At 72.6% G+C, this 55,844-nt stretch carries 52 protein-coding genes and 1 tRNA gene (2 of these 53 only partly in view); 28 read left to right on the top strand and 25 right to left on the bottom strand.

Annotated elements, in window-relative coordinates; all coding sequences use genetic code 11:
• A protein-coding gene (locus tag MQV74_RS09925) for an acyl-CoA dehydrogenase family protein (protein ID WP_242715942.1) crosses the window boundary here: on the top strand, positions 1–423 show its 3' portion. Its footprint begins 732 nt before the window's first position; only the last 423 of its 1,155 coding nucleotides appear in the window; the start codon falls outside the window, past its left edge; its stop codon occupies positions 421–423.
• 98 nt (positions 424–521) lie between these two features.
• The gene (locus MQV74_RS09920; protein WP_242715940.1) at positions 522–1,148 is read left to right on the top strand and encodes a TetR/AcrR family transcriptional regulator; all 627 of its coding nucleotides are present in this window, start codon (positions 522–524) and stop codon (positions 1,146–1,148) included.
• Here MQV74_RS09920 and MQV74_RS09915 read toward each other — a convergent pair.
• The gene (locus MQV74_RS09915) at positions 1,139–1,603 is read right to left on the bottom strand and encodes a MaoC family dehydratase (RefSeq protein ID WP_242715931.1); all 465 of its coding nucleotides are present in this window, start codon (positions 1,601–1,603) and stop codon (positions 1,139–1,141) included. The genes MQV74_RS09920 and MQV74_RS09915 overlap by 10 nt on opposite strands.
• 94 nt (positions 1,604–1,697) lie before the next feature.
• On the opposite strand from MQV74_RS09915, the gene soxR reads away from it, so the two are divergent.
• Complete coding sequence (gene soxR, locus MQV74_RS09910) at positions 1,698–2,165, top strand: redox-sensitive transcriptional activator SoxR (protein ID WP_242715929.1); 468 nt, start codon at positions 1,698–1,700, stop codon at positions 2,163–2,165.
• 166 nt (positions 2,166–2,331) lie between these two features.
• A complete protein-coding gene (locus MQV74_RS09905; RefSeq protein WP_242715928.1) occupies positions 2,332–2,850 on the top strand; it encodes a hypothetical protein in 519 nt (172 codons plus the stop codon).
• 13 nt (positions 2,851–2,863) lie between these two features.
• On the opposite strand, the gene MQV74_RS09900 is transcribed toward MQV74_RS09905, so the two are convergent.
• Positions 2,864–3,463 (bottom strand): hypothetical protein, encoded by a 600-nt coding sequence (locus MQV74_RS09900; RefSeq protein ID WP_242715926.1) that lies wholly within the window; start codon positions 3,461–3,463, stop codon positions 2,864–2,866.
• Positions 3,464–3,820: 357 nt separating this feature from the next.
• Between MQV74_RS09900 and MQV74_RS09895 the strand changes: the two genes are divergently transcribed.
• Positions 3,821–6,640: a penicillin acylase family protein gene (locus MQV74_RS09895; protein WP_242715924.1), complete on the top strand. Its 2,820-nt coding sequence runs from the start codon at positions 3,821–3,823 to the stop codon at positions 6,638–6,640.
• A gap of 83 nt (positions 6,641–6,723) precedes the next feature.
• Here the strand turns inward: MQV74_RS09895 and MQV74_RS09890 are convergent, their stop codons facing one another.
• Together MQV74_RS09890 and MQV74_RS09885 are read right to left on the bottom strand one after the other, a co-directional pair.
• Positions 6,724–8,064 (bottom strand): serine-threonine protein kinase, encoded by a 1,341-nt coding sequence (locus MQV74_RS09890; RefSeq protein ID WP_242715922.1) that lies wholly within the window; start codon positions 8,062–8,064, stop codon positions 6,724–6,726.
• Between the two features lie 106 nt (positions 8,065–8,170).
• Entirely contained in the window at positions 8,171–9,502 is a 1,332-nt protein-coding gene (locus MQV74_RS09885) for an erythromycin esterase family protein (RefSeq protein ID WP_242715921.1), read from the bottom strand.
• A 276-nt stretch (positions 9,503–9,778) separates the two neighbouring features.
• Here MQV74_RS09885 and MQV74_RS09880 point away from each other — a divergent pair, with 276 nt between their 5' ends.
• Together MQV74_RS09880 and MQV74_RS09875 are read left to right on the top strand one after the other, a co-directional pair.
• A complete protein-coding gene (locus MQV74_RS09880; protein ID WP_278194612.1) occupies positions 9,779–10,537 on the top strand; it encodes an SDR family oxidoreductase in 759 nt (252 codons plus the stop codon).
• A 122-nt stretch (positions 10,538–10,659) separates the two neighbouring features.
• The gene (locus MQV74_RS09875) at positions 10,660–11,253 is read left to right on the top strand and encodes a TetR/AcrR family transcriptional regulator (RefSeq protein ID WP_030684047.1); all 594 of its coding nucleotides are present in this window, start codon (positions 10,660–10,662) and stop codon (positions 11,251–11,253) included.
• Positions 11,254–11,307: 54 nt separating this feature from the next.
• Here the strand turns inward: MQV74_RS09875 and MQV74_RS09870 are convergent, their stop codons facing one another.
• The 3 genes from MQV74_RS09870 to MQV74_RS09860 form a co-directional block, all read right to left on the bottom strand.
• Positions 11,308–12,522 (bottom strand): acyl-CoA dehydrogenase family protein, encoded by a 1,215-nt coding sequence (locus MQV74_RS09870; RefSeq protein ID WP_242715917.1) that lies wholly within the window; start codon positions 12,520–12,522, stop codon positions 11,308–11,310.
• Between the two features lie 9 nt (positions 12,523–12,531).
• The gene (locus tag MQV74_RS09865; RefSeq protein ID WP_242715916.1) at positions 12,532–13,566 is read right to left on the bottom strand and encodes a phosphotransferase family protein; all 1,035 of its coding nucleotides are present in this window, start codon (positions 13,564–13,566) and stop codon (positions 12,532–12,534) included.
• A 258-nt stretch (positions 13,567–13,824) separates the two neighbouring features.
• Complete coding sequence (locus tag MQV74_RS09860; RefSeq protein WP_242715914.1) at positions 13,825–14,121, bottom strand: hypothetical protein; 297 nt, start codon at positions 14,119–14,121, stop codon at positions 13,825–13,827.
• A gap of 114 nt (positions 14,122–14,235) precedes the next feature.
• On the opposite strand from MQV74_RS09860, the gene MQV74_RS09855 reads away from it, so the two are divergent.
• Positions 14,236–15,180: an NADP-dependent oxidoreductase gene (locus tag MQV74_RS09855; RefSeq protein ID WP_242715912.1), complete on the top strand. Its 945-nt coding sequence runs from the start codon at positions 14,236–14,238 to the stop codon at positions 15,178–15,180.
• Positions 15,181–15,223: 43 nt separating this feature from the next.
• Here MQV74_RS09855 and MQV74_RS09850 read toward each other — a convergent pair whose 3' ends face one another.
• From MQV74_RS09850 to MQV74_RS09835, 4 genes are read right to left on the bottom strand one after another with little or no spacing between them, the layout of a single operon-like run.
• Positions 15,224–15,556 (bottom strand): DUF202 domain-containing protein, encoded by a 333-nt coding sequence (locus tag MQV74_RS09850; RefSeq protein WP_242715910.1) that lies wholly within the window; start codon positions 15,554–15,556, stop codon positions 15,224–15,226.
• The gene (locus MQV74_RS09845) at positions 15,553–15,993 is read right to left on the bottom strand and encodes a YidH family protein (protein ID WP_242715908.1); all 441 of its coding nucleotides are present in this window, start codon (positions 15,991–15,993) and stop codon (positions 15,553–15,555) included. Before MQV74_RS09845 ends, MQV74_RS09850 begins: the two co-directional genes overlap by 4 nt.
• Positions 15,990–16,520: an NUDIX hydrolase gene (locus MQV74_RS09840; RefSeq protein ID WP_242715906.1), complete on the bottom strand. Its 531-nt coding sequence runs from the start codon at positions 16,518–16,520 to the stop codon at positions 15,990–15,992. The genes MQV74_RS09845 and MQV74_RS09840 overlap by 4 nt, the downstream gene beginning before the upstream one ends.
• 17 nt (positions 16,521–16,537) lie before the next feature.
• A complete protein-coding gene (locus tag MQV74_RS09835; protein WP_242715904.1) occupies positions 16,538–17,434 on the bottom strand; it encodes a DMT family transporter in 897 nt (298 codons plus the stop codon).
• Positions 17,435–17,892: 458 nt separating this feature from the next.
• Here MQV74_RS09835 and MQV74_RS09830 point away from each other — a divergent pair, with 458 nt between their 5' ends.
• From MQV74_RS09830 to MQV74_RS09820, 3 genes are all read left to right on the top strand, one after another.
• Complete coding sequence (locus MQV74_RS09830) at positions 17,893–19,548, top strand: FAD-binding dehydrogenase (protein ID WP_242715902.1); 1,656 nt, start codon at positions 17,893–17,895, stop codon at positions 19,546–19,548.
• Between the two features lie 207 nt (positions 19,549–19,755).
• Positions 19,756–20,724: a hypothetical protein gene (locus MQV74_RS09825; RefSeq protein WP_242715900.1), complete on the top strand. Its 969-nt coding sequence runs from the start codon at positions 19,756–19,758 to the stop codon at positions 20,722–20,724.
• 61 nt (positions 20,725–20,785) lie between these two features.
• Positions 20,786–22,390 (top strand): APC family permease, encoded by a 1,605-nt coding sequence (locus MQV74_RS09820; RefSeq protein ID WP_242715898.1) that lies wholly within the window; start codon positions 20,786–20,788, stop codon positions 22,388–22,390.
• Positions 22,391–22,477: 87 nt separating this feature from the next.
• Here the strand turns inward: MQV74_RS09820 and MQV74_RS09815 are convergent, their stop codons facing one another.
• Both MQV74_RS09815 and MQV74_RS09810 read right to left on the bottom strand, forming a co-directional pair.
• Positions 22,478–23,884, bottom strand: a complete 1,407-nt coding sequence (locus MQV74_RS09815; protein WP_242715896.1) for a GntT/GntP/DsdX family permease — start codon at positions 23,882–23,884, stop codon at positions 22,478–22,480.
• Positions 23,885–23,975: 91 nt separating this feature from the next.
• Positions 23,976–24,479 carry a gluconokinase gene (locus tag MQV74_RS09810; protein ID WP_242715894.1) on the bottom strand — a complete coding sequence of 168 codons (504 nt, stop codon included), beginning with the start codon at positions 24,477–24,479 and terminating at the stop codon, positions 23,976–23,978.
• Positions 24,480–24,661: 182 nt separating this feature from the next.
• Here MQV74_RS09810 and MQV74_RS09805 point away from each other — a divergent pair, with 182 nt between their 5' ends.
• From MQV74_RS09805 to MQV74_RS09795, 3 genes are all read left to right on the top strand, one after another.
• Positions 24,662–25,363 (top strand): FadR/GntR family transcriptional regulator, encoded by a 702-nt coding sequence (locus MQV74_RS09805; protein WP_138958776.1) that lies wholly within the window; start codon positions 24,662–24,664, stop codon positions 25,361–25,363.
• Positions 25,364–25,467: 104 nt separating this feature from the next.
• On the top strand, positions 25,468–25,887 hold the full coding sequence (locus MQV74_RS09800; RefSeq protein ID WP_374120602.1) for a YchJ family protein: 420 nt from the start codon (positions 25,468–25,470) through the stop codon (positions 25,885–25,887).
• Positions 25,888–26,144: 257 nt separating this feature from the next.
• Positions 26,145–29,003: a peroxidase family protein gene (locus MQV74_RS09795; protein WP_242715890.1), complete on the top strand. Its 2,859-nt coding sequence runs from the start codon at positions 26,145–26,147 to the stop codon at positions 29,001–29,003.
• Between the two features lie 96 nt (positions 29,004–29,099).
• On the opposite strand, the gene MQV74_RS09790 is transcribed toward MQV74_RS09795, so the two are convergent.
• Both MQV74_RS09790 and MQV74_RS09785 read right to left on the bottom strand, forming a co-directional pair.
• Entirely contained in the window at positions 29,100–30,662 is a 1,563-nt protein-coding gene (locus tag MQV74_RS09790) for an acetolactate synthase large subunit (protein WP_242715888.1), read from the bottom strand.
• Positions 30,663–31,189: 527 nt separating this feature from the next.
• On the bottom strand, positions 31,190–32,665 hold the full coding sequence (locus tag MQV74_RS09785) for an HNH endonuclease (RefSeq protein WP_242715886.1): 1,476 nt from the start codon (positions 32,663–32,665) through the stop codon (positions 31,190–31,192).
• A 117-nt stretch (positions 32,666–32,782) separates the two neighbouring features.
• On the opposite strand from MQV74_RS09785, the gene MQV74_RS09780 reads away from it, so the two are divergent.
• Positions 32,783–32,941 carry a hypothetical protein gene (locus tag MQV74_RS09780; RefSeq protein ID WP_242715878.1) on the top strand — a complete coding sequence of 53 codons (159 nt, stop codon included), beginning with the start codon at positions 32,783–32,785 and terminating at the stop codon, positions 32,939–32,941.
• Between the two features lie 250 nt (positions 32,942–33,191).
• On the opposite strand, the gene MQV74_RS09775 is transcribed toward MQV74_RS09780, so the two are convergent.
• On the bottom strand, positions 33,192–33,947 hold the full coding sequence (locus MQV74_RS09775) for an XRE family transcriptional regulator (protein ID WP_242715876.1): 756 nt from the start codon (positions 33,945–33,947) through the stop codon (positions 33,192–33,194).
• A 113-nt stretch (positions 33,948–34,060) separates the two neighbouring features.
• Here MQV74_RS09775 and MQV74_RS09770 point away from each other — a divergent pair, with 113 nt between their 5' ends.
• On the top strand, positions 34,061–34,267 hold the full coding sequence (locus MQV74_RS09770) for a hypothetical protein (protein ID WP_242715873.1): 207 nt from the start codon (positions 34,061–34,063) through the stop codon (positions 34,265–34,267).
• Between the two features lie 179 nt (positions 34,268–34,446).
• Positions 34,447–34,950: a glycine-rich domain-containing protein gene (locus MQV74_RS09765; protein WP_242715871.1), complete on the top strand. Its 504-nt coding sequence runs from the start codon at positions 34,447–34,449 to the stop codon at positions 34,948–34,950.
• Positions 34,951–35,289: 339 nt separating this feature from the next.
• Here the strand turns inward: MQV74_RS09765 and MQV74_RS09760 are convergent, their stop codons facing one another.
• The gene (locus tag MQV74_RS09760; RefSeq protein WP_242715869.1) at positions 35,290–36,048 is read right to left on the bottom strand and encodes a DUF3987 domain-containing protein; all 759 of its coding nucleotides are present in this window, start codon (positions 36,046–36,048) and stop codon (positions 35,290–35,292) included.
• A 190-nt stretch (positions 36,049–36,238) separates the two neighbouring features.
• Here MQV74_RS09760 and MQV74_RS09755 point away from each other — a divergent pair, with 190 nt between their 5' ends.
• Entirely contained in the window at positions 36,239–37,273 is a 1,035-nt protein-coding gene (locus MQV74_RS09755; protein ID WP_242715867.1) for a hypothetical protein, read from the top strand.
• Positions 37,274–37,361: 88 nt separating this feature from the next.
• Here MQV74_RS09755 and MQV74_RS09750 read toward each other — a convergent pair.
• A tRNA-Leu gene (locus MQV74_RS09750) sits at positions 37,362–37,449 on the bottom strand.
• A gap of 178 nt (positions 37,450–37,627) precedes the next feature.
• On the opposite strand from MQV74_RS09750, the gene MQV74_RS09745 reads away from it, so the two are divergent.
• The 3 genes from MQV74_RS09745 (at position 37,628) to MQV74_RS09735 (ending at position 40,520) form a co-directional block, all read left to right on the top strand.
• The gene (locus MQV74_RS09745) at positions 37,628–38,965 is read left to right on the top strand and encodes a M20/M25/M40 family metallo-hydrolase (RefSeq protein WP_242715865.1); all 1,338 of its coding nucleotides are present in this window, start codon (positions 37,628–37,630) and stop codon (positions 38,963–38,965) included.
• A 183-nt stretch (positions 38,966–39,148) separates the two neighbouring features.
• Positions 39,149–39,382, top strand: coding sequence for a chaplin ChpH (gene chpH / locus MQV74_RS09740; protein WP_242715863.1), 234 nt, complete (start codon positions 39,149–39,151; stop codon positions 39,380–39,382).
• A 157-nt stretch (positions 39,383–39,539) separates the two neighbouring features.
• Entirely contained in the window at positions 39,540–40,520 is a 981-nt protein-coding gene (locus MQV74_RS09735) for a chaplin (protein WP_242715861.1), read from the top strand.
• 73 nt (positions 40,521–40,593) lie between these two features.
• Here MQV74_RS09735 and MQV74_RS09730 read toward each other — a convergent pair whose 3' ends face one another.
• Positions 40,594–40,782 carry a DUF5703 family protein gene (locus MQV74_RS09730; protein ID WP_138958767.1) on the bottom strand — a complete coding sequence of 63 codons (189 nt, stop codon included), beginning with the start codon at positions 40,780–40,782 and terminating at the stop codon, positions 40,594–40,596.
• Positions 40,783–40,829: 47 nt separating this feature from the next.
• Between MQV74_RS09730 and MQV74_RS09725 the strand changes: the two genes are divergently transcribed.
• Positions 40,830–41,576: a hypothetical protein gene (locus tag MQV74_RS09725; RefSeq protein WP_242715860.1), complete on the top strand. Its 747-nt coding sequence runs from the start codon at positions 40,830–40,832 to the stop codon at positions 41,574–41,576.
• A 201-nt stretch (positions 41,577–41,777) separates the two neighbouring features.
• Here the strand turns inward: MQV74_RS09725 and MQV74_RS09720 are convergent, their stop codons facing one another.
• Positions 41,778–44,039, bottom strand: coding sequence for a helix-hairpin-helix domain-containing protein (locus tag MQV74_RS09720; protein ID WP_242715858.1), 2,262 nt, complete (start codon positions 44,037–44,039; stop codon positions 41,778–41,780).
• On the bottom strand, positions 44,036–45,025 hold the full coding sequence (locus tag MQV74_RS09715) for an aldo/keto reductase (RefSeq protein ID WP_242715856.1): 990 nt from the start codon (positions 45,023–45,025) through the stop codon (positions 44,036–44,038). Before MQV74_RS09715 ends, MQV74_RS09720 begins: the two co-directional genes overlap by 4 nt.
• Before the next feature lie 211 nt (positions 45,026–45,236).
• Between MQV74_RS09715 and MQV74_RS09710 the strand changes: the two genes are divergently transcribed.
• Both MQV74_RS09710 and MQV74_RS09705 read left to right on the top strand, forming a co-directional pair.
• A complete protein-coding gene (locus MQV74_RS09710; protein WP_172387599.1) occupies positions 45,237–46,298 on the top strand; it encodes an LLM class F420-dependent oxidoreductase in 1,062 nt (353 codons plus the stop codon).
• A 221-nt stretch (positions 46,299–46,519) separates the two neighbouring features.
• Positions 46,520–47,308 (top strand): ferritin-like domain-containing protein, encoded by a 789-nt coding sequence (locus MQV74_RS09705; RefSeq protein WP_242715854.1) that lies wholly within the window; start codon positions 46,520–46,522, stop codon positions 47,306–47,308.
• A 57-nt stretch (positions 47,309–47,365) separates the two neighbouring features.
• Here MQV74_RS09705 and corA read toward each other — a convergent pair whose 3' ends face one another.
• Positions 47,366–48,364: a magnesium/cobalt transporter CorA gene (gene corA, locus MQV74_RS09700; RefSeq protein WP_242715852.1), complete on the bottom strand. Its 999-nt coding sequence runs from the start codon at positions 48,362–48,364 to the stop codon at positions 47,366–47,368.
• A 62-nt stretch (positions 48,365–48,426) separates the two neighbouring features.
• On the opposite strand from corA, the gene MQV74_RS09695 reads away from it, so the two are divergent.
• The 4 genes from MQV74_RS09695 (at position 48,427) to mshC (ending at position 51,912) form a co-directional block, all read left to right on the top strand.
• On the top strand, positions 48,427–49,113 hold the full coding sequence (locus MQV74_RS09695) for a histidine phosphatase family protein (RefSeq protein WP_242715850.1): 687 nt from the start codon (positions 48,427–48,429) through the stop codon (positions 49,111–49,113).
• A 107-nt stretch (positions 49,114–49,220) separates the two neighbouring features.
• Positions 49,221–49,811: a DUF3090 domain-containing protein gene (locus MQV74_RS09690; protein ID WP_242715848.1), complete on the top strand. Its 591-nt coding sequence runs from the start codon at positions 49,221–49,223 to the stop codon at positions 49,809–49,811.
• Positions 49,775–50,605 (top strand): SCO1664 family protein, encoded by an 831-nt coding sequence (locus MQV74_RS09685; RefSeq protein ID WP_242715846.1) that lies wholly within the window; start codon positions 49,775–49,777, stop codon positions 50,603–50,605. The genes MQV74_RS09690 and MQV74_RS09685 overlap by 37 nt, the downstream gene beginning before the upstream one ends.
• A gap of 77 nt (positions 50,606–50,682) precedes the next feature.
• A complete protein-coding gene (mshC, locus tag MQV74_RS09680; protein WP_242715844.1) occupies positions 50,683–51,912 on the top strand; it encodes a cysteine--1-D-myo-inosityl 2-amino-2-deoxy-alpha-D-glucopyranoside ligase in 1,230 nt (409 codons plus the stop codon).
• 112 nt (positions 51,913–52,024) lie between these two features.
• On the opposite strand, the gene MQV74_RS09675 is transcribed toward mshC, so the two are convergent.
• The 3 genes from MQV74_RS09675 to MQV74_RS09665 form a co-directional block, all read right to left on the bottom strand.
• Complete coding sequence (locus MQV74_RS09675; RefSeq protein WP_242715842.1) at positions 52,025–52,735, bottom strand: hypothetical protein; 711 nt, start codon at positions 52,733–52,735, stop codon at positions 52,025–52,027.
• Between the two features lie 74 nt (positions 52,736–52,809).
• Positions 52,810–54,564 (bottom strand): S8 family peptidase, encoded by a 1,755-nt coding sequence (locus MQV74_RS09670; RefSeq protein WP_242715840.1) that lies wholly within the window; start codon positions 54,562–54,564, stop codon positions 52,810–52,812.
• Positions 54,565–54,842: 278 nt separating this feature from the next.
• Positions 54,843–55,844, bottom strand: partial view of a PAC2 family protein gene (locus MQV74_RS09665; RefSeq protein WP_242715838.1) — the 3' portion only. The gene runs 294 nt beyond the window's last position; only the last 1,002 of its 1,296 coding nucleotides appear in the window; its start codon lies beyond the right edge, outside the window; it ends in the stop codon at positions 54,843–54,845.

Here is a 55,844-nt window from a genome sequence, read left to right as displayed (position 1 = left end):
ATGTCGGTGGCGGCGGGCTGCGTGGGCATCGCCCAGGCCGCCCTGGACGCGGCGGTGGCGTACGCGACCGAGCGCGAGCAGTTCGGCCGGAGCATCGCCCACCACCAGCTCGTCCAGGAGCTGCTCAGCGACATCGCCGTGGACGTGGACGCGGCCCGGCTGCTCACCTGGCGGGTCGCCGACCTCGTCGACCGGGGCCTGCCGTTCGCCACCGAGTCGTCCAAGGCCAAGCTGTTCGCGTCGGAGGCCGCCGTGCGCGCCGCGAACCAGGCGCTCCAGGTCTTCGGCGGCTACGGCTACATCGACGAGTACCCGGTCGGCAAGCTCGTGCGCGACGCGCGCGTGATGACCCTCTACGAGGGCACGAGCCAGATCCAGAAGCTGGTGATCGGGCGCGCGCTGACCGGGGTGTCCGCCTTCTGACCGGCCGCCGCGCCCTCCGGATGCGACCGGCACACTTGCCTAAGCGCTTGCTCACCCTCAGGGTAGGGTGACGGTCCGGAACGGTGGAAGGAGCGCGCATGGGCGCGGCGAAGGAGACCCTCGGCGAGGAGCAGCCGTGGGCCGAGGTCAGTCCCGACGCGGCGCGGCGGCTGCTGATCGCCGCGGTCGAGGCCTTCGCCGAGCGCGGTTACCACGCCACGACCACCCGGGACATCGCGGGCCGCGCCGGGATGAGCCCGGCCGCGCTCTACATCCACTACAAGACCAAGGAAGAGCTCCTCCACCGCATCAGCAGGCTCGGCCACGACAAGGCCCTGGCCATCCTGCGCACCGCGGCCGACGGCGAAGGCAGCGCCGCCGAGCGGCTCTCCGACGCCGTGCGCTCCTTCGTCCGCTGGCACGCCGGACACCACATGACCGCGCGCGTCGTGCAGTACGAACTCGACGCGCTCGGACCCGAGCACCGCACCGAGATCGTGGCGCTGCGCCGCAAGTCCGACGCCGCCGTGCGCGAGATCATCAACGACGGCGTGCGCGCGGGCGAGTTCGACGTCCCCGACGTCCCCGGCACCACCCTCGCCGTGCTCTCCCTGTGCATCGACGTGGCCCGCTGGTTCAACGCCGCGGGGCAGCGGACGCCGGACGAGGTCGGCGCGCTCTACGCCGACCTCGTGCTGCGGATGGTGGGAGCGGCTCAGAAGTAGTAGCGCGACACCGACTCCGCCACGCAGGCGGGCTTGTCGCCGTCCTCGCGCTCCACCGTGACCGCCGCCGTCACCTGTACGCCGCCGTCCTTGGTGGGCTCCACCTCCGTCAGCGCGACGGTCGCGCGCAGCCGCGAGCCGACGGGCACGGGGGAGGGGAACCGCACCTTGTTCGTGCCGTAGTTGAGGCCCATCCGCATGCCCTCCACACGGAGCACCTGCGGGACGAGCGCGGGCAGCAGCGCGAGCGTCAGATACCCGTGCGCGATCGTCGCGCCGAACGGGCCCGACGCCGCCCGCTCCGGATCCACGTGGATCCACTGGTGATCGCCGGTGGCCTCCGCGAACAGATCGATCCGCTTCTGGTCGACCTCCAGCCAGTCGCTGTGCCCCAGTTGCTCGCCGACCGCGGCGCGCAGCTCCTCGGCTGACGTGAAGATCCTCGGCTCTGCCATGTGCGACCTCCCAGGGATGGGTGAGACTAAGCGCTTGCTCAGCATGCTGGGTGTGCCGACCGGTGTCAACGCACCGACCAGTAGGCTTCGAGGGGTGCCCCAGATCCCAGAGAAGATCCACGAACTCACCGTCGGCCAGGTGTCCGCGCGCAGCGGCGCCGCCGTCTCCGCGCTGCACTTCTACGAGACCAAAGGGCTCATCAGCAGCCGTCGCACCTCGGGCAACCAGCGCCGCTACTGCCGCGACACGCTGCGCCGCGTCGCCTTCATCCGGGCCGCACAGCGGGTGGGCATCCCGCTCGCGACGATCCGCGACGCCCTCGCGGAGCTGCCGGAGGGGCGGACGCCGACGCGGACGGACTGGGCCCGCCTCTCCGAGACCTGGCGGTCCGAACTCGACGAGCGCATCAAGCAGCTGGGCCGCCTGAGGGACCACCTCACGGACTGCATCGGCTGCGGCTGTCTGTCCCTGGAGACCTGCGTCCTGTCCAACCCCGACGACGTCTTCGGCGACCGCCTCGTCGGCTCCCGCCTCCTCAACGAGCGCCGCGCCGCGCACTGACCCCGCACGCGCCGCTCCCCGGGGCTCCCGCGGCCGCCGGTCCCCGGCGCGTCCGGTGCCTTTCCGCGCGCGGCCGGGGGGTGTACATGTACGTCACGCGCTCCGGCGGCGACCGCTCCGGCCGCCGCTGGGCGGGACGACATGACCACACACACGGGGAGAGCCGATGAGCGTCGCCGTCTGCTCGCTGAAATGGGAAGCCGCCCGCTCGGGACGGCAGCGGATCACGTACGACAGCGACGGGTACCACCTGGTGCGCTTTCCGTACGACGCGGAGGAGGAGCCGTACGACGCCTGGCGCATGCACGACCCGCTGCACGGCGCCACCAAGCCGTCGAAGTTCCCCGACGCGCGCTCGGGCCTGATCTGGCCCAGCCACGACGGGTGGGGCACGCTGTCGGCGATGGTCTTCTGGGAGCCCGACAGCAGGCCGACGGAGTACCGCGCGCGCTTCGTGCGCGACCCGCTGGACCTGTCGACGGGCTACGACTCCACCGCCACCACCGACTTCGTGCCCACCCGTGGCGGTCAGTACCGCACGCACCACTGGCAGATGTTCGTGCACCCGGGGACTCCGGTGGGCCTGAAGATATCCGCGCGCGGTCCGGGCGACGTGAAGATCACCGCGCCGCTCGTCCTGGCCGAGTTCAAGCTGGCCATCCAGACGGACGTCGTCAGGCCCTAGGTTCGGCTGTCCCTCAGGCGGACACCAGCGACCGCGACCGCGACCGCCGCACCGCCTCGGGGGTGAGGACCGGCGCGGGCACCACGATGCCGCAGCCGGTGCAGACGGGGCCTGCCGACGGGACGTGCGCCAGGCCGTAGCGCCATTCGAGGGCCGCGTCGCCGCACACGGGGCAGGCGGCGCCCGGCTCTCGTTCCAGTGCGGTGATGAGCTTGCGCAGCACGTCCGCGAGCGGCGCGGAGGGGTGCACGTCCGGGTCGTCGCACCAGGCGACCCCGTGCCCGCCCCACGTGCAGCGGTGCCAGTCGTCGACACTGCCGGGGCGCCGCAGGCCGTCGTGCTTCTCCCTGCGGCGGCGGCGCGCGAAGCTCTCCTCATAGGCGAGCCACACGCTGCGGGCCGCCTGCAGTTCGTCGAGCGCGGCGACGAGCCGCGCGGGGTCCGGCGACCGGTCCTCGGGACCGAAACCCGCGCGGGAGCACAGGTGGTCCCAGGTCGCCCGGTGGCCGTAGGGGGCGAATCTCTCCAGACACTTGCGCAGTGAGTACCGCCGCAGCGCCAAGTCGCTGTGCGGGTCACGCACCTGTCTCGCGAGACTCCGGAATCCGGCCATCGCCCTGCACCTCCGTCACACTTCTCGGACGTCGCCAGTGACCCGGCGGACATCGAGTAGACGTATCGACACGCGATTTGGTGCCATCCGATTTCCGATGGCTACTCATCAGCGCGTTCCCCGCAGGTCAGCGTCAATGCGTGAGGAATGTGGAGGTGCCGTGGGGGACGGCGCGCACAGGTCACGCACAGCTTTCGCACAGGTCCGGAGCGAGCCCCCGCGCACGGCGCGGACCGCGCGTGCGGCCGTGCGGGAACGACGGCTTGTGGTGGTTGTGAAAAGGCGACGGTTGTTCATCTTTCAGGTTCGACAACCCAGCAGTAACCTCCGCCGCGACGGCCATCCGGAGGAGCATCCATGCGACCACGCAGCGCACGGCTCAGAACCCTCACCACCACGGCGGCCCTGGCCCTCGGCGCCTCCCTGCTGCTCGCGCCCGGCCCCGGCGCGGCCGCCGCCGAGCCGCCGCCCGCCGCCCCCGACTTCTGCGACGACCGGTGCGCGGACGTCCTGCCGCCCGGCGCCAGCGGCAACGCCACGCTCGCGGAGATCCTCAGCCACCGCGTCCTCGGCACGCAGCCCGCCCACGCCGACGACCAGCTCGGCCCGTACGACGCGCTGGCCACCGGCTACCCGTCGCTGACCGACGACAAGCTCGGCGAGTTCTTCGACGACGCCTCCTTCGGCGTCGAGCCGGACCAGGTCGCCTCCGTCACCAGGCCGCGCGACGACGTGACCATCACGCGCGACAAGAAGTACGGCGTCCCGCACATCCAGGGCAGCACCCGCTACGGCACCGAGTTCGGCGCGGGCTACGCCGCGGGCCAGGACCGCCTCTGGCTCATCGACCTGTTCCGGCACATCGGCCGCGGCCAGCTGACCCCGTTCGCCGGCGGCGCACCCGCCAACCAGGGTCTTGAGCAGCAGTTCTGGCCGCAGGCCCCGTACACCGAGCAGGACCTGGAGCGGCAGGTCGAGTACATCAGGAGTACCCAGGGCGAGCGCGGCCGGCAGGCCATGGCGGACGCGCAGGCCTACATCGACGGCCTCAACGCCTACCGCGAGCAGTCCAAGAACGGCCGCTACTTCCCCGGCGAGTACGTCCTGACCGGCAAGATCGACGCGATCACGAACGTCGGCGAGATCGAGCCCTTCAAGGTCACCGACATGATCGCCCTGGCGTCCGTGGTCGGCGGCCTGTTCGGCAACGGCGGCGGGGGAGAGGTCGAGTCCGCACTCTCGCTGCTCGCCGCGCAGAACAAGTACGGCGTCGAGAAGGGCAGCCGCATCTGGGAGGACTTCCGCGCCCGCAACGACCCGGAGACCGTACAGACCGTCCACGACGGCACCCGTTTCCCGTACGCGGGCAAGCCGGCCGAGCCGCGCGGCACCGCCCTGCCCGACCCGGGCTCGGTCCAGCGCGAACAGCTCGTGTTCGACCGCGAGGGCGGCGCGCGGACCCCGGCCAAGGACCCCGTCGCGGCCCCGAAGAAGCTCAAGCCGCTCCAGGGGATGTACGACGACGGCGTGCTGCCCGCCGACCTGTTCGGCAGGGCGGGGCAGCGCAAGGGCATGTCGAACGCCCTGCTGGTCTCCGGCAAGCACACCGCGAGCGGCCACCCCGTCGCCGTCTTCGGCCCGCAGACCGGCTACTTCGCCCCGCAGCTCCTCATGCAGCAGGAGCTCCAGGGCCCCGGCATCAGCGCGCGCGGCGTGTCCTTCGCGGGCGTCGGCATGTACGTGCAGCTCGGCCGGGGGCAGGACTACGCGTGGTCGGCGACCTCCGCGACGCAGGACATCACCGACACCTACGCCGTCGAGCTGTGCGAACCGGGCGGGTCAGGACCCACCAAGCAGTCGGCGCACTACCGCTACCGGGGCACCTGCACGCCCATGGAGAAGCTGGAGCGCAAGAACGCCTGGAAGCCCACCGTCGCCGACTCCACGGCCGCGGGCTCCTACCGCATGCAGGTGTTCCGCACGCGACTCGGCGTCGTCACGCACCGCGCCACGATCGGCGGCAAGCCCGTCGCCTACGTCTCGCTGCGCTCCACCTACCGCCACGAGGCCGACTCGATCATCGGCTTCCAGATGCTGAACGACCCCGGCCACGTCAAGGACGCCGCGTCCTTCAAGGAGGCGGCCCAGCGCATCTCCTACGCCTTCAACTGGTTCTACGCCGACTCCCGCGACACCGCGTACTACAACAGCGGCGCCAACCCCGAGCGCGCCGACGGCGTCGACCCGGCCTTCCCCGTCCACGCCCAGCAGGCCTACGAGTGGCGGGACTTCGACCCCCGGGACAACACCTCCGCGCAGACGCCGCCCGCCGCGCACCCGCAGTCCGTCAACCAGGACTACTACATCTCCTGGAACAACAAACAGGCCACCGACTACACCTCCGGCGGCTTCGGCATGGGCGCCGTGCACCGCGGCGACCTGCTCGACGACCGGGTCAAGGCGCTCGTCAGGGACGGCGGCGTCACCCGGGCCTCGCTCACCCGGGCCATGGCGGAGGCGGCCGTCACCGATCTGCGCGGCGAACAGGCCCTGCCGGAGCTGCTCGACGTCATCGCGGCCAAGGCCGTCGACGACCCCGACCTGGCCAGGGCCGTGCAGCAGCTGGAGGCCTGGCGCAAGGCGGGCGCCCAGCGCAAGGAGACCGCGCGCGGCTCGCACGCCTACGCGCACCCCGACGCCGTGCGGGTCATGGACGCCTGGTGGCCGAGGCTCGTCGAGGCCGCCTTCGCACCGGGCCTTGGCAAGGACCTCTACGACGCGCTGACCGCGCAGCTCGGCGTCGACGAGGCGCCATCGGCGGGCCACGGGCCGACCGGGGCGCACGCGGGATCCGCCTTCCAGTACGGCTGGTGGGGCTATGTCGACAAGGACCTGCGGACCGTCCTCGGGCGGCCCGCCGAGGGCTGGAGCCGCACCGCCCACTGCGGCGGCGGGACGCTCGACGCCTGCCGCGAGACCCTCCTCGCCACCCTCAAACAGGCCCTCGCCGTACCGGCGTCAGCGGTCTACCCCGGTGACGCCTCCTGCAAGGCGGGCGACCAGTGGTGCGCGGACGCGGTGATCCACCGCCCCCTCGGCGGCATCACGCACCGCGCGATCCAGTGGCAGAACCGCCCGACGTACCAGCAGGTGGTGGAGTTCCCCCGACACCGCTAGCCGGGCCCCGAAGGGGCGCGGGGAACTGCGCGACCAGCCACAACGGACGCGCAGTTTCCCCACCCACCACACCCCGACGGCGCTCACACGACGCCGATCCGCCCAGCCGCACACACGACCCGAGCCAACTCCTCATGGCAGATGTCACTATGAGCCCCGCTGGGAGGGCCACCCCGCCGCACCACCGCGGCGGCGTCCACGCTCACGCACCCCCGCCGGGGCAGGGCGGCGCCCAGCCGCACGCGCCGGGCGCCGTCCGTGGCGTGGATTCCGTCGAACCCGACGGCGCCCCACCGCTCCCACAGGCCGAGGAAGCTCGCGGAGTCCCCGGCGAGTTTGGAGGCGAGCGGATAGATCCTGCCGAGGGCGTCGTCGTGCGATGAGTAGCAGGCGACCAGCGGCCCGTCGACCCGCTGCTGCACCCCGTGCAGGGCGCCGCCGCGCGCGTGGTCGTGCGGCAGGCGCTCGCTGAACGCGTAGTGCGAGAAGGCCCCCTGAAGCAGCGTCGCCGACTTCACGCAGCCCGCCCCCGCGGGCATCCCGCGCAGTCCGTACGACACCAGGCGGGCGCCGAAGCTGTGCCCGATCAGATGCACCCGCAGGCGGGGCACACGGGCGGCGAGCAGCCCGAGCGCGGGCCCGAGGCCCACTTGGCCGACGGCTCCCGCGCGGCGCTTCATCGCGTAGTAGGAGCCCTGGCGCAGCAGCTCGCGGGCGCCGTGCCAGAGCCGCTTGCGCAGCCCGCCGAGGAGTTCGGGGCAGCCCGCGCTCTCCAGGGCGGCGGTCAGGACCTCGCAGACCTCGACGGCGTCGTCGGTGAGCATCGCGGGCTCGCCCGCGCCCGTGTCGTCGGCGAACTCGTGCGCGGGGCTGGTCTCGTGCACCGCCACGAGGTCGCGCACGTGCCGCGCGAACTCGTCGAGCCGGGAGCGGACCTCGGAGCGCTCCTCCAGCAACCGGGCCAGGCGGTCGAGCCGCGCCGCCTGCGCGGGGCCCGGGAAGACCTGGGCGAGCAGCCGCCGCGTCGGCTCGTCGAGCGTGGGCGGCACGGCGGCGGCCCCGGGAACGCCGGGGACACCAGGGGCTCCGGCGGCCACGGACGGCTCGAAGTCCGGGATGCGCTCGTCGGGGAAGCGCATCGAGGGCCACAGCACACCGACGTAGCCGAGGCGTACGTCCGGGCCCGTGAGGGAGGCGAAGGGGGTGAAGAAGCGCTGGTACAACGCGCGGGCACGCCGCTGGTCGTTGTTCCAGCCGTGCGCGAACACCAGGAGGTCGGTGATGCGCCTTTCCTTCGCGCCGGACAGGAGCCGGTCGCGCTGCGCGGCGTCGACGTCCCCGTCGGCGTCGAAGGTCAACTCCCAGTAGGGCTCCACGTCCACCATCGTCCCGCCGCACGCGGGCGCTGGCCAGATCTGCGGCATGACATACCGGATGTTTCCTGTGATCACATGACACAAGGCAGGGGAAACAGGGCGTGGAAACGAGCCAGAGGGGCCGGTGCCGTCCCCCGGACGCACCGGCCCCCGCCTAGGAGGGCTGCCGGTGGGCCGCCGTGACGTCGTGCAGATGTATGAGGACGTCGTGGGACGAAGCCAGGGCGATCTTGTAGGGACCGTCGGGCCAGCCCGCGCCGATGCTGTAGGTCGTCCGGGCCCTTCGGAGCCAGGACCGGGCGGCCGCCGGGGCCGTGCGCAGATCGACGTAGTAGTCGTCGTGGCGGACCTGGTCGAGCGTGTGCTCGTTCATCTCCGGTGTGGCCGGGCCCACCGAGAAGGACTTCCAGGCCGTCTCGCCGTCGGGCTGCGCCATGAACGCGCCCCGGTCGAAGGTGAAGCCCACGCTCATGTACTTCTTGCCGAGGCGGTCCCGCAGGAAGGCGCCCTGCATCTTCGGGTAGCGCGGATCGTACGAGGTGTACGCGACATGGGCGTTGTGCGCGGAGAGCAGGACCTTCGTGTCCGTGTACCGCTGCCACCAGGCGGTGTTCTCCGCCATGATGCGGTCGCGGTACAGCATGGCGGCGCGGTCGCCCGCCGGGGTGTTCAGCGCGAAGGCGTAGATCGTCGCGGTCTGCTGGACGGACCGGGCGTGGTGCAGGGCCAGGGCGAACCGCTTGCCGCCGTGCTCCGGCCGACGCTCCTTGAGGAGCCGGTAGGCCGCCCGTGCCCTCTCCGCGAGGCGCTCGCGCTCGGCCTGGGGCCTGCCCATGTGCGCGTCGCCGTCCGTCAGGCGCCGCAGCGGCGCGTACAGCTCGGTGATGCGGGGGAGCAGGTCCGGCTCGTGGCGCCGGACGTAGTCCGTCACGCCGTCGTACAGCTCCTCGCCCGTCCGCGGGTAGTTGAGGTCGTTGCCCATGAAGCGGAGCTGCCGCCGCGGATGCTCGGCGTTGTACGCGCGCATCCATGAGAGCAGTTCCACATACTCCTCGGTGTCCCAGGGGGTCTTCGCCAGCTCGCGGTGGACGAGCGCGCGCACGTCGCCCGCGCCGCCGCGCACATAGGCGTCGAAGCGCAGCCCGGTCGTCCAGCTGACCTCCTGGGCGAAGGTGGTGAAGCCCTTGTCCTCGACCAGGTGGCGGAAGACCCGGTCCTTCATGGTGAAGAACTCGTGCGAGCCGTGCGTGGCCTCGCCCAGGCCCACCACCGTGGCGCCGCCCACCATCGCGTCCAGCGGCCGCAGGTCCTCGTCCGGGCCGTCCGGGGCGGTCGAGCGCAGCGGGTGCGCGACGCGCTCCAGGGCCCGCACCGGGTCGCCCTCGCGCGCCGCCGCCCCGGCCCCCTGCGGGGCGACCAGGGCCCCCGCGCCGACCGCGGCCGCCACCATCAGCAGCGGGCCCGTGCGCCGTGCCGTCCGTGCCATGCCGAACCACTCCTCAACTCGCCTGTCGTACACCCGTCTTGAGCCACTGATCACGATCCCGGGTCCGGCGGCCCGTCACCAGCCGGGAAGCCCCCAGAGCGGGAGGGGGGCCCGCGCACCCTGACCCCTACCGGAAAACCGGTAGGGGTCCTGCCCTCACGGCCGCCCTGACGGCCGGGACCTCCCCTTCCGCCGAACATACCGACCGGTTAGTCTGCTGCCGCGGCGCGTCAGTGCGGCAGTGGGTCCGAGGCCGAAGGGGAGACCGTGGAGAGCTTGCGGGACAAGGGAGTCGTCGTCACCGGAGCCGGGGGCGGGATCGGGGCCGCGCTGGCCCGCCGCTTCGCCGCGGCCGGGGCCCGGGTCGTCGTCAACGACCTGGACGCCGCCAAGGCCGCCGCCGTCGCCGAGGAGATCGGCGGGTTCGCCGTGCCGGGCGACGCCTCCGGGGTCGTGCCCGGCGCGCTCGCGGCCCTCGACGGCGCCGTCGACGTGTACTGCGCCAACGCGGGCCTGGCGTCCGGCGGTTCCGAGGCCGCCGACGAGCAGGTGTGGGCGAGCGCCTGGGACGTGAACGTCATGGCCCACGTACGGGCCGCGCACGCGCTGCTGCCCGCCTGGCTGGAGCGCGGCGCGGGCCGGTTCGTGTCCACGGTGTCCGCGGCCGGGCTCCTCACCATGGTGGGCGCCGCCCCGTACAGCGTCACCAAGCACGGCGCGTACGCCTTCGCGGAGTGGCTCTCCCTCACCTACCGCCACCGGGGCCTCAAGGTGCACGCGATCTGCCCGCAGGGCGTGCGCACCGACATGCTCACCGCCGCCGGGTCCGCGGGCGAACTCGTGCTCGTGCCCACCGCCGTCGAGCCGGAGGACGTCGCCGACGCCCTGTTCGCCGGGATGGCCGAGGACCGCTTCCTGATCCTGCCGCACCCCGAGGTCGCCGAGTACTACCGGGCGCGGGCGTCCGCCCCCGACAAGTGGCTCACCAGCATGAACCACATCCAGCAGAAGTGGGAGGCGACGCGGCTCCCGTAGCCGGTCAGTGGGAAGATCCTCCGGCGGGAACCGCGTTGTCACCGGAGACCGTGTGAACGACCGAACGCATCGAGGCGCACGCATCAGCGGGCCTCACAGGAAACGGAAGGCAGGTGGCGGCAGTGGCCAGGACGACGGACGGTGACGGCACGCCCGTCCCGCAGCGGCTGCTCGCCGCCGCCACCCGGCTCTTCGCCGACCGCGGCTACGACCGCACGTCCGTGCAGGAGATCGTGGAGGCGGCCGGCGTCACCAAGGGCGCGCTGTACCACTACTTCGGCTCCAAGGACGACCTGCTGCACGAGGTGTACGCCCGCATGCTGCGGGTCCAGCAGGAGCGGCTCGACGCCTTCGCGGACGCCGACGCGCCCGTGGAGCGGCGGCTGCGGGACGCGGCGGCCGACGTCGTGGTGACCACCATCGCCAACCTCGACGACGCCGCGATCTTCTTCCGGTCCATGCACCACCTCAGCCCCGAGAAGCACAAGCAGGTGCGGGCCGAGCGCCGCCGCTACCACGAACGCTTCCGCGCGCTGGTCGAGGAGGGCCAGGAGTCGGGCGTCTTCTCCTCGGCGACCCCCGCGGACCTGGTGGTGGACTACCACTTCGGCTCTGTCCACCACCTGTCCACGTGGTACCGCCCCGACGGGCCGCTGTCCCCGCAACAGGTCGCGGACCACCTGGCGGACCTGCTGCTGAGGGCCCTGCGCCCGTAGTTCCCGCTGGGCCCTCCCGTCCTGTCGGGCGGGACGGGAGGGCACGGCCTGCAGCTAGGCGTACCGCTTCAGCTCCCGCCGGGCCAGCGACCGCTGGTGCACCTCGTCAGGACCGTCGGCGAGCCGCAGCGTCCGCGCCGCGGCCCACAGCTCCGCCAGCGGGAAGTCCTGGCTCACCCCGCCCGCGCCGTGCAGCTGCACCGCGCGGTCCAGGATGTCGACGACCGCCCGGGGCGTCGCGATCTTGATGGCCTGGATCTCCGTGTGCGCGCCCTTGTTGCCCACGGTGTCCATCAGCCACGCCGTCTTGAGCACGAGCAGCCGCAGCTGCTCCACCGTCACGCGCGCGTCGGCGATCCACTGCTGTACGACGCCCTGCCGGGCCAGCGGTTTGCCGAACGCGGTGCGGTCCAGGGCCCTGCGGCACATGAGCTCGATCGCCCGCTCGGCCATGCCGATGAGCCGCATGCAGTGGTGGATGCGGCCGGGACCGAGCCGCGCCTGGGCGATGGCGAAGCCGCCGCCCTCCTCGCCGACGAGGTTCGTCACGGGCACGCGCGCGTGGTCGAAGACGACCTCGGCGTGCCCTCCGTGGGAGTGGTCCTCGTATCCGTACACCGTCATGGCGCGGCGCACCTCGACGCCGGGGGTGTCGCGGGGGACGAGGACCATCGACTGCTGGCGGCGGATGTCGGGCCCTTCCGGGTCCGTCTTGCCCATGACGATGAAGACCTCGCAGTGCGGGTTCATCGCCCCGGAGATGTACCACTTGCGGCCCGTGATCACGTACGCGTCGCCGTCGCGCCGGATGTGCGTGGTGATGTTCGTGGCGTCGGAGGAGGCCACCTCCGGCTCCGTCATCGCGAACGCCGAGCGGATCTCGCCCGCGAGCAGCGGCGCGAGCCAGCGCTTCTGCTGCTCGCCGGTGCCGAACTGGGCGAGCACCTCCATGTTGCCGGTGTCCGGCGCCGCGCAGTTCAGGGCCGTGGGCGCCAAGTGCGGGCTGCGGCCGGTGATTTCCGCGAGGGGCGCGTACTGGAGGTTCGTCAGGCCCGCGCCGTGCTCGGCGTCCGGCAGGAAGAGGTTCCACAGACCCTGGCGGCGGGCCTCTGCCTTCAGGTCCTCGACCACGGCGGGCGTGTCCCACGGGGAGGCGAGACGGGCGCGCTGTGCGTCGGCGACCTTCTCGGCCGGGTACACGTACGCGTCCATGAAGGCGAGCAGCTTGCCGCGCAGTTCCTCGGTACGGGCGTCGAATGCGAAGTCCATGGGTGCGGATCAGCCTTCCTGGAGGGTGGTCAGGCCGTGCTCGATGAACAGGGGCACCAGTTCGCCGATGCGGTCGAAGCCCGGGCCGACCGTCTGGCCCTGGGTGTAGCGGTAGTGGATGCCCTCCAGGATCACGGCGAGCTTGAACCAGGCGAACGCGGTGTACCAGGAGACCGCGGACACGTCGCGCCCGGAGCGGGCCGCGTACCGCTCGATCAGCTCGGCCGGATCCGGGTGCCCCGGAGCGCCCGCCGTGGTGCTGACGGGGGAGTCGGGCACCTCCAGGCGCACGCTGTACATCACCAGGAGCCCCAGGTCCGTCAGCGGGTCGCCGAGGGTCGACATCTCCCAGTCGAGGACGGCCGCGATGCGGTCCGTCCCGGACGTGGAGTCGATCAGGACGTTGTCCAGGCGGTAGTCGCCGTGGACGACGGCGGGCGCGGGCGACGCGGGCAGCGCCCGGCCGAGCGCCGCGTGCAGCTCGTCGATGCCGGCGAGCTCACGGCCGCGCGAGGCCGCGAGCTGCTTGCCCCAGCGGCGCAGCTGCCGGTCGAGGAAGCCCTCGGGCCGCCCGAAGTCGGCGAGCCCCACCGCCTCCGGGTCGACGGCGTGCAGGTCCACGAGCGCGTCGACGAGGCCGAGCACCGTGGCCCGGGTGCGCTCGGGCCCGAGCGGCGCGAGCTGCTCCGCCGTGCGGTACGGCGTGCCCTCGACGAACTCCATGGCGTAGAAGGGCGCCCCGAGGACCGACTCGTCCTCGCACAGCAGCACGGGGCGGGGCACCGGCACGGCGGTCGGGTGCAGCGCGCTGATCACCCGGTGCTCGCGCCGCATGTCGTGCGCGGTGGCCAGGACGTGGCCGAGCGGCGGGCGGCGCACCACCCAGCGGGCGGCCCCGTCCGTGACGGCGTACGTGAGGTTGGACCGGCCGCCTTCGATGAGGCGGGCCGTGAGCGGGCCGCCGCCGAGCAGTCCCGGGCGCGCGCGGTCGAGGTGGCCGCGCAGCCGGTCGAGGTCGAGGCCGGGCGGATGGTCTGCGCTCATGGGCGGTCGCTCCTGATCGTGGACGGACACACGGGGACGGGCAGGTGTCGAACTGGCGGGCAAACGCGCTGGCGTTCATGATGCCGACCAGTCGGTATGTCGTCCAGAGGGGGTGCCCGAACGTGATCAGGATCGCGGCCCCCGCCACGGGTGCGGCCTGCCGCGGGTGGGGCCCGGCGGGGGCGCGCCGGGGTGCGGCGGGGTGCGGCGGGGTGCGGCGAGGGTGGGCCGGGGTGCGGCGGGGGCGGGCCCAGACGGTCAGTGGTCGTCCCAGTGGCCGTCGTGGGCCGCGTGCCGATGCCCGTCGTGCACGTAGTCCACGTGGTCGCCGTGCGGCACGGCGGCGTGCCCGCAGTCCGTGCCGTGCTGGTGGGCGTGACCGTCGTGCGCGACGTGGCCGCCCGGCTCGCACTCGTCGTAGTGGCCGCCGTGCGCGCGGTGCAGATGGCCGTCGTGCGCGTAGTCGACGTGGTCGCCGTGCGGGACCTCGGGGTGGCCGCAGGCGGGGCCGTGCGCGTGGTCGTGGGCGGGGTGTTCCTGATGGGTGACGGTCATGGGACGTGCCTCCCGAAGAGGGGCCTGATGACCCTCTCAGGCTAGTCCTCGATGCCCCTTTGGTCCCGTTGTGCGAGCGTGCTGCGTAGTGTCATGACTGCGTGAGGCGACTCGATGAAAGCGATCAGCTACCGCGCGTACGGCGGTGCCGAGGTCCTGGAGTACGGCGACGTGCGCGACCCGAAGGTCGGCCCGGACTCCGTCCTGGTCAAGGTCCGGGCCGCGGCCGTCAACCCGGTCGACCACAAGTGCCGCGAGGGCTACCTCGACGCCGTCCTGGACCCGGTCTTCCCGGTGATCCCCGGCTGGGACGTGGCGGGCGTGGTGGTCCAGCCCGGCGTCGCCGCCCCGGAGTTCGCCGTCGGCGACGAGGTCATCGGCTACGTCCGCGAGGACTTCCTGTCCCGGGGCACGCTCGCCGAGTACGTGGCCGCGCCCGTGCGCACCCTGGCCCGCAAGCCCCGCAACCTCACCTTCGAGGAGGCCGCGGGCCTGCCGCTGGCCGGGCTCACCGCCTACCAGGTGGTGCACGGGGCGCTCACCGTGGGCGAGGGCGACGTCGTCCTGGTGCACGCGGCCGCGGGCGGCGTCGGCTCCTTCGCCGTCCAGCTCGCCCGGCACGCGGGCGCCCGCGTCATCGGCACCGCGAGCGAGCGCAACCACGCCTACCTGCGGGAGCTGGGCGCCGAGCCCGTCACCTACGGCGAGGGCCTCGCCGAGCGGGTGCGCGCCCTCGCCCCGGAGGGCGTCGACGCCGCCTTCGACACCATCGGCGGCGACACGCTGAGGGTCTCCGCCGAGCTGCTCGCGCCCGGCGGCCGCCTCGCCTCCGTCGCCGACGGCTCCGTGATCGGCCTGGGCGGCCGGTACTGCTTCGTCCGCCCCGACGCCGACGACCTGCGCCACCTCACCGAACTCGCGGAGCAGGACGTGCTCACCGTCCACGTCGACGCGACGTTCCCGCTGGAGCGGGCCGCGGACGCGCACCGCCTGAGCGAACAGGGACGCACCCGCGGGAAGATCGTCGTCACGGTGGACTGGGCGGCGGAGGGGGACTAGGGCCTGTCCGACGGGGCGCCCCGGCGCACCTGTGCCGCGCCCGTCAGAACAGCACCACCAGCGCACACAGCGCGAGCGCCCCCGTGCACACGGCCGCCACCGTCGCCGCCCGCGCGTCCAGCGCGCGCGGGCGCGCCACGGCGAGCTCCGTGATCCTGCGGTGCGCCACCGCGAGGAAGCCGAGCCAGAGCAGCAGGGTCAGCGCGCATGCCACGGCCCCCGCCGCCGACGGGCCGTGGTGCAGGGCCGTCCGCGCCGCGAGCACCGCGGCGACCGTGCACGTCAGGGTCGTACGCCGCCACGCGAGCCGGGTGCGCTCGGGCTGCAGGCCCGGGTCCCGGGCCGCGCGGGACCCGTCCGGCACGGCCTCCGTCACCCTTCCCAGCCGAACAGCACGACCGCGACCATCGCGAGGGCGACGACCGCCACCGCGAGGCCGAGCAGCGCGGGGAAGCGCGAGACCGGGAGGTCCTCGCCGCGCCGCATGGCCCGCTCGCACCGCACCCAGTGGTTGACCGCCCGCAGCGCGCACAGCACCCCGGCGCCGAGCAGCGCGAGCGCGAGCCCGACGCGGGCGCCCCAGCGCAGGTCGGGCAGGAACTGGTCCACGGCGAAGCCGCCGCCGACCAGCGCGAGCGCGGTGCGCAGCCAGGCCAGGAAGGTGCGCTCGTTGGCCAGCGAGAAGCGGTAGTCCGGGGTGTCGCCCTCGTCCCGCAGCCCGGCGGGGCTGAACCACAGCCGCAGCCCCTGCGGGACCCCGGCCCCCTTCCCGGGCGCCGCCGGGGCCTCTTCCTCCCCGGGTCCGTCCGTCATCGGGCCGCCCGGAAGTCGCGCAGGCGCCGGTACGCGTCCAGGCCGTCCGGCACCCACGCCCACTCCTCGGCGCGGCGCGCGAGCTCCCCGTCGGTCAGGAAGTCGTGCCAGGCGACCTCCTCCACCTGCGGATCCACCGGGCTCGCACAGCGGACCTCGTAGAGGTACGACCACCAGGTGCGGCCCGCGCCGTCGTCGTACAGGAACTTGAACAGCGGGGTGGGGCGGGGGAGTCCGCGGACGCCGAGCTCCTCCTGGGCCTCCCGCAGGGCCGCGTCGTCGTAGGACTCGCCCGCGCCGACGACCCCGCCGACGAACATGTCGTACAGGGAGGGGAAGACGAGCTTCGTGGCGGTGCGGCGGTGCACGAAGACGCGGCCCTCGGCGTCGCGGGCCTCGATGAAGACGCAGCGGTGGCGCAGACCGCGGGCGTACGCCTCGCCGCGCGGGGCCTCGCCGATCACGCGGTCGTGCTCGTCGACGATGGCCAGGATCTCGTCCGCCGGATGCGTGCCGTCAGCGCTCATACGGCCATCCTGACAGGTCAGCGCAGTGCCGAGGCCCGAGCCCCGCTGCTACCGCCGCCCGTGCCCGCGGGCATCGCCGGATGCAGGCCGAGCAGGACGATGCCGGTCACGATCCCGGCGAGGCCCGCGGCCTCCCACGCCAGGGCCGCGGTGTCCGTCCGCAGCCGGTCGCCGAGGAAGCCGACGCCGCAGGCGATGCCAGCGAGGGGCTGGGCGGCGGTGAGCGCGGGCAGGGACATCCGCAGCGGCGCCATCTCGAACGCGCTCTGCACCAGGACGAGCCCGGTGACGCCGAGCACCAGGACCGCGTACGGCTGCCAGCCGCCGAGGAGTTCGGCCCAGCCGCCCGCGACGAACCGCTCCTCGCTGACCCGCGTCAGCGCGTCCTGCACGCCGTAGAGCAGCCCGGCCGCGACCCCGAGCAGCGCGGGCCCGGAGCCGAGGGGGGACTTCTTCGCGAGCGCGGCGAGCGCGAGTGCTCCGCCGGTCATCACGCCGAGGACCAGCCAGTGCCGCAGCGGATCGGGGTCCGCCGCGCCGCCGCGCGGCTCGCCCGCCACGATGAAGGCCGTCACGCCGCCCGCCAGCAGGGCGAGCCCGGCCCAGCCCTGACGGCCGAGCGGCTGCTTGGTCCGGTGCCGCGAGAGCGCGAGGGCGAACAGCAGGTTCGTGGCGAGCAGCGGCTCCACCAGGGTGACCTCGCCCTCCCCGAGCGCGAGGGCGCCGAGCACCATGCCGCACACCATCAGGCCGATGCCGCCCAGCCAGCGCGGCACCCGCACCAGGTCGAGCAGGAGCCGCGGCGAGAGGAAGTCGCCGAGCGGGGCCCGCTGGGCGGCGTTCTGCTGCAGGACGAAGCCGACCCCGAGGCAGCAGGCCGCGGCGACGGACAGAAGCAGGACCAGAACCGACACGTGAGGACCTCGAACTCGACGACGGCCGGGCAAGCGGTACCCGGCCGACGATAGCGGCCCTCGGGCGGGTCACAGCCGCTCCGCGACGGCTCCCCGGCCGGGCCCCGGCCGGACCATGGCCGGATCCCTGACGGTCCCTGCCCGGTCCGTGGCCGGATCCCTGGCGGAGCACGGCCGGTCCGTGGCCGGCCCAGGGCGGACCCGCCTCCGGGCCACCGGCAGATTTCGGGCGGGCCCCGGCCGAAGGGGGGCCACCCGGCGGTCCGGCGGTGGACCGACCGCCCACCCGCCCCGGGTGACCCGTACCGGACGGTTGACGTCCGGCCCGGGCCTATCCAGGATCTGACTCACGGGTAACACGCGTCCGCGCGCATGCGCCACCGTCGGCGGACGTACCGCCCCGCCACTGCTCGGCGCGCCCGACCACGGGCCGAGCCGGAAGTCGAGAAGGAGCCGTCATGGCCTACGACGCGGACGTCATCGTGATCGGTGCGGGGCTCGCCGGGCTCACGGCCACCGCCGAGCTCGTCGACGCGGGGCGCAGGGTGATCCTGGTCGACCAGGAGCCGGAGCAGTCCCTGGGCGGGCAGGCCCACTGGTCCTTCGGAGGGCTCTTCTTCGTCGGCTCCCCCGAGCAGCGGCGCATGCGGATCAAGGACCACCGCGAACTCGCCCTCCAGGACTGGATGGGCACGGCCGCCTTCGACCGCGAGGAGGACCACTGGCCGCGCGAGTGGGCCAAGGCGTACGTGGACTTCGCGTGCGGCGAGAAGCGGGCCTGGCTGCACGGTCTCGGCGTGCGGTTCTTCCCGGTCGTCGGCTGGGCCGAGCGCGGCGGCTACGACGCCCAGGGGCACGGCAACTCCGTGCCCCGCTTCCACATCACCTGGGGGACGGGCCCCGGACTGCTCACCCCGTTCGTGCGCCGCGTGCGCGAGGGCGTCGAACGCGGCCTCGTCCAGCTGAGGTTCCGCCACCGCGTCACCGGCCTCGGCCGCAGCGCGGGCGTGGTCGACACCGTGACCGGCGAGGTCCTGGAGCCGTCGGAGGCCGAGCGCGGCACGGCCAGCAGCCGCGAGGTCACCGGGTCCTTCGAGTTGCGCGCCCAGGCGGTGATCGTCACCTCCGGCGGCATCGGCGGCAACCACGACCTGGTCCGCGCCAACTGGCCCGAGCGGCTCGGCACTCCGCCCGGGAAGATGCTCTCCGGGGTGCCCGCGCACGTCGACGGCCTGATGCTCGGCATCGCCGAGCGGGCGGGCGCGCGCCTGATCAACCGCGACCGCATGTGGCACTACACCGAGGGCATCGAGAACTGGAACCCCATCTGGGCCGGGCACGGCATCCGCATCCTGCCGGGACCGTCCTCGCTGTGGCTGGACGCGCGCGGCGACCGGCTGCCCGTGCCGCTGTTCCCCGGCTTCGACACCCTGGGCACGCTCAGCCACATCATGGGCACCGGGTACGACCACACCTGGTTCGTGCTCAACCAGCGCGTCATCGGCAAGGAGTTCACCCTGTCGGGCTCCGAGCAGAACCCCGACCTGACCGGCAAGTCCGTACGCGGCGTCATCGAGCGGGCGCGGGCCGACGTACCCGGACCGGTACGCGCGTTCATGGACCACGGCGTCGACTTCGTCGTGGAGAAGGACCTCGGCGCCCTGGTGCGCGGCATGAACGCGCTCACCAAGGAAGCCCTCATCGACGAGGCGGCCCTGCACCGCACGATCGCCGCCCGCGACCGCGAGATCGTCAACCCCTTCACCAAGGATCTCCAGGTCATGGCCGTCCGTGGCGCACGCAAATTCCTCGGCGACCGGCTGATCCGTTCCGCCGCGCCGCACCGCCTCCTCGACCCCGGCGCGGGACCGCTGATCGCCGTCCGTCTGAACATCCTCACGCGCAAGACGCTCGGCGGCCTGGAGACCGATCTGTCCTCGCGCGTCCTGCGGGAGGGCGGCGAACCGCTGCCGGGCGTGTACGCCGCGGGCGAGGCCGCCGGGTTCGGCGGCGGCGGGGTGCACGGCTACCGCTCCCTGGAGGGCACCTTCCTCGGCGGCTGTCTCTTCTCGGGGCGCGCGGCGGGGCGTGCGGCTGCAAAGGCCGTCGACTAGGGGAGGCCCGGCGGCGGCGCCGGGCCGGGTGTCCGCCGCTCCGGAGGGCCCGCCGCGCACCGCCGGAACCCGTGAAGGAGTGCGGCAGGATGCGTGCGAGACGTGTCAAGAGGCTTGGGGCGCCTGGGCCTTGACGCGGAGCGCTGCCTACCGGTTGGCTGTGCGTGATCGCCCGCCCACCTACCGCGTCTTGGGAGGACGCCCGCGGTGTCCCCACCCCCACCTCTCGGTCGCTCTCGCAAACGCGCGAGCCACGTCTTCGACGCCGCCCTCGACGACGCCGAACTCGTCGCCGCGCGCGCCGCGCTGGCGCAGGGCCGCTGGACCGAGGTGCGGGAGCTGCTCGCCGCCACCGGCGACGACTGGGACCGCCGCGGCCACCGCTGCGACGTGCTCGCCCGCGAGCAGAGCACCACCGCGTGGATCCGCGACTGGCGGCTCGCCGAACCGGAGAGCGCCGACGCCGCCGTGCTGCTCGCCCACGCCGCCGTGCACCGCGCGCTGCGCGGCAAGGAGCGCTCCGAGAAGGCCCGCACCGCCTGCCGGGAGGCGGCGGCCCGCGTCCCCGCCGACCCGACGCCCTGGCTGGCGCTGCTGCTCCTGGAGCGCTCGCTCGGCCACGAGGAGGACGTCGTACGGCTCTTCGACGAGGTCAGGCACCGCCACCCCGAGCACCACCACGCGCACTACCTGATGCTCGCGCGGCTCGCCGAGCGGCGCCCCGGCGCAGGACAGGACCCGCTGCACGAGGTGTACGACTTCGCCACCTGGGCGGCCGAGCAGGTGCCCGCCCACTCGCCGCTCGCGGTGCTCCCGGTCGTCGCCCACGCCGAGCGCTACCGGGTGCTCGCCACCGCGGGCAGCGAGAGCCACGACCCGGTCGCCTCCGGGCACTGGTCGAGCCGCCGCGCCCGGCAGGTGATGAAGGCCTCCTTCGACTGGTGGCTCACATGGGAGACCCCGGGCGGCGCCCCGGCGGGCACCGCCCACCCGCGCGCCTTCGTCGACCTCAACTTCCTCGCCCACGCCACGCACTGCGAGGGCCGGTCGGCCGAGGCGGCCGCGCTGTTCCACCGCATCGGCGGGCACGTGACCGAAGCGCCCTGGTCGTACCCCGACCGGGACCCGCACGAGGCCTACACCGCCGCGCGGGCCGCCGCGCTCGGCACCGCGTGACGCGTAGGCGGCACCACACCAGACCGATCGACCCACGAACAGCGGAAAGGACAACCGCGCCATGGCGACGGGCAGTTCGAACGCGAGGGCAAGCAGAGCGGGGCACCCCGCAGGACCGGGAACCGGGGCCCACGGCAGGCCCGCCGCGGGCCAGGGGGACATCAACACGTACATGGGCCAGGAGCGGGCGCTGCGCGCGGGCCGCCTGGGCACGGCGGGGCTCCTGCTCTCCGTGCTCGCCGCCACCGGGCCGCTGATGGTGGTCGCGGGCGTCATGCCCACCACGTACGGCGTGATGGGCGTGGTCGGCCAGCCCCTGCTCTTCCTCGCGCTCGGCGTCGTCCTCGCCCTGTTCAGCTTCGGGTACGCGGAGATGAGCCGGCACGTCCACAACGCCGGGGCCTTCTACGCGTACATATCGCGCGGGCTCGGCGGCACCGCGGGCGCGGGCGCCTCCGCCGTCGCGCTCGTCGCCTACAGCGCGCTCCAGGCGGGCCTGTACGGCCTGCTCGGCTTCGAGGTGTCCGGGCTGCTCGCCAAGTACGCCGACGTCACCGTCGCCTGGTGGATCCCGGCGCTCGTGACCGTGGCCCTCGTCGCCGTGCTCGGCTGGCTCAAGATCGACCTCAACGCGCTCGTGCTCGGGGTGCTGCTGCTCGTGGAGGTCGCCCTCGTCGTCATCTTCGACGTCGCCGCCCTCGCCGACCCCTCCGCCGAGGGCGTGTCCCTGCACGCCTTCAACCCCGACACGCTCACCGGCGCGGGCGTCGCCACCTCCCTGTGCTTCTGCATCGCCGCGTTCACCGGCTTCGAGCAGGCGCCCGTGTACGCGGAGGAGACCAGCCGCCCCCAGGTCGTCGTGGCCCGCGTGATGTTCTTCGCCGTGGGGTTCGTCGCCGTCTTCTTCGCGCTCAGCTCCTGGGCGCTCACGGTGGCCGCGGGGCCCTCGGGCATCGTGCCCGCCGCGCGCGAACAGAGCGCGGGCCTGCTCTTCGGCCTCACCGAGTCCCGGCTCGGCACCACCTTCACGGACGTCCTGCACGTCCTGTTCGTGACCGGCATGTTCGCGGCGGTCCTCAGCTTCCACAACGTGGTCGCGCGGTACGCGTTCGCGATGGGCCGCGAGGGCCTGCTCCCGGCCGCCTTCGGCAGGACCAGCAGCGCGAGCGGCGCGCCCGGCACCGGCTCGCTCCTGCAGACCGTGGTGGCCGCCGTCGTGGTGGTGGGCTTCGCCGTCGCCGACGACAAGCCCGCGGGCGATCCCACCGCGCCGGTCCTGCACCTGTTCACCTGGGGCGGCAACGTCGGCGCGCTCGGCGTGCTGCTGCTCATGGCCACCGCGTCCGTGGCGGTCATCGTCTTCTTCGTGCGCCGCGGTGCCGCGCGCGCCCAGTTCTGGCGCCTGGTGGCCTCCGGGCTCGCGGCCGTCGCGCTGCTGGTCATCGCGGGCTACACCGTCAAGGACTTCGACATCCTCGTCTCCGCGGGGCCCGGCTCGGCGCTGCCCTGGCTGCTGCCCGGCGTCATCGCGGCCGCGGCCGTCATCGGCCTCGCCCACGGCGCCCACCTCCGCGCCCGCAGGCCCGCGGCCCACGCCCGCATCGGCCTGGGCAACGAGGCCTTCCAGCTGGAGAAGGCCGCGACGACGCCGCCTCCGGGCGCCTAGCCGGGGCCTGCCGAAAGGCCGCCGCCCGCCCGCCCCGGGCAGGGGCGGGCGGGCGGCGGCCTCGGTTCCGGTACGGCGGGGCCGTGGCTACAGCACGAGCGAGAGCAGCAGCACGAACCCGAGCGACACCACCGAGATGATCGTCTCCATCACCGACCACGTCTTGATCGTCTGGCCGACGTCCAGGCCGAAGTACTCCTTCACCAGCCAGAACCCGGCGTCGTTCACATGGCTGAAGAAGAGCGAGCCCGCACCGATCGCCAGGACGAGCAGGGCCGCGTGCGCGGTGGACATGTCCGCGGCGAGCGGCGCCACGAGCCCCGCCGCCGAGATCGTCGCCACGGTCGCGGAGCCCGTCGCGAGCCGGATCGCGACGGCGATCAGCCAGGCGAGCAGCAGCGCGGGGATGGACCAGTCCTCGGAGAAGTCGAGGATCATCTGCCCGACCCCGACGTCGATGAGCGTCTGCTTGAAGCCGCCGCCCGCGCCGACGATCATCAGGACGCCCGCGATGGGCGCGAGCGACTTCTCGACGGTCGTGGAGAGCCGCTCCTTGGTGAAGCCCGCGGCCCGCCCCAGCGTGAACATGCCCACGAGCACCGCAGCGAGCAGCGCGATCAGCGGCGACCCGACGACGTCGAAGACGCGCTGCACGGTCGCCTCGGGGTCGTCCACGACGATGTCGACGAGCGCCTTGGACAGCATGAGGACGACGGGCAGCAGCACGGTGGCCACCGTGACGCCGAACCCGGGCCGCTTCTCCAGTTCCTCGGAGGCCCGCTGCGGAATCATCTTCTCCGGCGGTGCCACGTCCACCCAGCGCGCGGCGACCTTGGAGAACACCGGCCCCGCGATGATCACGGTGGGGACGGCGACGAGCACGCCGAGCGCCAGCGTCACGCCGAGGTTGGCCTTCACCGCGTCGATGGCGACGAGCGGGCCGGGGTGCGGCGGGATCAGGCCGTGCATCACGGACAGACCGGCGAGGGCGGGGATGCCGATCCGCATCAGCGAGTAGTTGCCGCGCTTGGCGACCATGAGCACGACCGGGATCAGCAGCACGATGCCGACCTCGAAGAACAGCGGAAGCCCGATCACCGAAGCGATCAGGACCATGGCCCACGGCATGGCCCGGCCGCCGGAGCCTCCGGCCCTGGCCAGGATCGTGTCCACGATCTGGTCGGCGCCGCCGGAGTCCGCGAGCAGCTTGCCGAGGATCGCGCCGAGCGCGATGAGCACGCCCACACCCGCCACGGTGGAGCCGAGCCCGGTGGTGAAGCTGCCGATGGCCTTGTCGAGCGGGGCCCCGGCGAAGGCGCCGAGGGCCAGCGAGCCGATGGTCAGCGCCAGGAAGGCGTGGACCTTGAACTTCGTGATGAGCAGGACGATGACGGCGATGCCCGCGAGGACGGCGATGCCGAGCTGGGCATGGCCCGCCGAGGTGATCGGTTCGACGGGGTCCGCTGCCAGCATCTCGACGCTGAGACTGGTCACGGTGGTTCCTTGTGCGTGTGGGCGTACGTCGGCATGTGGGCGTACGTACGTGAGGGGGCAGGGAAGGGAACGAAAAGGGGAAAGGGAGGGGCTACCGGGTGGCCAGGGCCTTCGCGGCCCGCTGTGCGATGTCCTCCGGCGTGCCCGCGACGTCCACGGCCACGCCCGCCTCGTCCGCGCCGAGCGGCTGAAGGGTCGCGAACTGGGAGTCCAGGAGCGCGGTCGGCATGAAGTGGCCCTCGCGGTGGCTCATCCGGTCCTCGATGAGGGCCCGGTCGCCGGTGAGGTGGACGAAGACGAGGCCGGGCGCGGCGGACCGCAGCCGGTCGCGGTAGCCGCGCTTGAGGGCGGAGCAGCTGACGACGCCGCCGTGCCCGGCACGGAGTCGCGCCCAGGCGCCGATGGCGTCGAGCCAGGGCCACCGGTCGTCGTCGGTCAGGGGCGTGCCGGACGACATCTTGGCGATGTTGGCCAGCGGGTGGAAGTCGTCGCCCTCGGCGTAGGGCACGCCGAGCCGGGCGGCGAGCAGGGGGCCGACCGTGGTCTTGCCCGTTCCTGCGACGCCCATCACTACGACGACGTGGGGGGTGCTCATCGCTGCTGCCTCGCTGTCTTCATCGACATCGGCCGGGTACTCGCCCGCTCCCCGAACGGGGATTTCGGACACGGACCCGTTCCGTTCACGCCACTGAAACTCATTAGGTCAGACAAATTCAAGAGCCTGTGACAGAAAAGTCTGACTTTTTCACCGTGCTGCTCTCCTCGTACGCTGACCCCATGACCGCACAGGCCCCGGGGCTGCACGCCCGCGTACTGGACAGCCTCGGGCCCAGCATCACCGGGGGCGAGTACCCGCCCGGCAGTGTCCTGCGCACGGACGAGCTGGCGCAGCGCTTCGAGGTGTCCCGCTCCGTGATGCGCGAGGCGGTGCGGGTCCTGGAGTCCATGCACCTGGTCGCGTCGCGGCGCCGGGTCGGCGTGACCGTGCTGCCCACCGCGGAGTGGAACGTCTACGACCCGCAGGTCATCCGCTGGCGCCTGGCCGGCGCCGACCGCCCGCGCCAGCTGCGCTCCCTGACCGTCCTGCGCTCGGCGGTCGAGCCGGTCGCCGCGGGCCTCGCCGCGCGCCACGCCACGGCCGAGCAGTGCGCCGCCCTGACCGAGTACGCCCTCGGCATGGTCGCCACCTCGCGCGGCCAGCAGCTGGACGCGTACCTGGTGCACGACATCGCCTTCCACCGCACCGTCCTGAACGCCTCGGGCAACGAGATGTTCGCCCGCCTCGGCGACGTCGTCGCCGAGGTCCTGACCGGCCGTACGCACCACGACGTGATGTTCGAGGACCCCGACCCGGCGGCCGTGACCCTGCACGTGCGCCTCGCCGAGGCGGTGCGGGAGGGCGACCCGGCCCGCGCCGAGGCCCTGACCCGCGAGATCGCCGAAGGCGCCCTCCAGGAACTGGACGTCCTGGCCCCGTGACGGACCGCCCGGGGCCCGCCGCCGCTCCGCCCCGCCGCTCCGCCCCGCCCCGCCGCTCCGGCCCGCCCCGCCCCCGCCCCACCCCGCCCGGCAGAATGACCCGCATGTCCCCCCGTGCGCCCCGCGCCCCCCGTGCCCCACACCCGCGAGCCTGCCCCTGCGGCTGCGCCCCGTCGTACGACACGTGCTGCGGGCGGCTGCACCGCGGTGCGGCGGCCGCCGCCACGCCCGAGGAGCTGATGCGGTCGCGCTACAGCGCCTTCGCCGTGCGCGACGAGGCCTATCTGCTGCGGACCTGGCATCCGCGCACCCGCCCGCCGGGCATCGACTTCGACCCGGCGCTGCGCTGGACGGGCCTGGAGATCGAGGACACCACCGACGGCACCGCCTTCCACAGCTCGGGCACGGTCACCTTCCGCGCCGCCTACCGCGACGGCGGCGGCCCGGGCGCCCTGCACGAGCACAGCCGCTTCGAGCGGGTCGACGGCGCCTGGGTCTACGTGGACGGCGACTTCGTCGACTGACCCGCCCGCGCCCCGTCGCGACCCGGCCACCGCCGCACCCGGCGCCGTGGGGTGCGTGGGAGCCGAGGCCCGCGAGGGACGGCCCCGCGCGGCCGCCGCACGCCGCTGACGGGCCCGAACGCCGCCGCCCGCCCGCCAGTTCGACCCCGTGCGCGGCCCCCGCACATGGCGGGATCGCGCGCTGCGGACGCCCGGTGCCGCCAGTAGCGTCGACGCCTCCCGCCGTGTACGCGACCTCGCGCGAAGGGAAGCGCCCCATGGCCCAAGCGACACCGTACGAGCGGAGTTACGAGCGCTACCTGGGCGGCAGCCCCGAGGTGGAGCGCCGCGTCTTCGAACGGCTCGCCCGCGAGCTGATGAGGGTCCAGGCCGTCAACAAGCGGGCGGCGGGCGCCGGTTCCCTGGCCCGCACCCAGCACGCCAAGGCCGCGCTCGGCGTGGAGAACGCGCGCCTGCGCTTCCACGACGACCTGCCCGACGCGCTCCGCGGCGGCTTCGCCCGGCCCGGCGCCGAGTACCCGGCGACCGTACGGCTCTCCAACGCGAGCGGCATCCGGCAGGCCGACGGCGCCGCCGACCTGCGCGGCATCGCCGTACGCGTCGACGTGTCGGCCGAGGAGAGCCACGACCTGCTCGCCACCAACTGGCCGGTGTCACACGCCAAGGACGCCCGCGAGTTCGTCGCCTTCGCCCGGGCCATGGCGGGCGCCCGCACCCCGCTCCGGGCCGCCGTCGGCCTCTTCGTCAAGCTTCCGCTGGCCGTCGGCCCGGCCACCGCCACCCGCATGCGGCGCACCGTGCAAGCCGCCACCCGGCGCACCGTCACCAGCCTCGCGGGCGAGACGTACTGGAGCCGCGGCGCGATCCTGTGGGGCGACGCGGGCCCCGTCCGCTATCTGCTGCGCCCGGCGGGCGGCGCCGCACCCGGGCCGCGCTCCGACCGGCGCGACCCCAACCGCCTGCGCCGCGACCTCGAACACCGGCTCGCGGGCGCCGACGTCTCCTTCGACCTGTGCGTCCAGCGGTACGTCGACGAGACGCGCACCCCCATCGAGGACGGCGCCACCGACTGGCGCGAGGCCGTCGCGCCCGCCCTGCCCGTCGCCCGGCTCACCATCCCCAGCCAGGACCTCGACACCGCCGAGGCCCGCGCCGCCGCGGGCCGCGTGGAGGACCTTGCCTTCAACCCCTGGTACACCACCGACGACTTCCGGCCGCTCGGCAACCTCAACCGCGCCCGCAAGGCCGCCTACGAAGCGAGCGCCGCCCACCGCGCGGGCCTGCGCTTCCGCTCCCCGGAGCCCTCGCGCAACCGGATCCTGTCGGCTCCCGCGGGCGCCGCCTTCCGGCTCCTCAACCGCTCCGTGCCCTGGCACCGCCTGCCGACCTGGGCGAGCCTGCTCAACCTGGTCTTCCTGCGCAGGGCGCTGCGCCGTTTCAACCTCATCGACACCGACGCGCACGAGGCGCCGCCGAAGCCCGGGCCCGTACCGCGCCCGCCCGACGAGCGGCTGCGGGCTGCGCGCAGCTACGACGGCACGTACAACGACCTGTCCGCGCCCGCCATGGGCTCCGTCGGCGCGGCCTTCGGGCGCAACCTCACGCCCGACTACCGCCCCGACCTCTTCGACACCCCGAACCCCGTCACCGTCAGCAGGCAGCTCCTGCACCGCGAGACCTTCCTGCCCGCGACCTCGCTGAACATCCTCGCCGCCGCCTGGATCCAGTTCCAGGTGCACGACTGGGTCAACCACCGGCGCCACCCCGCGGGCACCAAGACCGTCGAGGTGCCGCTGCCCGGCGGGATGTCCTGGCGCAACACGCCCGGCGGCCCCGCCGAGACCGTGATGCGCTTCGCCGAGAACGAGGGCCTGCCCGTGCCCGAGGGCCGCCCGCCGGTCCTCTTCGGCAACACCGCCTCGCACTGGTGGGACGGCTCCGAGGTGTACGGCGCCGACGAGACGACCGCACGCTCCCTGCGCGCCCCCGACGGCTGCGCCCGGCTGCGCCTGGAGCAGGGGCATCTGCCGATCACCCCGAACGGCGTCCCGCTCAGCGGCTTCACCGACAGCTGGTGGCTGGGCCTCAGCGTCATGCACACCCTCTTCGCGCACGAGCACAACGCCGTCTGCGACGCCCTGCGCGGGGCCTACCCGGCCATGAGCGAGGAGTCCGTCTACCAGACGGCCCGGCTCGTCGTCTCCGCCCTCATCGCCAAGATCCACACCGTGGAGTGGACCCCCGCGATCCTCGCCACCGAGGCCCTCGACATCGGACTGCACACCAACTGGGACGGCCCGCCCGACAGCTGGCTCACCAAGCTCGGCCTGTGGCTCTTCGACGCCCACGCGCTCACCGGCATCCCGGGCACGCTGCCCGACCACCACAACGCGCCGTACTCCCTCACCGAGGACTTCGTCACCGTCTACCGCATGCACCCGCTGATCCCCGACGACTTCGAGCTGCGCGAGCACCACTTCGGGCAGCGCCTGGAAACCGTCGGCTTCCCGGACATCAACGGCGCCGCCGCCGAGGGCGCACTGCGCAAGACGGGCCTGGCCAACACCCTCTACTCCTTCGGCATCGCCCACCCCGGCGCCATCACGCTCCACAACTTCCCCCGCGCCCTCCAGACCTTCGAACGCGACGGCGAGATCATCGACCTGTCCGTCGTCGACCTCGTCCGTACGCGCCGCCGCGGCGTGCCCCGCTACAACGACTTCCTCACGGGTCTGCACAAGCCGCGCGTCCGCCGCTTCGAGGACCTGACCGAGGACCCGGAGACGCTGGCCCGCCTCAAGGACGTCTACGCCTCGGTCGACGAGATCGACACCGTCATCGGTCTGTTCGCCGAGAACCCGCCCACCGGCTTCGGCTTCAGCGACACGGCGTTCCGCGTCTTCATCCTCATGGCCACCAGGCGCCTGCAGAGCGACCGCTTCCTGACCGTCGACTTCCGCCCCGAGATCTACACCCCGCTCGGCATCGACTGGGTCCAGAAGGGCGGCATGAAGTCCGTCATCCTCCGCCACTGCCCCGAACTCGCCGCGCTCCTCCCGCGCACGGCGACGGCCTTCGCCCCGTGGCGCCAGGTGACGCCGCACCCGAACCGCTGAGGGAGCAGCCGGGGCTCGAACGACTGGGACAGCGGCCGGGACGCGCCCCGCCGAGGGAGCGGCCGGGACGCGCCCCGCCGCGCGAGCAGTCGGGCGTCACGCGAGGGGCGGCACCACGCACTCGACCAGGAACGGCCCCGGCTCCGCCAGCCCCCGCTCCAGGAGCGAGGCGAACCCCTCCACGGTCGTGGCCCGCCCCGCGGAGACGCCCATCCCGCGCGCCAGCGCGACGAAGTCCAACTCGGGCCGCCCGAGGTCGAACAGCTCACGCCCCGCGGCCCCCACGGCGGCGCCCATCATCCCCTGTTCAAGGCCGAGGATCGCGTACGCGCGGTTGCTGAAGACGACGGTCGTGACGTCGAGCCCCTCCCGCGCCTGCGTCCACAGCGCGGGCAGCGTGTACATCGCGGCCCCGTCGGCGACGAGCGCGAGAACGGGCCGCTCGGGCCGCGCCACGGCCGCGCCCACGGCGAGCGGCAGCCCCTGTCCGAGCGCCCCGCCGGTGAGCGTCAGCCAGTCGTGCGGCGGCGCCCCGGCGGTCGCGCCGGGCAGCCAGAGCCCGGACGTGTTGGACTCGTCCACGACGACGGCGCCCTGCGGCAGCAGCGCCCCCACCACGGCGGCAGCGGTCTCCGCGGTGAGCTCTCCGCCGGGCACCCGGGGCCGCCCCGCCTCCTGCGCCGTGGGAGCGGCGGCGGCGCCGCCCACGGCGGCGGCCAGCTCCCGCAGGGCCACGCCCACGTCCTGCCCCGTGCCGCCGAGCTCGCGGACCTCGCACCCGTCGGGTACGACGACTCCGCTCTGCCCGGGGTACGCGAAGAACGGCACCGGCAGCGACGCCCCGGCGAGCACGAGATGGCGTACGCCGGAGAGCTGTCCGGCGGCGTCGGCCGTGCGGTAGCCGAGGCGCTCGACGGGCGGCAGGCCCGCACCCCGTTCGAGCCGCGCGGGAAACGTCTCGCACAGCAGCCGCGCCCCCGTCGCCCCCGCGACCTGCGCGGCGGCCCGCAGCCCGGCCCCGTGCGTGGCCGCGCCGCCGAGCAGCAGCGCGGCGGGCTCCCCGGACCGCAGCACCGCGGCGGCCTCCTCCAGGCCACGCTCGGACACGAACCCGTGCGGGACGGCGGCCCGGCGCTGCGGAGCGGCGGGCTTCTCGGCCTCCGCCCAGGCCACGTCGGCGGGTACGACGAGCGTGGCGACGGCCCCGGGCGGCCCGGCCGCGGCCGCCACGGCGTCGGCGGCGTCCTCCGCGAGGTCCGCGGCGTCGTACGCGCGCCGCGTCCACGCGGACACCGTGCGGGCGAGCGCGGTGATGTCCGACTCCAGGGGCGCGTCGAGGCGTTTGTGCCGCAGCGCGTGGTCGCCGACGACGTTCACGACGGGCGTACCGGCCCGGCGCGCGTTGTGCAGGTTCGGCAGTCCGCCCGCGAGGCCGGGGCCGAGGTGCAGCAGCGTGCCGGCGGGGCGGCCGGTCATGCGGCCGTACCCGTCGGCGGCACCCGTCGCGACGCCTTCGAAGAGGCACAGGACCGGCCGCATCCGTGGCACGTCGTCGAGCGCGGTCACGATGTGCAGCTCGGACGTGCCCGGATTGGCGAAGCACACCTGGACTCCGGCCTCCACAAGGCCGCTGATGAGGGACTGGGCTCCGTTCGGCATGGCCGCAAGTCTCATCTGAGACACCCCTCCAGCGTCAGCCGCATTCCAGCCAGGCCCCACACCTGCTGACCGAGACGCCCGGACCGTGGCAGGCACACGCCCGGAGCAGGCCGAGGTGCAGTCCGCGGGCCCGTCGGATGTCCTGGAGTCGCCCCTCGAAGGCCCCTGCCCGAAGGCGAGTCATGCGACTGCGCACCGGATTCGTCATCACCGCGGCCGTGGCGGCCTCCCTGGCCGGACGTCGACCGGATCCTGAAGAGGCTGCTACCCGATGCCCTGCGGACAGACTGCGGGAAATGCACTCCCGTGCAACGCTACGCCGCAATCAGGTTCATCGAGTACACCTTCTCAAGCCGCCCCGCCGAATGGGCACAGCTCTCCGCCAAGTACGACCCGGAGGGGGTGTACTGGACCGCGCGCCAGTGGCTTCGACGCCGAATTCCAGAGGGCGAGTGGGCCGGATGGGCAGCGCTTGACGACGAGCGCGACCGGCGGTCCCCTCCTGCCTCGGCGGCGTCCCGGACGACTCACCGATACGACTTCGGCGGGCTCGCCTTCCAGGCACGGTCGAGGGAGTCGTCCCACGTGCCGTCCCGGTCGAAGCTGGCGGCCCGGCAGCCACGGGACATGGGTGCCGCGGCGCTGTGGCGCCAGGCCGCGTCCCCGATCCGGGCGATGGCGTGGCCGCAGTGCCGGCAGGCCGTGCTGCCCATGAGCTCATCGGCCAGCCGCTCGAATTGCGCGGTGCGGTCCGCCACCATCTCCGTGACGCCCCGCAGCACCTCATCGGCGCTGGAGGCCCCCGCCTTTCCGATGATCTCGCGCACGAGTGCCGCCGCCTCGATCGCGACGTCGGCCCGCCGTGCGGCGTCGACCAGGCTCCGCGCGCCGTCGCTGCCCGGTGCCTTGCGCACGGTCCGTTCCGCCAGCTCGGCCGACGGACGGCTCGACACCCTCGGCCGGTCGTCACCGGCCTCGTGCTCCGCACCCCCGTCCCGCAGGCGCCTGCGGGCCACTTCGAAGGCCCACGCCTCGGTGGACGCCTTCTTGGGGACGTTGAAGTGCGTGCTGGTCGCCGAGTCCATCACCGTGTGGAACTCCTCCATCAACGCGCCCCAGTGGTATCCGCCGGCGAAGTCCTCAGGACACCAGCCGTAGTGACGCACGAGTTCGTCACGGACCCGGTCGAAGTGACGCAGGCTCTTCCGCACCGGCCCGGACGTCTCGACGCGGAGGCCGAGGCGTTCCATCGTCGCCAGCGTCTCCGGCTCCACCCCCTCCCACTTCATGTGGCCGTCGCGCTCACAGGCGTAGTCGACCCAGGACCAGAACGCCTCGGCGTCCGCGACGTCGGGCGCCTCGCGATGGTGGCGAGAACAGAGGAGGGCGAAGTTGCGCACGTCGTTGGACCCGCCGAGTGACTCCGGGACCACATGCGCCCGCTCCACCGGCGCCTGCCAGCAGATCAGGCAGATCGGCTCGTCGAGGCCGAGGTAGTCGGCGATGGCCTGGACCGGGGGTCTTGACCGCCGCTGGTCGGGGTGACTGTCCCGGTTGCGCACACCCAACTCCCGGTGGTCGTAGGCATGCTCACGATCGGGGTCTCGTATCGTCAGAACCCGAGGTATGTCCTCACGTTGTGGTTGGGGGTTCTTCCCCTGCCGGAGCGGCGTACTGATCTCCGTGAGGTAGGGGCCGAGGAACCCCGGCAGGAAGTCGCACATGATCTCCCGCGCGTCCGCGTCGTAGTCGCCGTCCGCGTCGCGGTGCCCCTGAACGTCGAGGTAGAGATGGCGGGGAGCGCCGGGGCTCGTCTCCGCGGCCTTCTTGAGGATCGCGAAGAGCCGGGTGGCGCACTTGGCGAAGTCCTCTTCGACCCGCATGTCGTGATAGAGCGCGATCCCCTTCGGCTCCGCACCGCCTTCCGCCCCCTCAAGAGGCGCCGCACCCCCGGCCCGGCCCGCACGCCGCCCCGCCCTCGACTTCCGTGAGCTGTCGTCCATGGCCGCACAGTAGACGCCACCTCCGACAGCCACCCTCCCCGTCCGACCACACCCCTGCCGCTGCCGGAACGGGCTCGTCCCGTACGAGGTCCAGGCGGGGGGTGAACGTCGCCGAGCGTGGAAATCTCTGTCAACGCCCGGTACCACTCGCCGGGCCACACCATGACGCGCTACGGCAGGCGCCGCGCCGAGGGAGCCAAGAAGACGGCCGCGTCCAGCGCGGCCCGGATCGGGCTCGCACCCCTGGCCCGGCGAGGAAACTTTCCGGACCGTTGATCACGTCGCTGCCCAGACACGAAGAAGGCCCCTCGAGAGGGGCCTTCTTGCTGGTGTCCGAGGGGGGAATTGAACTCTCCTCTCGGGCACCAGCTCATTTGCTTGTTGACCTGCGGGAATGCATCCTCCGTGCCCCCTTAGGACTTGCGGAGGTTGGTCACCCTCACCTGCTGTTTCTGCCCGTTCTCGGCCGCTGTTGGTCATGCGTTGGTCACGTGACCACGACCCCTGTCAGCATCCCGGGGAGCGCCTACCGCGCCACGGGTGCAGCCCGCGACCACAGCTCCTCAGCATGCTCGGCGAACCTGTCGAACATCCCGCCATCACCCTGGCGGCGCAGATGCAGCAGGGGCGAGTCATGGCCCACGAGACGCGCCAGGTGAGGGGTCACGAGGGCTTCACGGTCGAAGCGGAACACGGACAGCGACACGTGGTTCACTGCATCCTCGGCAGCACTGAACCGCTTCTCCAGCCCGTCCAGTAACCCCAGTTTCTCCAGCTCCCCAAGGGTGATCTTGATACGCGTCGAGACGCTCAGCGTCACGTCCTCGATGGCCTCACGCTGACGCGTCACCTCTCCTTCGGGATCACCGAGGAGGAAGCGCACCCGGCAGCCGCTGTCCGCCTTCCGGCGCAGTGTGTCAGCGAACGCGGGGACCTGAGTGAAGAAGAAGTAGTTCGTATAGCCCGCCAGGAAGATGTCAGTCGCCGCTGAGTCGATGAGCTCAGCCCAGACGGTCGACGGGCACGCGGATCGATACGGGTAGCTGTTGATGATCTCTCGATCGTTGCCGGTCTTGATCCGGTCCTTCACCACTTGCGGCCACAGCATCTCTTCGTCCACTCCAAGCGCGTGTGCGGCGTCCTCACGGTTCCGAGCGTGCGGGGTCAGTTCCGCGTCTGCGAGCCATCGTTCCACTTGCTTGATCGATACGCCGACCCGGTACGCGAGTTTGCGTGGGGACATGCCCGCGTCGTCCAGAGCCGATCGAAGCGCGACATTCACTGTCAACCCCCTCGGTGAGGACGTTTGGGCCTTCTCGAACCGTAGCGCCGAACGTCTCAACTGTCTCTGACAGAGGGGGAGATACGTCCGTCCGGGGAAACCAGCATCGCCTCATGAGCAGCAGAGAAGACGCGACGTACGAGCTGGCATCTCGGGTTCAGACCAGGCTGTCCGCCGCCCTGGAGGCGGAGGGAATCGAACTCCGCTCCCTGCGAGTCGACACGGCCGGAGTGGTTCCTCTGATCGACCTCGGCATGGTCAACATCGCCACCGCCGAGCGACTCGCCAAGGCGCTGGAAGGGCGGAGGGTTCCCACATGAGCGACGACAGCAAGAAGCCGAAGGGTGATCCGCGCGACCTGTCGGAGAAGGTCAAGAAGGCCAACGACCAGAGCAGAAAGGGCGGCGGTCGCCGCTAAGGGGAGGAAACCGATGCCCCGGCGGGCGCACCCCCAAGTACAGCCCGCTGGGGCGTCCCATCCAATCGCGTTGGAGGACACATGCAGGCAAGCACGCCCCCTAAGCGGGAGGCAACACCTGTCAGGGAACTGATCAGTGCGGAGGGCTTCGCCGCCATTACGGCGACCGTGATCGACAACAATCAGGAACTGGATCAGACCACGGCTGAACAGATCGTCGAGGAAGCGCTCAAGTTTGTGGTCACGTGCGCCACCCGCCCGGAGGAGCGACTCAGGCCGTCCCGCGTTGTGGACGAGGGTTGGCACGCCCTCATTCTGCACACAGCCACATACGCGGAACTGTGCAGGAGCCTCGGACGGTTCGTGCACCACACACCTGAGCGGCCGGACCCCACACGGCACAGCCCGGATGAACTGCACCGGACTCAGATCATGATCGTGAAGGCCGGATACGACGTGGAACGGACCTTGTGGCGAGCACCGACCGATGGGCGGGTTCCGGTAGCCGCGCAGTGCGAGCACACACCGAAGAGCTGTGCGTCCTGCTTCGACGGCGGCGGAAACGGAGACGGAAAGCACAACTAGCCACCCTGGACCCCGGTGGCCCCCTACTCTCCAAATGAGAGCTAGGAGGAGCAGCATGGAGTGGATCAACCCCAGGTACGCGGCAGCGGCTGAACTCCTGGCCACGATACGAGCGGACGCCCCAGGCCGAGGAATGCGGCGCTGCGGGATGTGTTCCGGCTACCGCGCTCAGGTGCTCATCAAGGACGGATCCCTGTACGCGGTCCCCTGTGCCTGGTGCCGCACCGCTGGGATCCGTCCCGACCGTCGTCGCCGTCACGCGTAGCCGCCCATGCCCGGCAACAGCAAGGCCCCCACTCCTCAACTGGTGGGGGCCTTGTACTGCGTTTCGTTGATTGGTTAGAGCAGTGCCAGGAACGGATTGGCGGCGTCGACGGGCCCCGGCCGCTGCTTCACCGGTTGCGGCTCCGGGGCCGGGGTGGGTGCCGGGCGGTAGACGTCCATCGAAACCACTTCCGGTACCTCCACAGCACGGGCCTCGACTGTCTCAGGTTCCGGGCAGGGATCATCGTCTGAACTGTCGCCACCGAGTGAGAAGACGACGGCCGGTCGGCCGACCCCGTTGCGTTCGTGTGTGACGACGATGCCGGGCAGGGCCTTGACCTCAGCGGCCGATGCTCCGACGTACGGCAGGAGCTGTGAGGAGCGGGCGGAACCGCCGAACAGTTCCAGTCGGGCGCGTACCTTCTCCCCGAGGCTGAGCGGCTGACGCTTGCTGGCCTTGCCCCCGCTGCCCGTGGCGATCGCTTCCACGGCCCCCATTGCGTAGGTGACCAGGCAGGCCGCTGCATGCAGGTCCTCGCAAGTGATCTCGCGCCGCAGGTCGAAGAGCGCGAAGAGGGCAGCGACGCGACGCACCTGCTCATTGCAGCGAGCAGCGAACGGCTTGAGATCTTCCGACTCCCGGGCCTTGCCCAACAGGTCGTGCCGGATCGCGTCGGCCACGTCGTAAGCATCCTGAGCGAGCGTGACCGTGTCGACCCGTTGCCCGTACCGCAGGGCCTTGGCGAAGTGCTCACCGGCTTCCGGGATCAGGTGGGCAGGCATGCGCTCCCGCTCGCTGAGCCACCGGACCTGAGAGACGGGCAGGGTCAGCAAGGGCAGACCCAACACCTGGGGTGTCCGTACGCCCCTTCACCTAGACCCAGCTACAGGCAAGAAGGAGCGCTATTGGATAGGTCGCGAGTACAAGACCAAAACCGAAGCGGAAAAGGCACTTCGTCAGTGGCACAGCGATCACGAGGCGGGAGCGCTCACGCCTCGGTCGGACATGACCACGGGGCAACTCATGGACTCATGGCTCGCCAAACACCGGGGCGAGCACACCACCAGGGAAGGTTACGAGCCGAAGATCCGGCTGCACATCAAGCCCCATATAGGAACGGTGAAGGTGGTGGAGGTGACAGGCGAGCGCCTGGATGAGTTGTACCGGTTCCTGGAGGCCAAGCCCATTGAGGCCAACGGCAACAAGCCCCTGGGCCCCAAGAGCGTCCGCCACGTCCACAACATCATCTCGGCCGCCCTGGACTCCGTCACCGGCCCCAGGAAGCTCCTGACGGTCAATCCGGCCCACACCGCCAACCCGCCCACGGAGCGACAGATCAAGGCGGCTCAGCCGGACTTTCCGACGCTCAATGATCAGGAGACGGCGCAGTTCCTGAGCCAGATATGGGAGCCGTGCGGCAACCGGGCCTGTGACGGACTGTCCCATCACTGCCTGCGGGATGCTCCGCTGTGGACCTCGTACGCGGCCACCTCGTGCCGCCGCAGCGAAACCCTGGGCTGGATGTGGGACCTCATCCACTGGGACGACTGCGCCATCGAACTGGCCTGGGTCGTGGTCGAAGAAGGCAACACCTACAGGCTGCGCAAGCTCACCAAGGACGGAGACGACAACGCCATCATCTACGTCGACCAAGCCCTGATGAACGTCCTCAAATGGCAGCAGGAGCGCCAGCAAGCCGAGAAGGAACGACTCGGCCCCCTGTGGGTGGATCACGGCCTGGTGTTCGCCCGCGACGGATTCAAGCTCCAGAAGGGGCGCACGGCGGGCGGGCCGCAGGATCCGGAGAAGGTCTCTGCCCGCTGGCGTACGACCCGTGCGCGGATGAAGCTGCCGGACGACTTCCGGCTGCACGACTGGCGGGCGTCGAAGATCACAAACGATCTCGACAACCACGAGAACCCGGTGGAGGTCTCCGCCAACGCCCGGCACCACTCACCGGGCTACACCATGACCCGCTACGGCAGGCGTCGTGCCGAGGGAGCCAAGAAGCTGGCCGCTTCCAGCGCTACCCGTATCGGCCTGTCATCCCTGGTCTGACCAGGGAACTCTCTGGGCCGTTGGTCACGTGGTTGGTCACGCCACCGCCCAGAAAAGCAGAAAACCCCTGATGAACAGGGGTCTCAGCTGGTGTCCGAGGGGGGACTTGAACCCCCACGCCCGATAAAGGGCACTAGCACCTCAAGCTAGCGCGTCTGCCATTCCGCCACCCGGACCGGTGGTCTGTCGCGGTTTCCCGCGGCGACGTGGAAAACCATAGCAAACATTCGGGGGTGCCTGATCACGCAGGTCATGGGCGTGAACGGCGTATGACGAGCGCCGCCCGCCCTTGGGCCCTGACGGTCGGCGCGGGAGGATGGGAGGGACCGAGAGTGCGACAGCGGGAGGAACAGCGTGAGCGAGCCGACCACGGGCGGCAGGGTGGCGGGGGCCGTGTCCGGTGAGGACGAGGTCGTCGACCTCTGCCGGGACCTGATCCGCATGGACACCAGCAACTACGGCGACCACTCGGGGCCGGGGGAGCGCAAGGCCGCCGAGTACGTCGCGGAGAAGCTCGCGGAGGTGGGCCTCGAACCGCGGATCTTCGAGTCGCACCCGGGGCGCGCCTCCACGGTGGCCCGCATCGAGGGCGAGGACCCGTCGCGGCCCGCGCTGCTCATCCACGGCCACACCGACGTCGTCCCCGCCAACGCCCAGGACTGGACGCACCACCCCTTCTCCGGGGAGATCGCCGACGGCTGCCTGTGGGGCCGGGGCGCCGTCGACATGAAGGACATGGACGCGATGACCCTCGCGGTCGTGCGCGACCGGCTGCGCAGCGGCCGCAAGCCGCCCCGGGACATCGTGCTCGCCTTCCTCGCCGACGAGGAGGCGGGCGGCACGTACGGGGCGCGGTACCTGGTGGACAACCACCCGGACCTCTTCGAGGGCGTGACCGAGGCGATCAGCGAGGTCGGCGGCTTCTCCTTCACCGTCAACGAGAAGCTGCGGCTGTATCTCGTGGAGACGGCCCAAAAGGGCATGCACTGGATGAAGCTGACCGTGGACGGCACCGCGGGCCACGGCTCGATGATCCACAAGGACAACGCGATCACGGAGCTGTCCGAGGCCGTCGGACGGCTCGGGCGGCACAAGTTCCCGATCCGCGTCACCAAGACGCTGCGGCACTTCCTCGACGAGCTGGGCGACGCCCTCGGCACCGAGCTCGACCCGGAGAACATGGACGAGACGCTCGCCAAGCTCGGCGGCATCGCCAAGCTGATCGGCGCCTCGCTCCAGAACACCGCGAACCCGACCCAGCTCGGCGCCGGGTACAAGGTCAACGTGATCCCCGGGCAGGCCACCGCGCACGTCGACGGACGCTTCCTGCCGGGGTACGAGGAGGAGTTCCTGGCCGATCTGGACCGGATCCTCGGGCCGAACGTCAGGCGTGAGGACGTGCACGCGGACAAGGCCCTGGAGACCACCTTCGACGGCGCCCTGGTGGACGCCATGCAGCTGGCGCTCCAGGCCGAGGACCCCATCGCCCGCGCCGTCCCGTACATGCTCTCGGCCGGTACGGACGCCAAGTCCTTCGACGACCTCGGCATCCGCGGCTTCGGCTTCGCGCCGCTCAAGCTGCCGCCGGAGCTGGACTTCGCGGGCATGTTCCACGGCGTGGACGAGCGGGTACCGGTGGATGGCCTGAAGTTCGGCGTGCGCGTGCTCGACCGGTTCATCGACGCGTCGTAACGGGCGCGGCCGTCGTCCCGTTTATCCAGTCAATAAGCCGAAACGAAACTCCAATAATCGGCTGCGCGTGCGTATTGGACTGAAAAGAGTGAAAGCAGTCCGGCGCTCGTAGCCGTCCTATGGCCTCCTCGTTACAGGTGGTGCGGTCCGCGGCTGGGACCGCATTGCCAACTAGGAGGAACAATGATCAAGAAGGTTGTCGCCGCCGCGGTTGCCACCGGCGGCCTGGTGCTCGCCGGTGCGGGCGTCGCCGCTGCCGACGCCGGCGCGCAGGGCGCCGCCGTGCACTCCCCGGGCGTCGCCTCCGGCAACGTCGTGCAGATCCCCGTGCACGTGCCGGTGAACGCCTGCGGCAACACCATCTCGGTGATCGGCTTGCTCAACCCCGCCTTCGGCAACTACTGCGTCAACAAGTGACGTTGCTGTGCCTCGCCCCTTGAGGGGGGCGCCACCCCAATGAGGGTCTGAGTCCATCGGCCCCGGAGTGCGTGCCATGCACTCCGGGGCCGCGGGCATTGAGCGCACGGCGCGACGAGGCCCGTGCGCATTTCCGGAAGCTAAGGCAGGGAAAGCAATGCGACAGGTCACGCGCAAAGGGTTGATCACCGCGGCGGCCGCCGGTGGCGTACTCGCGGTCACCAGCGGCTACGCCCACGCCGACTCGAATGCGAATGGTGCCAGTTCGAATTCCCCCGGGGTCCTTTCGGGCAATTCGGTGCAGGTGCCCGTACACGCTCCCGTGAACGCGTGCGGAAACACCGTGAACGTGGTGGGGGCGCTGAATCCCGCGATCGGCAACAGCTGTACGAACTCGTCCGGCTCGCCAGGACACGGCGGCGGTCACGGCGGCGGTCACGGCGGCGGCTACGGCGACGGACACGGCGGTGGCTACGGGGAGCAGCCCTCGGGGGGCGGCTCGTCGGCCCACGGCGGTACGCACGACTCGCCCGGCATCGGCTCCGGCAACACCGTGCAGGCGCCGGTGTACGCCCCGGTGAACGTCTGCGGCAACAGCGTCACCATCGGCGGCGCGGGCAACGCCGTCACGGGCAACGACTGCGCGAACGAGGGGGGCGGCGGTACGACGCAGCCGGGCCACCCCGGCAACCCCGACCAGCCCGGGGGGCCGGTGAAGCCCGACCACCCGGGGAAGCCGGACCAGCCCGGTAAGCCGGACCAGCCCGGTAAGCCGGACCAGCCCGGAAAGCCCGGTCAGCCGGGGGGACCGGTGAAGCCCGACCACCCCGGACAGCCCAGTCACCCGGGGAAGCCTGGTCAGCCCGGAAAGCCCGGCCACCCCGGGCAGCCGGAAGGACCCGTCAAGCCCGACCGACCGGGCGGACCCGGTCACCCCGGCGCGGACGTCCCGGCCCACCCCGGCACGCCGCACTCCGTCGACACCCCGAACCTGCCGGACGCCCAGGTCCTCACCCCGCCCGAGGGCAAGGACCAGCTGGCCGAGACGGGCAGCCCCCTGTCGGCGGGCATCGCCCTGCCGATGGGCGCGGGCATGCTGCTCGCGGGCTCGGTCCTGTACCGCAAGGCACGTGCCTGAGGTGGTGTGAGCAGGGAGAGGGCCCCGCGATCGCGGGGCCCTCTCCCTGCTCACACCACCCGCCCGTGACGGCTCACCAAGTGGCCCTTGCCTGGCGGATGATGCGCCGTCGCAGCCGCACCCGCCGACTGCCGTCGGCGTGCAGGCTGAGGCGGTCCAACTCCCAGTGTCCGTACTCTGCGTGGTCCGTCAGGAGACGTGTGGCTTCCTTGCGGGAGACCCCGCGGGGAACGTACACATCGACAAATTCGTATTCCGGCATCGCATCTATTGTGCGGGCACGGGCCCGGTACGGATAGCGTCTGCACTATGTCTGATGCTGCGCAGCCCACCGCTGCCGAGGTACGCGCCGCCGCCGAGGCGGTCAAGACCGCGCTCGACCGCCATCTCGCCGCGGTCGAACGCAGGTCGGGCGAGGACGATCCGGACGTCTACGACGCGTTCAACGAGCTGGCCGCCGCCGCCGAGGCCTACGACGAGCTGCTCTACGACCGCTACGACGAGGTCACCCCCTTCGAGATCCCCGGCGGGGAGGACAGCCTGCCGCCGTACCAGGGCCCCGCGGAGCCGACCGCCCTGAGCGTGCTGATCCGGCGCGACTACGCGGTGGCGGAGCCGCAGCGACTCCTCGCCCAGGCCGCGCGCGTCGAGGCCGCGGACGAGGACGCGACGGACGACGACCGCCAGGCGGGCACGCTGCCCGGCGCCATCGGCCTGCTCTTCGGCGAGTTCGAAGCAGACGAAATCGCCTCCCGGCACAAGGAGTTCGGCCTGGAGGAGGGCGACTCCACGCTGTGGGTGACGGCCCTGGACGAGCCCGCCGAGGCGGGCGAGTGGCTGGAGGCCCCCTTCGACCAGAGCGACCCCCAGCGGGTCGTGTGCCGCTTCGACGTCAGCGCGGTCTTCGACGACGAGCCGGACGGCCTGGAGGACGCCGACGACGGTTCGGATCCGGCCGATCCCGACCTGGACGGCGAGCTCGACTACGACCCGGACGAGGTCGTGGCGCTCGACGACGTGGAGGTCGTCGACCGCAAGCGCGGCGAGCCCGCCTGAGGGCTGTGCCGGTGCGCCCCACCGGTGGCCCCGGGCGTCTCCGGCCTCGATGCCTCAGGCTCCGTCGCCCCAGGCCGCTTCGCCCCGGGCCGCGACGCCTCAGGCCTCGTCGCGGCTGCTCGCGCCCCTGCGGCGGAGCCGTACGCGGACACACGGACGCCCCCCGGCGGTGACCCGGCCGGGGGGGCGTGCGCGTGCTTCCTAGTCCGTCTCGGGCAGCTGCGGCCGCAGCAGCGTGCGCAGCCGGGTCGTGCGCTCCTTGGCCGGGCGCTCCGCGACCGCCTGGGGCAGGGCCTGCGCGACCCCCTGGACCACCGACAGATGGCGCTCGGCACGGCTGAACGCCGCGTACACCCAGGGCCGGGTCAGGGCCGCGGCGGCGTCGCCCGGCAGCACCACGACCGCGGCGGGCCAGCGGCGGCCGGCCGCCTGGTGCGCGGTGACGGCCCAGGCGTGCCGCACGCTCTGCTCCACCCGCTCCTTCGCCACGACCACGGGGGCGCCGTCGCACTCCAGGTGCAGGCCCTCCGCGTCGGCCCGCACGACACGGCCGAGCGCCGTGCGGCCGGGCACCGGGGCGTGGGCGACGCGGTCGCCCGGGTCGAAGCCGCCGAAGCGGCCGGGGCCGGGGTTCAGCCGCTCCTTCAGCGCCGCGTTCAGCGCGCGGGTGCCCGCGGCTCCGCCGTGGCCCGGCGTGATGACCTGCGTGTGCTCGGCGGGCACGCCGATGGCGCGGGGCACGGAGTCGGCGACGAGCTGCACCGTGCGCCGGATCGCGTCCGCGGCGTCGCGCACCGGGACGATCACGACTTCCTTGTCCGGCGCTGCGACCTCGGTGAGCTCGCCGACGCCGATGCCGGACACCAGCTCCCCGACGGGCCCGGGATCCGGGGTGCGCGAGGCGATCTGCGGGCAGGCACGGGCCGCGAGCACGTCGGCGAAGACCCGGCCGGGGCCCGCCGACCACAGCACGCCCGGATCGCCGCTGAGCACCAGGCGGGCGCCGTCCGGCAGCGACTCGACGAGCATGGCCGCCGCCTCCACGTCCAGCTGCGGCGCGTCCAGGACCACGAGGAGGTCCACGGCCAGGGCGCCGTCGGCGTCCCGTCCGGGCCCCTGCTGCCCGGACAGGAGCCCGGCCACGGTGACGGCGCAGCCCTCACCCTCGCCGTCGTCCGAGCCGGTGCCCGCCTGCTCGGCGAGGCGGCGCTGCCCGTCCGCCGTGTGCGCGGCCGCGCACACCCGCAGGCCGAGCGAGCGCGCCGCAGCCACCAGGGCGGCGGGCTCGGCCCGTGCCGCCTCGCCGCCGGTGTGCAGCACCAGGCCGTGCGCGGCGACGGCGCGGATCAGCTCGGCGGCGGAGCCGGACGCCGCGCCCGCGGCGGACTCCCAGGCCTCGGCGCCCGGGCCCGAACCGTCGTCCTTCGGCAGGGAGTTGATGACGCGGGCCAGGCCGTCGGCGAGGCTCTCCTCCGCCATCGCGTACCGCTCGAGGCCGAACAGGACACGGACCGGAGCAGCTGCCTCCGCCTCGGACTCGGCACCCTCGTCACCCGGGGCGGGGGCCGGGGCCTCCTGCGGGGCGTCCTCCAGCGCGTCCTGGAAGACGAGCACGTCCCCCTCGGCGAGGGCGCCCTGCGCGGCCTCCTCCGGGTCCGGCACGGCGCGCTGCCCGAGAGCCGCGGTGAGGGCGGCCGCGTCGAGGGCCGTGTGCCCCGCGAGGGCGGCCTGCTCCAGGAGCCACACCGTCAGGGCGCGGCCCCGGCGCTCGTCCCCGGGTCCGCACGCGTCGCCGAGCAGCGCCCGCGCGAAGCCGTCGGCCTGCTCGGGCCGCACCCCGGGGAGGCGCAGCAACTGCCAGGGGTCCTCGCGCAGACGCTCGTCGGCACCCTCGCCGAGCGCGGCCGCCGCCCTGGGCGCGAGCGCGCCGGGCGCGCCGCCCTCGGCGAGCACCGCCGCCACCGCGGCGACGGCCTCCCCCGCGGGCTCGGCCGGTGCCGCGGGGGCCTCGGGGGCCGGGCGCCGCACCGGCTCCGGCGCGGGCCTGCGCGGCGCGACGGGCTGGGGCTCGCGGAACGCGGAGGCCACGGGCTTCTCCCCGCTCTCCACCGCCCGCACCGCCGCGAGCAGGTCAGCCGCCGTGCCCTGGAGCTTGGCGCCCGCCTCCAGCGGGCCCTCCTTGGCGGCCTTGCGCTCCTCGATCCGCTGCCGCAGCTCCCGCTGGGCGGCCAGCTCGGCCTCGGCCTCGGACAGCTCGCTCCCCGCCTCGGCCTTGCCCTCGGCGTCCGCCGCGCTCTCGGGCCCGTCGTCCGTCCCGGTCGCGTCGGCCTCCGCGTCCTCGGTCGGCGCGGCGGCCTCCTCCGGCGTGGCGTCGGCTTCCGGTGCGGCCTCGGCCTCGGGCTCCGCCGCGGCCTGTGGGGCCTCGGGCTCGGCAACCTCCGCGGCAGCGGACTCCGTACTCACAGCGTGCTCCAGTCCTGGTCTGGGTAGCGGTGCACGGGCGCCGACACGTCGTCGAGCGCCTGGCAGATCTCGTCAGGAAGACTAAGGGTCTCCACTGACAACGCCGCCGTGAGCTGCTGCGCGTTGCGTGCGCCGACGATCGGGGCGGTCACTCCGGGGCGGTCGCGCACCCAGGCGAGCGCCACCTGGAGCGGGCTCACGGCGAGCCCGTCCGCCGCTATGGCGACGGCGTCCACGACACGGCTCGCCGCCTCGTCCAGATACGGCGCGACGAAGGGCGCGAACTGCTCGGAGGCGCCCCGCGAGTCCGAGGGGGTCGCGTGCCGGTACTTGCCGGTCAGGACGCCGCGGCCGAGCGGCGACGACGGCAGCAGGCCCACGCCCAGGTCGAGCGCCGCGGGCAGCACTTCGCGCTCGATGCCGCGCTGGAGCAGGGAGTACTCCATCTGCGTACTGGCGAGGCGGGTGCGGGCGCTGGGGACGGCCAGCTGCCACGTCGCGGCCTTCGCGAGCTGCCAGCCGCTGAAGTTGGACACGCCCGCGTACCGTGCGCGGCCGCTGGTGACCGCGATGTCCAGGGCCTGGAGCGTCTCCTCCAGCGGCGTCTCCGGGTCGAAGGCGTGCACCTGCCAGATGTCCACATAGTCGGTGCCGAGGCGGGCGAGGGAGGCGTCGAGCGCCGACAGGAGGTGGCCGCGCGAGCAGTCGAAGCGGCGGTCGGGGTCCGGCACGCTGCCCGCCTTGGTCGCGATGACCAGGTCGCGGCGCGGCACGAGCCGCTCCACGAGGCGGCCGAGGAGGTACTCGGCCTCGCCGTCGCCGTACACGTCGGCCGTGTCGACGAGGGTGCCGCCCGCCTCCCAGAAGGCCTTCAGCAGGTCCGCGGCGTCGTTCTCACCGGTCTCTTCGGGGCGGCCCCAGGTGAGGGTGCCGAGCCCGATCCGGGACACGCGCAGACCCGTGCGGCCGAGATGCCTCTGCTCCATGGCGCGAGATTACTGGCCATGCCTCCACGCAGGGCATGCCTGTGGACAAACGCGCGGGTGTGGACAACCTGATGCCCCCCAAGGGCCCCACCGGGGCGGACCCGCGGCGCCGACCGGGGCGCACCCGCGCGGTCGGCCCCTGACGGATCGCACGGCCGCGCGCTACAGTCCCCGGCACAGGGACGTTACTCATCAGTAAGGGGATTCGGCCATGCAGCTCGGGATCAACCTCGGCTACTGGGGCGCGGGGATGGACGCGGACAACCTCACCGTCGCGAAGGAGGCCGACAAGCTGGGCTACGCGGTCTGCTGGGCGGCCGAGGCCTATGGCTCGGACGCGGCCACCGTGCTGTCCTGGGTCGCGGCCCAGACCGAGCGCATCGACATCGGCTCGGCGATCTTCCAGATCCCGGCCCGGCAGCCCGCGATGACGGCGATGACGGCGGCCACCCTCGACTCGCTGTCCGGCGGCCGCTTCCGTCTGGGCCTCGGCGTCTCGGGCCCGCAGGTCTCCGAGGGCTGGTACGGCGTGAAGTTCGACAAGCCGCTGGCCCGCACGCGCGAGTACGTCGAGATCGTCCGCAGGGCGATGACCCGCGAGCGCCTGTCGTACGAGGGCGAGCACTGGACGCTGCCCCTGCCGGGCGGCCCCGGCAAGCCCCTCAAGCTCACCGTGCACCCGCAGCGCGAGCACATCCCGCTGTACATCGCGGCGATCGGCCCCAAGAACCTGGAGCAGACGGGCGAGATCGCCGACGGCGCCCTGTTGATCTTCCCGGCCGCCGAGCACCTGGAGGAGACCGCTCTCAAGCACCTGCGGGCCGGGCGCGAGAAGGCCGGGAAGACGATGGAGGGTTTCGACGTCGTGCCGACGCTGCCGCTGGCCGTCGGCAAGGACGGCGACGGAGACATCGACGCGCTGGCCGACATGTTCCGGCCGTACGCGGCGCTGTACGTGGGCGGCATGGGCAGCCGCAAGCAGAACTTCTACAACCAGCTCGCGTGCCGCATGGGCTACGAGAAGGAAGCGGCCGAGATCCAGGAGAAGTACCTGTCGGGCGACAAGGACGGCGCGGCCGCCGCCGTGCCGCGCTCGCTCATCGACTCGACGTCGCTGCTCGGCTCCGTGGACCGGATCGCCGACCGGATGCGGGCCTACGCGGCGGCCGGGGTCACCACCCTCACCCTGTCGCCCGCGGGCTTCACGCTCGAGGAGCGGCTCACCGCGCTGCGGGCGGGCACCGAGGCCCTGGAGCGGGCCGGGGTGGCCTGACGATTTCTGCGGCCGTGGTGGGGGCTCGGGGGGTCTTCCCCGCCACGGCCGTCACGGAGCACAACGCCGCGACGAGCCCTCCGGTTACGGCTCCGTTCGGCCCGCCGAACTCCTTCGTTCGGCGGAGCTGGCCCATACAGCTGTTGCCTACTCCCGCACTCCGCATTTGACTCGTTCTTTGCGGAAGTCCGTGTGTGCGTGACGGCATGGAGGTGCCTGGGATGCTTTCGGCCAAGAGTCTCTTCGGGGAGATCGTCGACAACGACGAGTCGTTCCGGCTGTTCTGCTCCATCGCGGCCAGCGGGGAGTCCCAGGGCGGCTGGGAGAACGGGCGCATCGCCGCCCTCGTGCCCGAGAGCCAGCGCGCCCTCGCCCCCAAGATCACCCGGCACGGCGCCGACGAGGACAAGCACGGGCGGATCTTCCAGGCGCTCCTGCGCAAGCGCGGCCTGGAGCCCTGCGAGGTCCCGCACGACACCGACTACACGATGCTCCTGGAGAAGCACGGCATCGGCCTCGCGCACGACAAGCTCCGCGCCGACGTGCCGCTGACCGAGCGGGACATCATCACGTACCTGGCGCACAGCCGGGTCACCGAGCAGCGGGCCGCCGACCAGATGGTCATGCTCCGCAAGCACTTCGCCGACCACCCGGAGATCGGCAAGGCCGTGAAGATGATCTCGAACGACGAGGACAACCACCTGGCCTACTGCCACGAGGAGCTGCTCCGCTTCGCGTACGCGGGCCACGGCCGAGCCATCCAGCGCACGCTCCAGGAGACCGCGCACGTCGAGATCCGGATCTACCGCGACGTCAGCCTCGCCGTCATGGAGCGCATGGGCCGCGTCCTCGGCTGGACGCCCACGAAGGCCAGGGCCCTCGCGGCGGGCATCCACGCCCTGTACGCGTACGAACGCGTCGGCGGCTGGCGCAAGATGGTGAGCCTGCGGATGCCCGAGCGGCGCGACGCCCTGGGCGGTCCCGCGACCACGGCACCCGAATTCGCCTGACCGCCCCGCACAGGCCCCTCGCGCGGGCGCGCGGCCCGCCACGCGCGCGTGGTGGGGCTACAGCCAGCCCCGGCGCTTGAACGTCCGGTACAGGACCACTTCCAGAACGGCCATCAGCAGGATCACCGCCGGGTACGCCCACCACCAGGCCAGCTCGGGCATGTGCTCGAAGTTCATGCCGTAGACACCCGCGATCATCGTGGGAACGGCCGCCATGGCCGCCCACGCGGAGATCTTCCGCATGTCGTCGTTCTGCCGGACGCTCATCTGCGCCAGGTGCGCCGACAGGATGTCGGTCACCAGGCGGTCCAGGCCCTCCACGGACTCGTTCACCCGCGTCAGATGGTCGCTGACGTCCCGCAGATACGGCTGCGCCGACTCGTTCACGTACGGCACGGTGCGGCCGGGCGGGCCCACCCCGGCGAGCCGGGAGAGCGGCATCGCGAGCGGCCCCGTGGCCCGGCGGAACTCCAGGATCTGGCGCTTGAACCGGTAGATCCGCGACGCCGAGTTCCGCGAGCCGCCGCTGTCCGGCGAGAACACCTCCGCCTCCAGGACCTCCAGGTCCGTCTGGAGCTCCTCGGCGACCTCCAGATAGTGGTCCACGACGGCGTCGGCGATGGAGTAGAGCACCGCCGTCGGGCCGTGCTTCAGGACTTCCGGTTCCGCTTCCAGTCGGTGCCGTACGCTGCCGAGCGGCGCGCCCTCGCCGTGCCGGACCGTCACCACGAACGAGTCCCCCATGAAGATCATGAGCTCGCCCGACGACACCGTGTCGCTCTCCGGTTCGTACACCACCGGCTTCAGGACCATGAACAGCGAGTCCTCGTACACCTCCAGCTTCGGCCGCTGGTGCGCCTTGAGGGCGTCCTCGACCGCCAGCGGATGCAGCGCGAACTCCTGGGTGACCCGGTCGAACTCGTCCTCCGTCGGCTCGTGCACGCCGATCCACACGAAGGCGTCCCCCGCAGCGCGCGCCTCGTCCAGGGCGTCGGAGAAGTCCGCCGGGCCCTCGGTCCGGCGCCCGTGCTGGTAGATGGCACAGTCGACGATCACGCTGGGCATTCTTCCCAAGCAGCACTGCTGCCGCACCCGCTCGGCGGCTTAGGCTGACCCGCATGCCCACGCTGATCCTCGTTAGGCACGGCCGCTCCACGGCCAACACCGCAGGCCTGCTCGCCGGGTGGACCCCCGGTGTCGCCCTCGACGAGCGCGGCGCGCGACAGGCCGCCGCGCTGCCCGGACGCCTCGCCGCGCTGCCGCTCGCCGAAGCCGTCACCAGCCCCCTCCAGCGCTGCCGGGAGACCCTCGCGCCGCTCGCGGCCGCCCGCCCGGACCTCACCGTCCACACCGACGACCGCATCGGTGAGTGCCACTACGGCGACTGGTCCGGCCGCAAGCTGGCCGAGCTGTCCGACGAGCCGCTGATGGAGGTCGTCCAGCAGCACCCGTCCGCCGCCGCCTTCCCCGGCGGCGAGTCCCTGCGCGCCATGCAGACCCGCGCCGCCGAGGCCGTACGCGAGTGGAACGCGCGCGTGGAGCGCGACCACGGCCCCGACGCCGTGTACCTCATGTGCTCCCACGGTGACATCATCAAGTCCCTCGTCGCCGACGCCATCGGACTGCATCTCGACCTCTTTCAGCGGATCTCCGTAGAACCGTGTTCCATCACGGCGATCCGTTACACACGGCTGCGCCCCTTCCTCGTCCGCCTCGGGGACACCGGGGACTTCGGGTCCCTGGCCCCGCGCGTCGAGCCGGCGAGCGGGGATGCTCAGGTGGGGGGAGACACCGGCGCACCGTGAGACGCGCGATGACCGTGATCGTCGCCCGCAGTAGGGTTCAGTGCAGTTGTCGCGCCAAGAACATGCACGCGCCAAGAACATGCAGTCGATTCCAATGGAGACAGGACGTGCCCCGTCAGGTGTTCCTCTACGACCCGCCGGAACGCTTCGTTGCCGGAACGGTAGGTCTTCCCGGGCGGCGTACCTTCTTCCTCCAGGCGTCCGCCGGAGTGCGAGTGACCAGCGTCGCCCTGGAGAAGACCCAGGTGGCCGCCCTCGCCGAACGCATGGAAGAACTCCTCGACGAGGTGGTGCGGCGGAGCGGGGGCAGCGCGGCGGTGCCCGCCGTGGCGCCCACCGAGGTCGCCGACAGCGCCCCGCTCGACTCGCCCGTCGAGGAGGAGTTCCGGGTCGGCACGATGGCCCTGGCCTGGGACGGCGAGGCCGAACGGATGATCGTGGAGGCGCAGGCCCTCGTCGAGCTGGACGCGGACTCCGACGAGGACCTCGCGGAGGCCGAGGAAAGGCTCCTGCAGGACGAGGAGAACGGCCCGCCGATGCTGCGCGTCCGGCTCACCGGGGTGCAGGCCAGAGCCTTCACCAAGCGTGCCCTCGACGTCGTGAACGCCGGGCGTCCGCCGTGCCCGCTGTGCAGCCTGCCGCTCGACCCGGAAGGACACGTATGCCCGCGCCAGAACGGATACCGGCGGGGAGCCTGACCGCCACGGAGCTGCTCACCCGCGGTGAGCTGACCGTGCGCGGGCAGATCCGGCAGGCGTCCAACGCGGTGCTGTACTGCTCGGTCGCGCACGACGGCGCCTCGGTGTCCTGCGTGTACAAACCCGTCGCCGGGGAGCGGCCCCTGTGGGACTTCCCCGACGGCACGCTCGCCGAGCGCGAGGTCGCCGCGTACGAGGTCTCCGAGGCGCTGGGCTGGGGGCTCGTGCCGCCCACGGTGCTGCGGGACGGGCCCTACGGCGAGGGCATGGTCCAGCTGTGGATCGACTCGCCCGGCGACGCCGCCGAGGGCGCGGAGCTGCTCGCCCTCGTCGACGGGGAGGAGCCCGGGGACGGCTGGAAGGCCGTCGGGTTCGCCGAGGTCGCAGAGGGCCGCACGGCGCTGCTCGTGCACGCGGACGACACCCGGCTGCGGCGGCTCGCCGTGCTCGACGCGGTGATCAACAACGCGGACCGCAAGGGCGGGCATCTGATCGTGGGGGCCGCGGAGCGGCTGTACGGGATCGACCACGGGGTCACGTTCCACGTGCAGGACAAGCTGCGGACGCTGCTGTGGGGGTGGGCGGGGGAGAAGCTCACGGATGAGGCCGTCGCCGCTCTGGGGGCCTTGCGGGAGGCTCTCGCCGCGGAGGGGGCGCTGGCCTCGCGGCTGGCGGAGCTGCTCACCGCGGCCGAGGTGGAGGCCACCCGGGAGCGGGTGGACGCGCTGCTCGCCGCGGGGCGGCATCCGTCGCCTTCGGGGGAGTGGCCTGCGATTCCCTGGCCGCCGGTGTAGGCGGTTCCGCGGGGACGGAGGACCGGGGATGGTCCCCGGGGTCGTATGTGGACGGTGCATCCGGTTAGGCTCATGGCATGTATGCCTGGCCCGCTTCTGAGGTCCCCGTCCTGCCTGGCAAGGGCCGCGACCTCCGGATCCACGACACCGCGACCGGTGGCCTCGTCACCCTCGAGCCCGGTCCCGTCGCCCGTCTCTACGTCTGCGGCATCACTCCGTACGACGCGACCCACATGGGTCACGCGGCGACCTACAACGCGTTCGACCTCGTGCAGCGCGTGTGGCTCGACACCAAGCGGCAGGTGCACTACGTACAGAACGTGACCGACGTGGACGACCCCCTCCTGGAGCGGGCGAACCGCGACGGCAAGGACTGGGTGGAACTCGCGCAGGCCGAGACCGCGCTGTTCCGCGAGGACATGACCGCCCTGCGGCTGCTCCCGCCCAAGGAGTACGTCGGCGCCGTCGAGTCGATACCCGGGATCGTGCCCCTCGTGGAGCGGCTGCGGGACCAGGGTGCCGCGTACGAGCTCGAAGGGGACGTCTACTTCTCCGTAGAGGCCGATCCGCACTTCGGCGAGGTGTCGGGTCTCGACGCCGCCGCCATGCGGCTGCTCTCCGCCGAGCGCGGCGGCGACCCGGACCGGCCCGGCAAGAAGAACCCGCTCGACCCGATGCTGTGGATGGCGGCCCGCGAGGGCGAGCCCAGCTGGGACGGCGCCTCGCTCGGCCGCGGCAGGCCCGGCTGGCACATCGAGTGCGTGGCCATCGCCCTCGACCACCTGGGCATGAGCTTCGACGTGCAGGGCGGCGGCTCCGACCTCGTCTTCCCGCACCACGAGATGGGCGCGTCGCACGCCCAGGCCCTGACCGGGGAGCACCCCTTCGCCAAGGCGTACGTCCACGCCGGGATGGTCGCGCTCGACGGCGCCAAGATGTCCAAGTCCAAGGGCAACCTGGTGTTCGTGTCGAAGCTGCGGCGCGACGGGGTCGACCCCGTCGCCATCCGGCTCGCGCTCCTCGCCCACCACTACCGCGCCGACTGGGAGTGGACCGACCAGGCCCTCCAGGACGCCGTCGAGCGCCTCGGGCGCTGGCGTGCCGCCGTGTCCCGGCCGGACGGGCCGTCGGCCGAGCACCTCGTCGAGGAGCTGCGCGAGGCCCTCGCCAACGACCTGGACGCGCCCGCCGCGCTCGCCGCCGTGGACCGCTGGGCCGCCCGTCAGGACGCCGAGGGCGGCACGGACGAGGGGGCGCCCGGCGTGGTGTCGCGCGCCGTCGACGCCCTGCTCGGCGTGGCCCTGTAAGCACGCCGACGTGGCCCTGTAGGCCACGCGGACAGCCGCGAGCGGCGCCGGGCGGGAAGGACTCCGCCCGGCGCCGCCGTCTCACCGGTGCCTCAGACGCCCGCCGTACGGATCACCTGGTGATCACGATGGCGAGCAGGATGCCCGGGTTGTTGGTGTCGTAGTAGCCGATGACCGGCTGCCCGTACGCGAACGCCTCCTGCACCTGGTCGCGGGTGCGGTCGAGCGGGTTGATGAAGACGCGCCAGTCGCCGTCCACGTGCAGATAGAGCAGCGTGGCCTGGCCGGGCAGCGGCTGGATGACGTCCCAGAAGCTCTCCGCCACGTTGCCCGACAGGGCCTGGGTGGAGATCGTGGGCGCCTGTGCCTGCGGGACCTGCTGCTGGCCGAGCTGCTGGAGCAGCTGCTGGAACGGCTGCTGCTGGCCGAGCTGCTGCATCTGCTGGCGCAGGTGCGGCGGGATCTGCTGGCCCTGGACCTGCTGGCCGATGCCCTGCTGACCCGGCATCTGCTGGCCGATGCCCTGCTGGCCGAACGGCTGCTGCTGGCCCTGCTGGCCCTGCTGCCCGAACGGCCGCTGCTGGCCGATCTGGCCCTGCTGACCCATCTGCGGCGGCGCGGTGCTCGGGCCCTGCTGGCCGAAGGGCTGCTGGCCGTACTGCTGCTGCGAGAAGGGCTGCTGCGCGAACGGCTGTTGCTGGGTTTGCTGCTGCTGGAACGGCTGCTGCTGGCCGAACGGTTGCTGTTGGCCGTACTGCTGCGAGCCGGGGGGCTGCTGACCGTACTGCTGGCCCAGCTGACTCATTTGCGGGGTGGTGCTCATGCGGGTGCCACCTTCCGTCAATGGTCGGTCCGTTTGCCGTGCTTCGTGCGCTTGCCGTGCGCTTGCCGTGGTGTTCAGCCCGTGACGACCAGGCCGACGACCTCGTCGTCCGAGAACCAGACACGGACGTCGGGGGATCCGCCCGCGAAGGCGGAGTGCACCGCCTGGCGGATCTCCGGGGTCGGATGGTTCAGGTTGCGCCACTCCCCGGCCACGAAGAGCCGCAGACGTGGCGGGAGTTCCGGCGGATAGGGGAGCAGCTCGTCCCAGTAGCGCTCGGCGCGGCCCGAGCCCACCGCCGACGGCAGCAGCTTGGTGACCGCCGCCTTGATGTCGGGGCGGTTGCCGATCCGCTGCGACGCCGGGCGGCCCGGCGCGTCCTGTTGCGGCGAGCCCGTCGCCCGAAGGACCGCACGCGCGCGTGGGGACGTCATCGGCTGCTGGCCCGCCGCCTTGAGCATGCCTTGCAGCGAGACGAGCGCGCCGACCACGATCGGGGACGCCGACGACGTGCCGGAGAACGTGTCGGTGTACCAGGCGATCTCCTCCACACCGCCCTGGAGGTCGCCCGGCTGGTTCCAGAAGCCGCCGGTCGTCGTGGTCTCGCGGCCCCAGCCCTGCGCGTCGACGCGCGCCCCGTAGTTGGAGAACGCCAGGCGCGAGCGGTCCGGGCCGTGGTCGCGGCCGTGCGTACCGGGCGGCGGCGCGCCCGCGCCGACCAGGACGGCGTCGGACGACGGGTTCGACGGGTTGAACGGGTTGCGCCACCAGGACGGGAACTCGTCCGGACGGCGCTCGTAGCGGGCGTCGTCGAGCGACTCGGCGCCGTTGCCCGCGGCCCCGACGACGACGATGCCCTTCGCGGTGGCGTAGCGGACCGCCGCGTAGTCGTCGGGCCACCATTCGACGGCGATGTAGCCGCGCTGGTCGTCGCGGTCCTCGAAGTCGAACCTCGGTCCCGGCCGGTGCAGTTCGATGAGGATGACGTCGCCGGGCGCGAGCCGGTCCGCGGCCGCGTGGATGGTCGCCGCCGTGCCGCTGGGCAGGAAGGACGCGGCCGCCGTCACGGCGTCCGGCACGATGCCGGTGACGCCGAAGGAGTTGCGGTCGCCACCCATCACGCCGATCACGGCCGTGCCGTGGTTGCGCCAGGACAGGTCCTGGACCGGGGTGCCGATGACCACGCCCGCGAGCCGCGCGGACAGGTCCTCGTGGCTGAGCTGCCAGGCGCCCTCGATGTCGATGACGGTCACGCCGTCACCGCCGCCGCCGAGCCGCTGCCAGGCCCACTGCGCGTCCACGCCCTCGGGGGCCGGGCGCAGATAGCCCTGGCGGCCGGTGAAGTCGGGGGTGACCGGAGCGCCTTCCTTGCGGCGCCGGCCCTCGTCGGGCTCGCTGCCGCCGCCCTGCTGCCCGATCGCGCCGAGGGTGGCGGGGACGGCACCGGGCTTGACGTACGCCGTGTCGATGCCGGGCAGCGCCGCGATCCGCGCGCGCAGCTCCGGAGCCCGGTCCTCGCTGCCGCGCACCCGGTAGAAGAGGGTCAGGTCGGGCACGTCGTCCACGGTGCCCGCCGCTGCCGCCTGGAGCCGGTCCTCGCTGCCGAACAGCGGCTCCAGGGTGAGTTGTTCGTCGCTGAGGAACATGTTCAGGGCCGAGAGGTCGGCGCCTGTCGCCGAGCGGACACCGTGTTCCTGGGCGCGCAGCCGGGCCTCCGGCCGTGCGACGACGATGAGTTCCTGCTCGGTCGCCCGATAGGTGAATCCCGCTCCGTCGGGTCCAGGGCCACTGCCTCCCGGATCGTCGCCCTGCCGCACCTGGTCGGTCATCGCTTCACCGCTCCCTTCGGTTGCCGCACCCCGGGCGTTCGGTCGCTGCACACCCTGCTACCGCTCGGCCGGAACGTCCAGACCCCTTTCCCTCAACTGCGTTTGAACAGAAGTTGATAGGGGAACCGTGTGCAATTCATCGACAATCCCATGTCACGCCGCAAACCGGCCAAAGGTCGCGAGACGGATGGGGTGGGAGCGCACGAAGGGGCGGCACCCGCGCGGGTGCCGCCCCTTCCTGCTGCCGGGCGGGCTGGTGCGTCCGGGGACGCGGCCGCTCAGTCCTCGGAGGAATCCCCGGGCTCGGCGTCCGGCTCCGCCGTGTCCGGTGCGGCCGGGTCCGAGGCCGTCGTGTCCGAGGCCGTCGTGTCCGAGGCGGTCGGGTCCGAGGCGGCCGGGTCCGGAGTGGCCGGGCCGTCCTCCGGCGCGGCGCCCGTGGCGCCGACCGGCCTGTCGCCGGGCCTGTCGGTCGGCTTGTCGGCCGACGCGTCGCCCGTCCTGCCGTCGGGCTTGTCCTCGCCCTCGCCCTTGCCTTCGCCCTCGGCCTTGTCCTCTGCCGACGGCTTCGCCGCGGAGCCGGTGCCGGAGCCAGAGCCGGTGCCGGTGCCGGACTCCGGGCCCGTGTCCGGGCGCGGCTGCGGCTTGGGCGGGCGGGTGCGCTCGCTCGGGGCGTCCCGCAGATAGGCCGCGCCCTCGCCCTCCGACGCCACCCCGCCGACCTGGCCGGGGCCGCCCCCGTCGCGCCGCCGCAGATAGCGCTCGAACTCGCGGGCGATGGCTTCGCCCGAGGCCTCCGGCAGCTCCGCGGTGTCCCGCGCCTCCTCCAGGGACTGCACGTACTCGGCGACCTCGCTGTCCTCGGCCGCCAGCTGGTCGACGCCCAGCTGCCAGGCGCGCGCGTCCTCCGTCAGCTCGCCGAGGGGGATCCTGAGGTCGATCAGGTCCTCCAGGCGGTTGAGCAGCGCGAGCGTCGCCTTCGGGTTCGGCGGCTGCGAGACGTAGTGCGGCACGGCCGCCCACAGGCTGACCGCGGGCACGCCCGCGTGCGTGCACGCCTCCTGGAGGATGCCGACGATGCCCGTCGGGCCCTCGTACTTGGTCTCCTCCAGGTCCATGCTGCGCGCCAGGTCCGGATCGGAGGTGACGCCGCTGACCGGGACCGGCCGGGTGTGCGGGGTGTCACCGAGCAGCGCGCCCATGATCACGACCAGTTCGACGCCCAGCTCGTGGGCGAAGCCGAGGAGTTCGTTGCAGAACGAACGCCAGCGCATGGACGGCTC

It is taken from the genome of Streptomyces sp. AN091965 (assembly GCF_022698285.1).
Lineage (GTDB): Bacteria > Actinomycetota > Actinomycetes > Streptomycetales > Streptomycetaceae > Streptomyces.
This window is presented reverse-complemented; position numbering and strand designations above follow the sequence as displayed.

What these genes read in the sequence shown, in the direction of transcription:
- MQV74_RS09920 (WP_242715940.1), top strand. Translation starts at nt 522, where the DNA reads ATGGGCGCGGCGAAGGAGACCCTCGGCGAGGAGCAGCCGTGGGCCGAG.
- MQV74_RS09915 (WP_242715931.1), bottom strand. Translation starts at nt 1,603, where the DNA reads ATGGCAGAGCCGAGGATCTTCACGTCAGCCGAGGAGCTGCGCGCCGCG.
- MQV74_RS09905 (WP_242715928.1), top strand. Translation starts at nt 2,332, where the DNA reads ATGAGCGTCGCCGTCTGCTCGCTGAAATGGGAAGCCGCCCGCTCGGGA.
- MQV74_RS09900 (WP_242715926.1), bottom strand. Translation starts at nt 3,463, where the DNA reads ATGGCCGGATTCCGGAGTCTCGCGAGACAGGTGCGTGACCCGCACAGC.
- MQV74_RS09895 (WP_242715924.1), top strand. Translation starts at nt 3,821, where the DNA reads ATGCGACCACGCAGCGCACGGCTCAGAACCCTCACCACCACGGCGGCC.
- MQV74_RS09890 (WP_242715922.1), bottom strand. Translation starts at nt 8,064, where the DNA reads ATGCCGCAGATCTGGCCAGCGCCCGCGTGCGGCGGGACGATGGTGGAC.
- MQV74_RS09885 (WP_242715921.1), bottom strand. Translation starts at nt 9,502, where the DNA reads ATGGCACGGACGGCACGGCGCACGGGCCCGCTGCTGATGGTGGCGGCC.
- MQV74_RS09870 (WP_242715917.1), bottom strand. Translation starts at nt 12,522, where the DNA reads ATGGACTTCGCATTCGACGCCCGTACCGAGGAACTGCGCGGCAAGCTG.
- MQV74_RS09865 (WP_242715916.1), bottom strand. Translation starts at nt 13,566, where the DNA reads ATGAGCGCAGACCATCCGCCCGGCCTCGACCTCGACCGGCTGCGCGGC.
- MQV74_RS09860 (WP_242715914.1), bottom strand. Translation starts at nt 14,121, where the DNA reads ATGACCGTCACCCATCAGGAACACCCCGCCCACGACCACGCGCACGGC.
- MQV74_RS09855 (WP_242715912.1), top strand. Translation starts at nt 14,236, where the DNA reads ATGAAAGCGATCAGCTACCGCGCGTACGGCGGTGCCGAGGTCCTGGAG.
- MQV74_RS09845 (WP_242715908.1), bottom strand. Translation starts at nt 15,993, where the DNA reads ATGACGGACGGACCCGGGGAGGAAGAGGCCCCGGCGGCGCCCGGGAAG.
- MQV74_RS09840 (WP_242715906.1), bottom strand. Translation starts at nt 16,520, where the DNA reads ATGAGCGCTGACGGCACGCATCCGGCGGACGAGATCCTGGCCATCGTC.
- MQV74_RS09830 (WP_242715902.1), top strand. Translation starts at nt 17,893, where the DNA reads ATGGCCTACGACGCGGACGTCATCGTGATCGGTGCGGGGCTCGCCGGG.
- MQV74_RS09820 (WP_242715898.1), top strand. Translation starts at nt 20,786, where the DNA reads ATGGCGACGGGCAGTTCGAACGCGAGGGCAAGCAGAGCGGGGCACCCC.
- MQV74_RS09810 (WP_242715894.1), bottom strand. Translation starts at nt 24,479, where the DNA reads ATGAGCACCCCCCACGTCGTCGTAGTGATGGGCGTCGCAGGAACGGGC.
- MQV74_RS09805 (WP_138958776.1), top strand. Translation starts at nt 24,662, where the DNA reads ATGACCGCACAGGCCCCGGGGCTGCACGCCCGCGTACTGGACAGCCTC.
- MQV74_RS09800 (WP_374120602.1), top strand. Translation starts at nt 25,468, where the DNA reads ATGTCCCCCCGTGCGCCCCGCGCCCCCCGTGCCCCACACCCGCGAGCC.
- MQV74_RS09795 (WP_242715890.1), top strand. Translation starts at nt 26,145, where the DNA reads ATGGCCCAAGCGACACCGTACGAGCGGAGTTACGAGCGCTACCTGGGC.
- MQV74_RS09790 (WP_242715888.1), bottom strand. Translation starts at nt 30,662, where the DNA reads ATGCCGAACGGAGCCCAGTCCCTCATCAGCGGCCTTGTGGAGGCCGGA.
- MQV74_RS09785 (WP_242715886.1), bottom strand. Translation starts at nt 32,665, where the DNA reads ATGGACGACAGCTCACGGAAGTCGAGGGCGGGGCGGCGTGCGGGCCGG.
- MQV74_RS09770 (WP_242715873.1), top strand. Translation starts at nt 34,061, where the DNA reads ATGAGCAGCAGAGAAGACGCGACGTACGAGCTGGCATCTCGGGTTCAG.
- MQV74_RS09765 (WP_242715871.1), top strand. Translation starts at nt 34,447, where the DNA reads ATGCAGGCAAGCACGCCCCCTAAGCGGGAGGCAACACCTGTCAGGGAA.
- MQV74_RS09755 (WP_242715867.1), top strand. Translation starts at nt 36,239, where the DNA reads ATGGACTCATGGCTCGCCAAACACCGGGGCGAGCACACCACCAGGGAA.
- chpH (WP_242715863.1), top strand. Translation starts at nt 39,149, where the DNA reads ATGATCAAGAAGGTTGTCGCCGCCGCGGTTGCCACCGGCGGCCTGGTG.
- MQV74_RS09735 (WP_242715861.1), top strand. Translation starts at nt 39,540, where the DNA reads ATGCGACAGGTCACGCGCAAAGGGTTGATCACCGCGGCGGCCGCCGGT.
- MQV74_RS09730 (WP_138958767.1), bottom strand. Translation starts at nt 40,782, where the DNA reads ATGCCGGAATACGAATTTGTCGATGTGTACGTTCCCCGCGGGGTCTCC.
- MQV74_RS09725 (WP_242715860.1), top strand. Translation starts at nt 40,830, where the DNA reads ATGTCTGATGCTGCGCAGCCCACCGCTGCCGAGGTACGCGCCGCCGCC.
- MQV74_RS09715 (WP_242715856.1), bottom strand. Translation starts at nt 45,025, where the DNA reads ATGGAGCAGAGGCATCTCGGCCGCACGGGTCTGCGCGTGTCCCGGATC.
- MQV74_RS09710 (WP_172387599.1), top strand. Translation starts at nt 45,237, where the DNA reads ATGCAGCTCGGGATCAACCTCGGCTACTGGGGCGCGGGGATGGACGCG.
- MQV74_RS09705 (WP_242715854.1), top strand. Translation starts at nt 46,520, where the DNA reads ATGCTTTCGGCCAAGAGTCTCTTCGGGGAGATCGTCGACAACGACGAG.
- MQV74_RS09695 (WP_242715850.1), top strand. Translation starts at nt 48,427, where the DNA reads ATGCCCACGCTGATCCTCGTTAGGCACGGCCGCTCCACGGCCAACACC.
- MQV74_RS09685 (WP_242715846.1), top strand. Translation starts at nt 49,775, where the DNA reads ATGCCCGCGCCAGAACGGATACCGGCGGGGAGCCTGACCGCCACGGAG.
- mshC (WP_242715844.1), top strand. Translation starts at nt 50,683, where the DNA reads ATGTATGCCTGGCCCGCTTCTGAGGTCCCCGTCCTGCCTGGCAAGGGC.
- MQV74_RS09675 (WP_242715842.1), bottom strand. Translation starts at nt 52,735, where the DNA reads ATGAGCACCACCCCGCAAATGAGTCAGCTGGGCCAGCAGTACGGTCAG.
- MQV74_RS09670 (WP_242715840.1), bottom strand. Translation starts at nt 54,564, where the DNA reads ATGACCGACCAGGTGCGGCAGGGCGACGATCCGGGAGGCAGTGGCCCT.